The sequence below is a fragment of the Youhaiella tibetensis genome (assembly GCF_008000755.1).
Lineage (GTDB): Bacteria > Pseudomonadota > Alphaproteobacteria > Rhizobiales > Devosiaceae > Paradevosia > Paradevosia tibetensis.
In genome coordinates, this window is the sequence record NZ_CP041690.1 from 2,919,305 (window position 1) to 2,974,659 (window position 55,355).

Annotated in this window: 57 protein-coding genes and 1 tRNA gene (2 of these 58 running past the window's edge); 20 read left to right on the plus strand and 38 right to left on the minus strand. The window is 65.4% G+C overall.

The features are described from left to right. The 8 genes from FNA67_RS14280 to FNA67_RS14315 form a co-directional block, all read right to left on the minus strand. Positions 1-187, minus strand: the 5' portion of a protein-coding gene (locus tag FNA67_RS14280; protein WP_147656463.1) for a 2Fe-2S iron-sulfur cluster-binding protein. The gene continues 131 nt to the left of window position 1, outside the view; the window shows 187 of its 318 coding nt (coding positions 1-187); the start codon lies at positions 185-187; the stop codon falls past the left edge of the window. Beyond that, entirely contained in the window at positions 187-1,215 is a 1,029-nt protein-coding gene (locus FNA67_RS14285) for an NAD(P)/FAD-dependent oxidoreductase (RefSeq protein WP_147656465.1), read from the minus strand. Before FNA67_RS14285 ends, FNA67_RS14280 begins: the two co-directional genes overlap by 1 nt. Positions 1,216-1,248: 33 nt before the next feature. Then, positions 1,249-2,517: a phosphoadenylyl-sulfate reductase gene (locus tag FNA67_RS14290; RefSeq protein ID WP_082202164.1), complete on the minus strand. Its 1,269-nt coding sequence runs from the start codon at positions 2,515-2,517 to the stop codon at positions 1,249-1,251. Next, positions 2,504-4,162 carry a nitrite/sulfite reductase gene (locus FNA67_RS14295; protein ID WP_049705799.1) on the minus strand — a complete coding sequence of 553 codons (1,659 nt, stop codon included), beginning with the start codon at positions 4,160-4,162 and terminating at the stop codon, positions 2,504-2,506. The genes FNA67_RS14290 and FNA67_RS14295 overlap by 14 nt, the downstream gene beginning before the upstream one ends. Further along, positions 4,149-4,454, minus strand: coding sequence for a DUF2849 domain-containing protein (locus FNA67_RS14300; RefSeq protein WP_049705800.1), 306 nt, complete (start codon positions 4,452-4,454; stop codon positions 4,149-4,151). Before FNA67_RS14300 ends, FNA67_RS14295 begins: the two co-directional genes overlap by 14 nt. A 2-nt stretch (positions 4,455-4,456) precedes the next feature. Next, positions 4,457-5,845 carry a siroheme synthase CysG gene (gene cysG, locus FNA67_RS14305; protein WP_147656467.1) on the minus strand — a complete coding sequence of 463 codons (1,389 nt, stop codon included), beginning with the start codon at positions 5,843-5,845 and terminating at the stop codon, positions 4,457-4,459. 355 nt (positions 5,846-6,200) lie between these two features. Beyond that, positions 6,201-7,013: a carbohydrate ABC transporter permease gene (locus FNA67_RS14310; protein ID WP_053167923.1), complete on the minus strand. Its 813-nt coding sequence runs from the start codon at positions 7,011-7,013 to the stop codon at positions 6,201-6,203. Between the two features lie 107 nt (positions 7,014-7,120). Beyond that, positions 7,121-7,441: a 2Fe-2S iron-sulfur cluster-binding protein gene (locus tag FNA67_RS14315; RefSeq protein WP_049705802.1), complete on the minus strand. Its 321-nt coding sequence runs from the start codon at positions 7,439-7,441 to the stop codon at positions 7,121-7,123. A gap of 190 nt (positions 7,442-7,631) precedes the next feature. On the opposite strand from FNA67_RS14315, the gene FNA67_RS14320 reads away from it, so the two are divergent. After that, a complete protein-coding gene (locus tag FNA67_RS14320) occupies positions 7,632-8,798 on the plus strand; it encodes a GGDEF domain-containing protein (RefSeq protein WP_147656469.1) in 1,167 nt (388 codons plus the stop codon). 4 nt (positions 8,799-8,802) lie between these two features. Here the strand turns inward: FNA67_RS14320 and FNA67_RS14325 are convergent, their stop codons facing one another. Beyond that, positions 8,803-9,189 carry an Hpt domain-containing protein gene (locus tag FNA67_RS14325; RefSeq protein ID WP_049705804.1) on the minus strand — a complete coding sequence of 129 codons (387 nt, stop codon included), beginning with the start codon at positions 9,187-9,189 and terminating at the stop codon, positions 8,803-8,805. 353 nt (positions 9,190-9,542) lie between these two features. Here FNA67_RS14325 and FNA67_RS14330 point away from each other — a divergent pair, with 353 nt between their 5' ends. The 3 genes from FNA67_RS14330 to FNA67_RS14340 all read left to right on the plus strand — a co-directional run bounded on the left by FNA67_RS14330 (position 9,543) and on the right by FNA67_RS14340 (position 16,352). Then, positions 9,543-14,798 (plus strand): apolipoprotein A-IV repeat region-like domain-containing protein, encoded by a 5,256-nt coding sequence (locus FNA67_RS14330; RefSeq protein WP_147656471.1) that lies wholly within the window; start codon positions 9,543-9,545, stop codon positions 14,796-14,798. A gap of 115 nt (positions 14,799-14,913) precedes the next feature. Further along, the gene (locus tag FNA67_RS14335; RefSeq protein WP_147656473.1) at positions 14,914-15,411 is read left to right on the plus strand and encodes an HIT family protein; all 498 of its coding nucleotides are present in this window, start codon (positions 14,914-14,916) and stop codon (positions 15,409-15,411) included. After that, positions 15,408-16,352: a phosphotransferase family protein gene (locus FNA67_RS14340; protein WP_170267318.1), complete on the plus strand. Its 945-nt coding sequence runs from the start codon at positions 15,408-15,410 to the stop codon at positions 16,350-16,352. The genes FNA67_RS14335 and FNA67_RS14340 overlap by 4 nt, the downstream gene beginning before the upstream one ends. On the opposite strand, the gene FNA67_RS14345 is transcribed toward FNA67_RS14340, so the two are convergent. Both FNA67_RS14345 and FNA67_RS14350 read right to left on the minus strand, forming a co-directional pair. Further along, positions 16,349-17,533, minus strand: coding sequence for an MFS transporter (locus tag FNA67_RS14345; protein ID WP_147656478.1), 1,185 nt, complete (start codon positions 17,531-17,533; stop codon positions 16,349-16,351). The genes FNA67_RS14340 and FNA67_RS14345 overlap by 4 nt on opposite strands. Before the next feature lie 68 nt (positions 17,534-17,601). Then, positions 17,602-18,801, minus strand: a complete 1,200-nt coding sequence (locus tag FNA67_RS14350; RefSeq protein WP_170267319.1) for an MFS transporter — start codon at positions 18,799-18,801, stop codon at positions 17,602-17,604. Positions 18,802-18,958: 157 nt separating this feature from the next. On the opposite strand from FNA67_RS14350, the gene FNA67_RS14355 reads away from it, so the two are divergent. Both FNA67_RS14355 and FNA67_RS14360 read left to right on the plus strand, forming a co-directional pair. After that, on the plus strand, positions 18,959-19,375 hold the full coding sequence (locus FNA67_RS14355) for a VOC family protein (RefSeq protein WP_049705810.1): 417 nt from the start codon (positions 18,959-18,961) through the stop codon (positions 19,373-19,375). Between the two features lie 98 nt (positions 19,376-19,473). Continuing rightward, positions 19,474-21,144 (plus strand): alpha/beta hydrolase, encoded by a 1,671-nt coding sequence (locus FNA67_RS14360; RefSeq protein WP_049705811.1) that lies wholly within the window; start codon positions 19,474-19,476, stop codon positions 21,142-21,144. 11 nt (positions 21,145-21,155) lie between these two features. Here FNA67_RS14360 and FNA67_RS14365 read toward each other — a convergent pair whose 3' ends face one another. The 7 genes from FNA67_RS14365 to acs all read right to left on the minus strand — a co-directional run bounded on the left by FNA67_RS14365 (position 21,156) and on the right by acs (position 28,838). Beyond that, entirely contained in the window at positions 21,156-22,181 is a 1,026-nt protein-coding gene (locus FNA67_RS14365) for a glycosyltransferase family 4 protein (RefSeq protein ID WP_147656482.1), read from the minus strand. Next, positions 22,178-22,972: a UDP-2,3-diacylglucosamine diphosphatase gene (locus FNA67_RS14370; protein WP_049705813.1), complete on the minus strand. Its 795-nt coding sequence runs from the start codon at positions 22,970-22,972 to the stop codon at positions 22,178-22,180. Before FNA67_RS14370 ends, FNA67_RS14365 begins: the two co-directional genes overlap by 4 nt. A 78-nt stretch (positions 22,973-23,050) precedes the next feature. Continuing rightward, a complete protein-coding gene (locus FNA67_RS14375) occupies positions 23,051-23,644 on the minus strand; it encodes a LysE family translocator (protein WP_147656484.1) in 594 nt (197 codons plus the stop codon). 75 nt (positions 23,645-23,719) lie between these two features. Then, complete coding sequence (locus FNA67_RS14380; RefSeq protein ID WP_147656486.1) at positions 23,720-24,820, minus strand: glycoside hydrolase family 3 protein; 1,101 nt, start codon at positions 24,818-24,820, stop codon at positions 23,720-23,722. Positions 24,821-24,881: 61 nt separating this feature from the next. Beyond that, positions 24,882-25,985 carry a helix-turn-helix transcriptional regulator gene (locus FNA67_RS14385; RefSeq protein WP_049705815.1) on the minus strand — a complete coding sequence of 368 codons (1,104 nt, stop codon included), beginning with the start codon at positions 25,983-25,985 and terminating at the stop codon, positions 24,882-24,884. 275 nt (positions 25,986-26,260) lie between these two features. After that, entirely contained in the window at positions 26,261-26,665 is a 405-nt protein-coding gene (locus FNA67_RS14390; protein WP_147656488.1) for a DoxX family protein, read from the minus strand. Between the two features lie 226 nt (positions 26,666-26,891). After that, positions 26,892-28,838 (minus strand): acetate--CoA ligase, encoded by a 1,947-nt coding sequence (gene acs / locus FNA67_RS14395; protein WP_147656490.1) that lies wholly within the window; start codon positions 28,836-28,838, stop codon positions 26,892-26,894. A 220-nt stretch (positions 28,839-29,058) separates the two neighbouring features. On the opposite strand from acs, the gene FNA67_RS14400 reads away from it, so the two are divergent. Next, positions 29,059-29,688, plus strand: a complete 630-nt coding sequence (locus FNA67_RS14400) for a GNAT family N-acetyltransferase (protein WP_147656492.1) — start codon at positions 29,059-29,061, stop codon at positions 29,686-29,688. Here the strand turns inward: FNA67_RS14400 and FNA67_RS14405 are convergent. The 4 genes from FNA67_RS14405 to denD all read right to left on the minus strand — a co-directional run bounded on the left by FNA67_RS14405 (position 29,654) and on the right by denD (position 33,997). Further along, positions 29,654-30,976 (minus strand): lipopolysaccharide biosynthesis protein, encoded by a 1,323-nt coding sequence (locus FNA67_RS14405; RefSeq protein ID WP_147656494.1) that lies wholly within the window; start codon positions 30,974-30,976, stop codon positions 29,654-29,656. The genes FNA67_RS14400 and FNA67_RS14405 overlap by 35 nt on opposite strands. Continuing rightward, positions 30,973-32,133: a lipid II:glycine glycyltransferase FemX gene (locus tag FNA67_RS14410; protein ID WP_147656497.1), complete on the minus strand. Its 1,161-nt coding sequence runs from the start codon at positions 32,131-32,133 to the stop codon at positions 30,973-30,975. Before FNA67_RS14410 ends, FNA67_RS14405 begins: the two co-directional genes overlap by 4 nt. Before the next feature lie 115 nt (positions 32,134-32,248). Further along, a complete protein-coding gene (locus FNA67_RS14415) occupies positions 32,249-32,920 on the minus strand; it encodes a YjbE family putative metal transport protein (RefSeq protein WP_049705821.1) in 672 nt (223 codons plus the stop codon). A gap of 96 nt (positions 32,921-33,016) precedes the next feature. Beyond that, a complete protein-coding gene (gene denD / locus FNA67_RS14420; RefSeq protein WP_147656499.1) occupies positions 33,017-33,997 on the minus strand; it encodes a D-erythronate dehydrogenase in 981 nt (326 codons plus the stop codon). A 168-nt stretch (positions 33,998-34,165) separates the two neighbouring features. On the opposite strand from denD, the gene FNA67_RS14425 reads away from it, so the two are divergent. From FNA67_RS14425 to FNA67_RS14440, 4 genes are all read left to right on the plus strand, one after another. After that, positions 34,166-35,269, plus strand: a complete 1,104-nt coding sequence (locus tag FNA67_RS14425) for a microcin C ABC transporter permease YejB (RefSeq protein WP_049705822.1) — start codon at positions 34,166-34,168, stop codon at positions 35,267-35,269. Between the two features lies 1 nt (position 35,270). Next, on the plus strand, positions 35,271-36,455 hold the full coding sequence (locus tag FNA67_RS14430) for an ABC transporter permease (RefSeq protein ID WP_049705823.1): 1,185 nt from the start codon (positions 35,271-35,273) through the stop codon (positions 36,453-36,455). Next, on the plus strand, positions 36,452-38,056 hold the full coding sequence (locus FNA67_RS14435) for an ABC transporter ATP-binding protein (protein WP_147656501.1): 1,605 nt from the start codon (positions 36,452-36,454) through the stop codon (positions 38,054-38,056). The genes FNA67_RS14430 and FNA67_RS14435 overlap by 4 nt, the downstream gene beginning before the upstream one ends. Before the next feature lie 73 nt (positions 38,057-38,129). After that, positions 38,130-39,983 (plus strand): extracellular solute-binding protein, encoded by a 1,854-nt coding sequence (locus FNA67_RS14440; protein ID WP_147656503.1) that lies wholly within the window; start codon positions 38,130-38,132, stop codon positions 39,981-39,983. Positions 39,984-40,125: 142 nt separating this feature from the next. On the opposite strand, the gene FNA67_RS14445 is transcribed toward FNA67_RS14440, so the two are convergent. Beyond that, a tRNA-Lys gene (locus tag FNA67_RS14445) sits at positions 40,126-40,201 on the minus strand. A 186-nt stretch (positions 40,202-40,387) separates the two neighbouring features. Here FNA67_RS14445 and FNA67_RS14450 point away from each other — a divergent pair. Next, a complete protein-coding gene (locus FNA67_RS14450; RefSeq protein ID WP_170267321.1) occupies positions 40,388-41,182 on the plus strand; it encodes a mechanosensitive ion channel family protein in 795 nt (264 codons plus the stop codon). A gap of 3 nt (positions 41,183-41,185) precedes the next feature. Here FNA67_RS14450 and msrA read toward each other — a convergent pair whose 3' ends face one another. Next, positions 41,186-41,803, minus strand: coding sequence for a peptide-methionine (S)-S-oxide reductase MsrA (msrA, locus tag FNA67_RS14455; RefSeq protein ID WP_049705827.1), 618 nt, complete (start codon positions 41,801-41,803; stop codon positions 41,186-41,188). Between the two features lie 127 nt (positions 41,804-41,930). On the opposite strand from msrA, the gene FNA67_RS14460 reads away from it, so the two are divergent. Then, positions 41,931-43,034 carry a pyridoxal phosphate-dependent aminotransferase gene (locus FNA67_RS14460; RefSeq protein ID WP_147656507.1) on the plus strand — a complete coding sequence of 368 codons (1,104 nt, stop codon included), beginning with the start codon at positions 41,931-41,933 and terminating at the stop codon, positions 43,032-43,034. A gap of 147 nt (positions 43,035-43,181) precedes the next feature. On the opposite strand, the gene FNA67_RS14465 is transcribed toward FNA67_RS14460, so the two are convergent. The 9 genes from FNA67_RS14465 to FNA67_RS14495 all read right to left on the minus strand — a co-directional run bounded on the left by FNA67_RS14465 (position 43,182) and on the right by FNA67_RS14495 (position 49,561). Further along, positions 43,182-44,750 (minus strand): 2-isopropylmalate synthase, encoded by a 1,569-nt coding sequence (locus FNA67_RS14465; RefSeq protein ID WP_147656509.1) that lies wholly within the window; start codon positions 44,748-44,750, stop codon positions 43,182-43,184. A gap of 119 nt (positions 44,751-44,869) precedes the next feature. Continuing rightward, a complete protein-coding gene (locus FNA67_RS21965) occupies positions 44,870-45,013 on the minus strand; it encodes a hypothetical protein (protein WP_170267322.1) in 144 nt (47 codons plus the stop codon). A 61-nt stretch (positions 45,014-45,074) separates the two neighbouring features. After that, positions 45,075-45,503 (minus strand): hypothetical protein, encoded by a 429-nt coding sequence (locus FNA67_RS14470; RefSeq protein ID WP_147656511.1) that lies wholly within the window; start codon positions 45,501-45,503, stop codon positions 45,075-45,077. Between the two features lie 107 nt (positions 45,504-45,610). After that, positions 45,611-46,507, minus strand: a complete 897-nt coding sequence (locus FNA67_RS14475; RefSeq protein ID WP_147656513.1) for a PhzF family phenazine biosynthesis protein — start codon at positions 46,505-46,507, stop codon at positions 45,611-45,613. Positions 46,508-46,509: 2 nt separating this feature from the next. Next, complete coding sequence (locus FNA67_RS14480; protein WP_147656515.1) at positions 46,510-47,010, minus strand: heme-degrading domain-containing protein; 501 nt, start codon at positions 47,008-47,010, stop codon at positions 46,510-46,512. Then, on the minus strand, positions 47,010-47,483 hold the full coding sequence (locus FNA67_RS14485) for a GFA family protein (protein WP_147656517.1): 474 nt from the start codon (positions 47,481-47,483) through the stop codon (positions 47,010-47,012). Before FNA67_RS14485 ends, FNA67_RS14480 begins: the two co-directional genes overlap by 1 nt. Before the next feature lie 21 nt (positions 47,484-47,504). After that, positions 47,505-47,636 (minus strand): hypothetical protein, encoded by a 132-nt coding sequence (locus FNA67_RS22400; protein ID WP_280176962.1) that lies wholly within the window; start codon positions 47,634-47,636, stop codon positions 47,505-47,507. Positions 47,637-47,890: 254 nt separating this feature from the next. Further along, complete coding sequence (gene ilvC / locus FNA67_RS14490; protein WP_049705835.1) at positions 47,891-48,910, minus strand: ketol-acid reductoisomerase; 1,020 nt, start codon at positions 48,908-48,910, stop codon at positions 47,891-47,893. A gap of 24 nt (positions 48,911-48,934) precedes the next feature. Continuing rightward, positions 48,935-49,561, minus strand: a complete 627-nt coding sequence (locus FNA67_RS14495; RefSeq protein ID WP_049705836.1) for a TetR/AcrR family transcriptional regulator — start codon at positions 49,559-49,561, stop codon at positions 48,935-48,937. A 215-nt stretch (positions 49,562-49,776) separates the two neighbouring features. On the opposite strand from FNA67_RS14495, the gene FNA67_RS14500 reads away from it, so the two are divergent. Both FNA67_RS14500 and rpsU read left to right on the plus strand, forming a co-directional pair. Beyond that, positions 49,777-49,974 carry a hypothetical protein gene (locus tag FNA67_RS14500; protein WP_147656519.1) on the plus strand — a complete coding sequence of 66 codons (198 nt, stop codon included), beginning with the start codon at positions 49,777-49,779 and terminating at the stop codon, positions 49,972-49,974. Between the two features lie 153 nt (positions 49,975-50,127). Next, positions 50,128-50,394 (plus strand): 30S ribosomal protein S21, encoded by a 267-nt coding sequence (gene rpsU, locus FNA67_RS14505; RefSeq protein ID WP_049705838.1) that lies wholly within the window; start codon positions 50,128-50,130, stop codon positions 50,392-50,394. 8 nt (positions 50,395-50,402) lie between these two features. Here the strand turns inward: rpsU and FNA67_RS14510 are convergent, their stop codons facing one another. From FNA67_RS14510 to FNA67_RS14525, 4 genes are all read right to left on the minus strand, one after another. Beyond that, complete coding sequence (locus FNA67_RS14510) at positions 50,403-50,651, minus strand: hypothetical protein (RefSeq protein ID WP_049705839.1); 249 nt, start codon at positions 50,649-50,651, stop codon at positions 50,403-50,405. A gap of 238 nt (positions 50,652-50,889) precedes the next feature. After that, entirely contained in the window at positions 50,890-51,144 is a 255-nt protein-coding gene (locus tag FNA67_RS14515) for a hypothetical protein (RefSeq protein WP_147656521.1), read from the minus strand. Positions 51,145-51,198: 54 nt separating this feature from the next. Further along, complete coding sequence (locus FNA67_RS14520) at positions 51,199-51,405, minus strand: cold-shock protein (protein ID WP_049708047.1); 207 nt, start codon at positions 51,403-51,405, stop codon at positions 51,199-51,201. Between the two features lie 246 nt (positions 51,406-51,651). Further along, the gene (locus FNA67_RS14525) at positions 51,652-52,242 is read right to left on the minus strand and encodes an NAD(P)H-dependent oxidoreductase (RefSeq protein ID WP_147656523.1); all 591 of its coding nucleotides are present in this window, start codon (positions 52,240-52,242) and stop codon (positions 51,652-51,654) included. 135 nt (positions 52,243-52,377) lie between these two features. Between FNA67_RS14525 and FNA67_RS14530 the strand changes: the two genes are divergently transcribed. The 5 genes from FNA67_RS14530 to FNA67_RS14550 all read left to right on the plus strand — a co-directional run bounded on the left by FNA67_RS14530 (position 52,378) and on the right by FNA67_RS14550 (position 54,635). Beyond that, complete coding sequence (locus tag FNA67_RS14530) at positions 52,378-52,734, plus strand: ArsR/SmtB family transcription factor (protein WP_145976757.1); 357 nt, start codon at positions 52,378-52,380, stop codon at positions 52,732-52,734. A gap of 2 nt (positions 52,735-52,736) precedes the next feature. Continuing rightward, positions 52,737-53,222 carry an SRPBCC family protein gene (locus FNA67_RS14535; protein WP_147656525.1) on the plus strand — a complete coding sequence of 162 codons (486 nt, stop codon included), beginning with the start codon at positions 52,737-52,739 and terminating at the stop codon, positions 53,220-53,222. A gap of 105 nt (positions 53,223-53,327) precedes the next feature. Next, positions 53,328-53,750 (plus strand): hypothetical protein, encoded by a 423-nt coding sequence (locus FNA67_RS14540; RefSeq protein ID WP_147656527.1) that lies wholly within the window; start codon positions 53,328-53,330, stop codon positions 53,748-53,750. Between the two features lie 33 nt (positions 53,751-53,783). Next, positions 53,784-54,257 carry a VOC family protein gene (locus tag FNA67_RS14545; RefSeq protein WP_049705845.1) on the plus strand — a complete coding sequence of 158 codons (474 nt, stop codon included), beginning with the start codon at positions 53,784-53,786 and terminating at the stop codon, positions 54,255-54,257. A 99-nt stretch (positions 54,258-54,356) separates the two neighbouring features. Further along, a complete protein-coding gene (locus FNA67_RS14550; RefSeq protein ID WP_049705846.1) occupies positions 54,357-54,635 on the plus strand; it encodes a DUF2277 domain-containing protein in 279 nt (92 codons plus the stop codon). 8 nt (positions 54,636-54,643) lie between these two features. On the opposite strand, the gene FNA67_RS14555 is transcribed toward FNA67_RS14550, so the two are convergent. Further along, positions 54,644-55,355: the 3' portion of a PQQ-dependent sugar dehydrogenase gene (locus FNA67_RS14555; protein WP_147656529.1), read on the minus strand. The gene runs 653 nt beyond the window's last position; the window shows 712 of its 1,365 coding nt (coding positions 654-1,365); its start codon lies off the right edge, out of view; the stop codon is at positions 54,644-54,646.

Below are 55,355 nucleotides of genomic sequence, written 5' to 3' on the forward strand. Positions count from 1 at the left end.
TGCGCGCGCCGACCTTGTCGAACCATTCGGGCGCCACGTAGACGTGGCAGGTCGCGCACGAACAGGCTCCGCCGCACTCGGCCTTGATGTTGAGGCCCCAGTCCCGGATGACTTCCATCACGCGCCATCCCTCGAGCCCTTCGAGCTCGTGTTCGACGCCGGCCTGGTCGGTAACGTGGATCTTCATCAGGCCACGCCCAGCTTCTTCTGCAGCTTGGTCGACGAGGTCGTGTACTGGAAGATGACGCGCTCGTCGGGCGAGACGATCTTCTTGGCCGCCTGGGCCATCAGCGCCGCCTCGTGGAAGCCCGAGAGGATGAGCTTGAGCTTGCCCGGATAGTGGTTGATGTCGCCGATGGCGAAGATGCCCGGCACCGAAGTCTCGAACTTTTCGGTATCGACCACGATGAGGTTGTCGTTGAGGTCGAGCCCCCAGTCGGCCACCGGACCGAGCTTCATGGTAAGGCCGAAGAAGGGCAGCAGGCGCGTCGCCGGAATGGAGAGGTCGCCCGCGTCCATGGTCAGGTGCACATGGTTGATCTGGCCGTTCTCGCCATCAAGCTTGGAGACCTGGCCGAGGAGGAAGTTGATCTTGCCCTCCATCACCAGCTCCTTCATGCGGTTGACCGAGGCAGGCGCCGCCTTGAAGGCGTCGCGGCGATGCACCAGCGTCAGCGAACGGGCGATGGGCTGGAGGTTGAGCGTCCAGTCGAGCGCCGAATCCCCGCCGCCGACGATCACCACGTCCTGGTCGCGGAAATCGTCCATCTTGCGAACGGCGTAGTACACCGACTTGCCCTCGAACGCTTCGATGCCTTCCACCGGCGGGCGCTTGGGCTGGAACGAGCCGCCGCCGGCGGCGATCACCACCACCTTGGCGATGAACGTCTCATCGGCATCGGTCACCAGCCTGAACGTGCCGTCGGCCTGCTTCTCGACCGAGTTGACCATGCGGTTGTAGTGGAACTCGGCATTGAACGGGGCAATCTGCTTGAGCAGGTTATCCGTCAGCTCCTGGCCGGTCACCACCGGGAAGCCCGGAATGTCGTAGATCGGCTTCTCGGGATAAAGCTCGGCGCACTGGCCGCCGGGGCGGTCCAGGATGTCGATGACGTGGCATTTGAGATCGAGCAACCCGAGTTCGAACACCGAGAAAAGCCCCACCGGGCCACCACCAATCACGACAACATCGGTGACGATTTCGTTTCCGCTCATTCTGCTCTCTAAATTCAGGGAGGTGCCGCGCGTCTAGCGCGCGCGGCGAAGGTAGGGGCGCGTGCCGACGGGCACCTCGGTCTTGCCGACCGGTTGATAGAAAATGGCGACTTCGGCTAACGCCCCGTCGACCAGGGCCTGGCGCGTCGGTTGGTGGGTTACGACAAATGCGTTGATGCCGCAACGGCGCATCAAGGGAATCTGATCGGTCAAAACGTCACCGACCGCCCGGATTTCGCCCTGGAAGCCGTAGCGCTCGACCAACAGGCGCGTGGTCGAATAGCCCCGGCCATCGGTAAAGGCCGGGAAGCTCACCGCCACCGAGGCGAAGCGCCCCAGGTCCTCGGCAACGTCCTCGACCTTGTCGCCCGGCACCACCAGGAGCCCGAGCGGATGCGGGTTGGCGAGGAACGCCTCCCGATGCTCGAGGAACGTCTTGACCGGCACATGCGTATAGCGCACCGAGGCCGCGTCGTCCCCCTCCGCCCAGGGACGGAACGGGTCGGCGATGAAGGCGCCGTCCTTGAAGAGATTGTGTTCCGCACCCAGCATCGGCCGCGCGATTTCCCCGTTGAAGTCGAAGTGGATGCCGCACTCCTTCTTGTTCAGGCCCCGCCAGCGGCCCGCGCGCGGGTCCTCGCCCTCGGCGACCACCGAGGTGCACGGCGCGCAGCCGATGGACTTGTAACCCTTTGCAAAGAGGGGATGTTCAGGCAGTCCGTGCTCGCGCTTGTACTGGTTGACGTCGGCATCCGTAAAGTAGGCGAGCGGGTTGACCTTGATGCGGTCATCGCTTGTCAGCTCGAAATGCGGCAGCACGCCGCGCTCCCTGGTCTGGAACCGCTTGCGGCCGGTGACCCAGCCACCATACTGCGCCACCGCCGGATCGAGCGGCTCGGTCTTGCGGATGTGGCAGCACGAATCCGGATCGGTCTCCCAGAGCGTGCCGTTGGGATCGAACCGGGCGATATCCTTGGCATCGGGATGGAGCGCGATGACGTTGCGCAGCCCCAGGTGCTTCTTGAGCGTCTCGACATATTCGAGCGTCTCGGGGAAATGCTTGCCCGTTTCCAGGAAATAGACCGGCAGGCTCGGATCGACCTGCGCCACGATATGGAGCAGCACCGCCGAATCCGCGCCGAACGAGGAGACGATGGCGAGATCGCCGGGCAGGATTTCGCTCGCCGCCTGACGCAGCACGCCCACCGCGTCCATCTCGTCGAACATGCCGTTGAGCGCAACGACGCCCAGCGCGCGCAGCTTGTCGGGCTTGCGTTCGGAAAATGCTTCAGCCAGCGCCATAAAGAGCCTCCTTGAACGGGGCATCGCCCAGGCGCCGGAACGCCGCGATGAAGGTTTCCGCCGGGCTTTCGCGCCGCGAAACATAGGTATCGACCAGCCGCTCGATGGCATCGGGCACGGCATCTGCCTCAAAACCGGGCCCCAGGATCTTGCCGACCGAGGCATTCTCGGTGGCATCGCCACCCAGCGTGATCTGGTAGAGCTCGCCACCCTTCTTCTCGACGCCGAGAATGCCGATATGGCCCACATGGTGGTGGCCGCAGGCGTTGATGCACCCGGAAATCTTGATCTTGAGATCGCCGATCTCCTTCTGGCGCTCCTCGGATGCGAATTTCTGCGAGATCGCCTGCGCGATGGGGATGGAACGGGCATTGGCCAGCGCGCAATAGTCGAGGCCCGGGCACGCGATCATATCGGTGATGAGCCCCGAATTGCCGTCCGCCAGCTGCGCCGCCACCAGCGCGTCGTAGACGGCGCGCAGGTCCGAGATGCGGACATGCGGGAGCACCAGGTTCTGCTCGTGGGTGACGCGCAACTCGTCGAACGAATAGCGCTCGGCAAGATCGGCCACCGCTTCCATCTGCTCGGCGGTGGCATCGCCCGGCGCGCCGCCGATGGGCTTGAGCGAAACGGTGACGCTCACATAGCCCGGCTGACGGTGCGAGTGGAGGTTGTGCTCGAGCCAGCGGCCATAGGCCGGATCGAGGATCAGCTCGCGCGCCACATCGATCTTCTGGGCGGCCAGCGCCTCGAAGGCAGGCGGGGCGAAATAGGCGTTGATGCGGTCGAGTTCAGCCTGCGGCAGGGTGAGAACGCCACCGCGCACCTCGGCGAACTCGGCCTCGACCTGGCCCTTGATGGTCTCCAGCCCCTCTTCGTGCACCAGGATCTTGATGCGCGCCTTGTACTTGTTGTCCCGGCGTCCGTAGCGGTTGTAGACGCGCAGGATGCTTTCCAGATAGGCCAGCAGGTGCTCGTGCGGCACGAAGCTGTTGATGAGCTTGCCGATCATCGGGGTACGACCCAGGCCGCCGCCCACCCAGACTTCCCAGCCGATCTCGCCCGAAGCGTTGGCCACGGCCTGCAGGCCGATATCGTGGAAGCGGATGGCGGCGCGATCGTTGGGCGCGCCCGTCATCGCGATCTTGAATTTGCGCGGCAGGAACGTGAACTCGGGGTGCAGGCTCGACCACTGGCGCAGGATTTCGGCCACCGGGCGCGGATCGATGATCTCGTCGGCCGCAGCGCCCGCGAACTGGTCGGTAGTGATGTTGCGAATACAGTTGCCCGAGGTCTGGATGGCATGCATCTCGACCGAAGCCAGTTCATCCAGGATCGCCGGGATGTCCTTGAGCCGGGGCCAGTTGAACTGGATGTTCTGGCGCGTGGTGAAGTGCCCGTAGCCGCGATCGTAGACACGCGCGATATGGGCAAGCTTGCGCAACTGCCGCGACGACATGGTGCCGTAGGGCACGGCGATGCGCAGCATGTAGGCGTGGAGCTGCAGGTAGAGCCCGTTCATCAGCCGGAGCGGGCGGAACTGGTCTTCGTTGAGCTCGCCCGAGAGGCGCCGGCGCACCTGGTCGGAGAACTGCGCTACGCGGCCGCCCACGAACGCGGCGTCGAATTCATCATATCGATACATGACCGTCCTCACTCAGATGCTGGCGGTCAAAGACCGGGGCCGTCGGGCCCGTGGCGCGGATGCGTTCGCGCAGGCGCTCGGGGGTGACCACGCCATCCACGAGCGAGACCTTTTCGGTTTCGAGGCTGATGATGCGCAGCGTCTTCTTGGTGGCGGCAATCGCCGCATCGCGGGCCTCGGCCTCGTTCGCGCCGAAAACGCGAGCGTTCTGAAGATCTTCGACCCACTGGCCCTGGGCATTGAGATAAACCGTCGCGCCGGACGTCAGCTCGTTCCCGGTTAGGATTTCCATAGTCAGGCTACCTTGTATTCCTCGATCGCGACGGATGCGGCATCGGCCCAATCGCCATGCGCCACCGCCTCGCCCACGAAAATGATTGCCGGTCCGTCGGCGAAATCGGCGGCTCCCGCCGCCAGTTCCCCCAGCGTTCCGCGATAGAGCGACCGCTCCGCCCGGCCGGCATTGGCCACAATTCCGACCGGCAGATGAACGGACGCCGCATGCTTTATGAACGAGCGCGCCACCTCGGCGGCATTGCTCTTGCCCATGTAGAGCGCCACGGTCATCCCGGAGGCGGCGAGCGCCGCCCAGTGATGCAGATCGCCATCGTCAGCGCCGTGCGCCGTCGCCATCACGAACCCGCTCGAAACCTTGCGCAACGTCACCGGCGTCGCCGTGTCGGCGGCAGCGGCAAGCGCGGCGGTGACGCCGGGCACGATGACGTAGTCGAGGCCAGCCTTGCGCAGCGCCGCGACTTCCTCGCCGGCCCGGCCGAAGATCATCGGATCGCCCGACTTGAGGCGCGCCACCTTCTTGCCCTGCCCGGCCAGGCGGACGATGAGCGTATTGATCTGCGCCTGGCTGAACGTGTGATTGCCCTTGGCCTTGCCCACCGGGATGCGCTCGGCATCGCGACGGCCCATGTCGACCACCACCTGCGGCACAAGCTGGTCGTGAACGATGACGTCGGCCTCCTGCAGCAGACGCTGGGCGCGCAGGGTGAGAAGATCCTCCGAGCCCGGCCCGGCTCCGATCAGCCACACGACGCCCTTGCCCGCCGTCTGCGCGTGAGCATCGAGAAGCGCGGCGGCGGCCGAAGAGCCCTGCCCGGCCTCGACGGCGCGTTCGATGGTCGGCGAGGTGACGAGCTCTTCGTAAAACCGCCGGGCCTCGGCCTTGCCGAGCGTCGCGGCAACGCGCTCGCGCAGCGAACCGGCAAGCCGGGCGATGGCGCCCAGGCGCGGCGACAGCATGGCCTCGATGCGGGCGCGGATGAGACGCGCCAGCACGGGCGCATCGCCTTCCGAGGAGATGGCGATGGTGAGCGGCGCGCGCTCCACGATCGAGGGCGTGTAGAAATCGCACTCGGCCGGAACGTCGACGACGTTGAGTGGAATGTTGCGGGTCCGGGCGGCAGCGATGGCAGCCTCGGCATCGGCGCCGTGATCGGCCACGAACACCAGCGCGGCGCCATCGAGATCGGAGGGGCGGAAGGCCCGTTCGACCAGCGTCACGTCGTGACCGGAGAAGTCGGCCTCGACCTGCGTTGCGATAATCACGACCTGAGCGGTAGTCTTAACTGCCAACCGGGCTTTGTTGAGGGCTTCTTCTCCACCGCCGACGATGACGATGCGCTGACCCTGAACTTTGTAGCTCAACGGAAATGTGTTGAGTGCACCCATTGGAGACCCTTGAATGAGGCCCCGAAAGTACTGGTTTTGCTGGAGTTCTCACAAGGCGCCGGGGTTCAATAGCTTTAATATTCCCCTCCGCTCGACCCCGGTAGAATGGCGTTGGCGGCGAGGGCCGCCCCGGCGAAAACCAATCTTGGATTGGCATGTGCGAGGAAACGCGAAAGCGGCGATTGGGCGTCGGCGCAGGGAAAGGGATTTCTGCGACGGGCCGCGATGAGCAAATGCGGTTTCGTCGTAGGGGGTGATGGTAGGGAGCGGTTCGGGAAGCAGCTTAAACTTATCTCCCCTGGTGGGGAGGGATACCTGCTGGCGAGCGGCCGGCCACTTGCCAGAGCCCGGGAGCCTAGCCCTTGACGCTGCCCTGCGTGGTGATGGCCGCGATGATGCGTTTCTGGAAGACGAGGAACACCACGATGGCCGGCAGGGCGGCCATGACGACGGTGGAGTTGCCGGCGCCCGGCACCTGGTCGATGGCGACGGCGACGTTCATCTTTTCGTCCCTGGTCACCGCCAGGAACGGCCAGAGGAAGGCATTCCAGGCGCCGATGAAGGTGATGATGCCCAGGCCGGCGGTGATGCCGCCCGAAAGCGGCAGGTAGAGCCTGGTCAGCATGCGGAATTCGGAGGCGCTGTCCATGATGCCCGCCTCGCGCAATTCCTTGGGAAGGCTGTCGAAATGTTGCTTGTAGACGATGACCGCCAGGGGCGCGATCAGCTGGGGCAGGATCACGCCCATCCAGCTGTTGATGAACCCCATGCGGAACATCAGGAAGAAATGCGAGATGATGAGCGCCTGCACCGGCACCGCAAAGCTCGCCAGCACGATCCACCAGAGCACTTTACGGCCGGGAAAGCTCAGCTGCGACAGCGCATAGCCGCAGGTGGCGCCGGTCACGAGCACGCCCAGCGTAACGCCCGCCGAGGTGACGACCGAATTGAGATACCAGACCGGCAACTGCGTGGTGGTGATGACGCGATAGTAGTCGGCGAGAAAGTTGCCGCTCGAGAGCGAGCGGTAGAACGTGGCCCACACCGGGTAGAACCACATCGCCGCAAAGACGATGGTCGCAAGAGTGAGAAACGTGCCCGGCCCCAGGCGCGGCGGACGCAGCGCCGGAAAGGCCCACGCCTCCGATTTCAACGACTGGTCGGTCATGCTGTCGGTCGATTCCCCCCAAATGGCGGGCTATCGGACAGGCATCGCGCCTCGCGCGCAAGGAAAAACCGGGAGTTGCCGCCCGGCTCTTTCCGGGGAGCGCGGACTCAGCCCTGGCGGGTGGGCACGTTCACGACCAGCCCGTCCAGCTCGTCGCGCACCTTGATCTGGCAGGACAGGCGGCTGTTCTCGCGCACGTCGAAGGCGAAATCGAGCATGTCCTCTTCCATGACCGAGGGGCCGCCGACCGTTTCGGTCCAGGCATCATCGACATAGACGTGGCAGGTGGCGCAGGTGCAGGCGCCGCCGCATTCGGCGACGATCCCCGGCACGCCGTTCATGATGGCGTTTTCCATGACGGTCGAGCCATTTTCGGCCTCGACCTCGATGCGCGATCCGTCGGGCTCGACATAGGTGATCTTAGTCATTAACGATTGTGCACTCTCGATGTGTTGCAAGGGATATAGCGGCGGCGGCCCCTTGCGACAAGGCGCGCGCCTGCATGGCAGGCCAGCGCGCCGAGCCGGCGCGATCCGGGCAATTTGACCGATCGCGCTAGTGGCATGTTCATGCCCGCCCGATATTTGGCGAAGTCGAGAGGATTCAAAGGCCTATCCCATGTATATCGCCTTCATCCAGCCGATCCTTCTGTTCATTTTCGCGGCCGCCATCGGGGGCCTGTGGGCCTGGCGCAAGCAGAACGGGCAGATCGCCTGCATGGCCGCCGGCTTCGCGCTTTTCGGGCTCGGGCTCGCCATACAGATCAGCCAGATCCCCGCCGCCTCGGTGGATAATGCCGTCGCTTCGGCCATCGCCTACAGCGCCGGCGCCGTGGCCTTTTCGCTCGGCGTGCTCGAGCGCGTGCACCGGCGCCGCGCCGGCGCGGTGCTGGTCGGCATGGGCATCGCGATCGTGGTGGGTATCTGGTATTTCGCCGCGATCGACTACCACCTGGTCGCCCGCGTCTACATCCTCAATTTCGGGTTGGGCGCCATCATGCTCGTGGCGACCTGGTTCGCCCGCTCGCTGGCGCGCGGCAGCCGCACCGACAAACTGCTGTTCTGGCTGGTGCTGGTGCTGGCGCTGCACTTCTTCCCGCGCACGGTGCTGACCGCGGGCAGCATCGGCAGTTCCGATCCCGCCGACTTCAGCCAGACTGCATTCTGGAACGCCACCACCTTCGCCTTCGCGGTCCTCGGGCTCATCACCGGCATCGGCGTCATCGTCACCACCATGGGCGACGCCCTGTCGGAAGCCCAAAAGGAGCGCGATACCGATCCTCTCACCGGCCTTGCCAACCGCCGTGGCCTCGAAAGCGAGATGCAGGCGCTGATGGCCGATCACGCCTCGCGCCCGATCTCGCTGATCGTTTGCGACCTGGACAATTTCAAGTCGGTCAACGACCGCTATGGGCATGCCGCGGGCGATGAGGTGCTGAGCGCTTTCGCCCACACGCTGCGCGCCAACACACGCCAGGGCGACCTGGTGGCCCGCCAGGGTGGGGAGGAATTCGTGGCCATCCTGCCCCGGCTCGATGCCGAAAAGGCGCTGGCCTTTGCCGAGCGGCTACGCCTTGCTGTGGCGGCGACCGGCTTTGACGAGATCGCAACCGGGCTGTCGGTGACCGCCAGCCTTGGGGTCGTGCAATTGCGCGATCGAGAAGACCTGGACGGCGCGCTCAAGCGTGCCGATGAACTGCTCTATGCCGCCAAGCACAATGGTCGCAACCGCACCTACGCGGAGGGCATCGGCCCGGTCGGCCGGAACCGCAAGCGCAAGGCCTAGCCCCTCAGATCGGCTCGTCCTCGAGCAGTTCGGCGATGAAGACCCGCGTCTCTTCGACAGTCATGGCGATATCGTCGATCCGCTCGGGATTGATATCGCCCTGGCGCACTTCGTGTTCGGCAAGCTTGCACATGTCCACGATCCCCCAGGCGCCTACGCCCGAGGCGGCGCCCTTGAGGGCATGCAGGTTGACCAGGAGCTCCTGGCTGTTCGTCGAAGCCTCAAGCCGCCCGAAATAGGTGCGGGCCACTTCATCGAACATGCGCATCACTTCGCATTCGAGCGCCCAGTCGCCCAGCGTCTGCTTGGCGAGATGCACCAGATCGATCGGCCTGCGTCGCGCCGCGGCTTCGTATGCCGCGGGGAACAGGGCTTCCAGGGAGCGTGCCATAGGCCACCATCCTTGTGGTTCACCGGCCGCTTCTGCGCCCGGTGATTCGAACCTATGGCTCCGCTCTGAATCGCTGCTTAAGCCGGATGGTAAACGGAAGAACTCCCGGCTGCCTGCGGCTTTGCGCAGTTCCCCACTGTGAAAATTAACCTTTCATTAAGAAAGGGTTCGGTTTGCATAAAATTTGACGTATAAAAGTATGTTACCAACGCGCGGCGGCGTAGGTGCCGGGGCAATCGAACGTATTTGTGTCGCATTGTACCGATTTGAGGGTCGTCCTGGAAACGGGTCGCGCTTCATACTGACTCGCGCGCCGCCCTGTCGGAACTGCCGACGCAAGAGTTGTAAAGAGTATGGCGAAACAATCGAACTCACCCGCAAACGATCCCGCCGCGTTGGCCTTTTCGGCAGTCGAGGATGCTCTCAAGGCATCGGTGTTCGATACGGACACCGCGCCCCCCTCCTCGCGCTCGGCCACGCAACCGCGCTCGGAGCGCCTGCGCACCGCTGACAAGATTGCCGCCCAGGCAGGCTCGGTCGCCAACGACGACAGGCTGCAGGGCTCCAAGATTCTCTACGGGCTCCAGACCCGGGCCTCCTCCACCCCCACCTGGGTCGCCCTGGGCGCCTCGGCCGTCTGGGTGCTGGGCACGGTCATTGCGGGGGCGCTGCGCTTCAGCGGCGACTTCGCCAAGCCGGGCTTCATCGGCTCGCTCGAATTCATGACCTGGCTGGGCATCGTCATCATCCCGGTCATCGGCTTCTTTGCCATCGCCACGCTCGTGCGCCGCGCGCAGGACCTGCGCCTGGCCGCCACCTCCATCACCCAGGCTGCCGTGCGCCTGGCCGAGCCCGAAACCACCGCTTCCGAAAAGGTCGCCTCGGTGGGCCAGGCCGTCCGCCGCGAAGTCAACGCCCTCGGCGATGGCCTCGAGCGCGCCCTGTCGCGCGCCGGCGAGCTCGAGGTGATGATCCACAACGAGGTCACCGCGCTCGAAAAGACCTATTCGGAGAACGAGCAGCGCATGCGCGCGCTCATCGCCGAACTCGCCAACCAGCGCGAAGCGGTCATCACCAATACCGACAAGGTCCGCGAAGCGATCACCGAGTCCCATACGGGCCTGGTCTTCGACCTCGACATGATCAGCCAGCGCATCTCGGGGACCCTGGTCGAGAACGGCGGCAACCTCACCAAGGCGCTCGAAACCGCGGGCGCCACGCTCAACAACGCCTTCGCCGAGCGCACGGATTCGTTCGTCTCGCTGATGGACAACCGCACCTCGGACCTCATCTCCCAGCTCGATGAGAGCGCCACGCGCCTCAACATGACGCTCGAGGACCGCACCTCCAGCGTCACCGGCGCGTTCGATGGCCGCACCGAGGAACTGGCCGCCCTGATCGATGCCCGCGTGAGCTCGCTCACCGACGCGCTCGACCAGCGCTCCAACTCGTTCTCCACCGAGATCGACACCCGCACCGCCGCCCTCGCCTCCCTCCTCTCGGAAGGCGGCATGGCGCTGCTCGACCAGCTCCGCGATCGCGGCCACGAAGTGTCCGGCGCCCTCGAGAGCATCGGCTCGCGCATCTCGACCGACATCTCGGCCCGCACCAACGAGGCCGAACTCGTGCTCGGCACCCTGTCGCGCCAGCTCGACGAAAGCGTCTCGATCCATATCAATTCGATGGAAAGCCGCCTGCAGTCGGCCCTGATCGAACTGGGTGGGGCTCTCGACGAATCCTCCGAGCGCGCCCGCCTGACGCTGGCCAGCGCCGGCCAGGAATCGCTTTCGGCCTTCGACAATCGCCTCGACGAAATCTCCAGCGGCATCGACACGCGCCTGCACTCGCTCGACAACGTGCTCGGCACCAAGGGCGAGCACATCATCGAAGCGCTCGACCGCCACGCCTCGACCTTCACCGCCCGCGCCAACGTCCTCGAGATGGCGCTCGACGAGAAGTCCGGCCATTTCAACGACGTCGTGGCCCGCCACACCCAGGAGATGGCAGAGACCATCGACACCCGGGCCAAGTACATCACCGAAGCCGTCAGCGACCGCACCCGCGAACTCTCGGGCAGCCTGGAAGAACACACGCGCATCCTCGCCGATGCCCTGGACGACCGCAGCCGCCTGCTGTCCGACACCATCGCCGGCCACACCAGCGAGCTGACCACCGCGCTCGAAGGCCATACCGGCAAGTTCTCGGACGAGCTCTCGACCCGCACCGCCGAGCTTTCCGAAGCTCTGGCCGGCCGCACTGGCGAACTCTCGGCGACCCTTTCGAGCCGCACCGGCGAACTCACCGAAGCGCTTTCGAGCCGCACGGGCGAGCTTTCGGACGCGCTCTCGAGCCGCACGATCGAACTCTCGGGCGCCCTGGCCACGCACACCACCGAGCTGTCCAACACGCTCGACAACCGCACCACCCAGCTCTCCGACACGCTCCAGGCCCGCACCTCGCAGCTGGCCGACAGCCTGGAATCGCGCACCAGCCACCTCGCCGACACCCTCGAGAGCCGCACTTCGCACCTCACGAGCACGCTCGACGAGCGCACCTCGGCCCTTTCGGGCGCGCTGGACAGCCGCACCGCAGCGCTCAACGACGCGCTCGAAACGCAGACCTCGGCGCTCTCGTCCACGCTCGAGACCCGCACGGCCATCCTCGCGGACTCGCTGGACAGCCACACCACCCAGCTCGCCGACACCCTGGGCAACCGCATCGGGGCGCTGGAAAGCGAGCTCGAAGCGCGCACCATCCAGCTCTCGACCACACTCGACAACCGCTCCGAGAAGCTGGCCAACGCCATGGAGCAGCACTCGGCCAATGTCGCCACCACCATGGATGGCCACACCGACCGCATCACCGGCGCCCTGGTCAACGGCACCAGCGCCCTCACCGACGCCCTGTCGAGCCACACCAACCTGCTCAGCGACGCCCTCCAGGGCCGCACCGAGGAGCTGGCCGCGGCAATCACCGAGCGCACCGAGCACATGGCCGCCACGCTCGAGGAACGCTCCAGCGAAGTCACCAACGCGCTCGACGGGCGTACCCGCCAGCTCGCCGGCACCATCGGCGAACGCTCCCAGCAGCTCTCGGACGCCCTGGGCATGCGTACCCAGCAGCTTTCCGAAGTCCTGGGCAGCCACACCGCCTCGATCTCCGATGCCCTGGCCACCCGCACCGCAGAGCTGGCCCGCGCCATCGACGAGCAGGGTTCGGCCGCGCATGACAAGATCGACCAGAGCCTGCGCAACGTTTCCGACACCCTGGGCACCCGCGCCAGCGAGGTCTCCGACCTCATCGCCAGCAAGGTCGCCGAGGTCAATTCCAACCTCGGCCAGGGCATCGACGACGCCATCTCGCGCATCGTCCATGCCGAAAGCGGCGTGACCGCCCGTATCGACCAGGCCGCGGCCACCGTGGGCGAATCCAGCCGCCGCGCCGCCGACATCATCGAGACCGGCGTGGAATCGGCCCGCAAGACCCTGACCGAGCTGGTGGACGATCGCCTGGGCACCCTGCCCGAGGCCATCACCGCCCGTGCCGACATCACTGCCGACCGCCTCGCCGCGCTCAACGCCGCGATCAACACGTCCCTCGTCCAGTCGATGGCCGATCTCGAATCGGGCGCCGATCGCATCGAGGAAACCATCGCCACGCGTATCAGCGTCGCCACCGCCGGCATTTCGGACGAAGTCTCGGCCCATGCCAACCGCATGGACTCGGCGGTGCGCTCGGCCCTGGTCCAGATCCAGCACGCTGCCTCGACCATCGAGGACCTGGTCACCAACAAGGCCTCGGTCGCTGCGCACGATATCGGCGCCAGCATGAGCGCGCTCAACCAGTCGCTCTCCCAGCACACCAACATGTTCGCCTCGATCGTCAACGAGAAGTCGAACCTGCTTCAGGGCGTGCTGGCCAACCACGGCAACGTGCTGCGTGACGCCCTCGCCGAGAATGCCCGCGAAGCCGAAGCCGTCATGCAGGTCTCGACCTCGCGCATCCTCACCGATGTCACCGCCGCGCTCGGCAAGCTCAACGACAGCAATATCCTGCTCCAGCGCGTGCTCGACGCTTCGACCAGCAACCTGGCGAACCTGGAAACCGCCGTCGCCCAGCAGACGCAGACCTACTCGAACACCGTTCGCGACGCGATCGGCTCCACCGAGCAGGCCGGCAAGCTGGTCACCGAGCACGTCTCGGCGCTCCAGCAGACCATCCGCGGCATGCTCAGCGAGTTCAGCACCCTCCTGGGCGGTCTCCATGCCGAGACCGACAGCATGGGCAAGGCGGCCGAGAACCTGCAGGCCACCGGCCAGTTCTCGCTGCAGACCCTCGAGGATCGCCGCGGCGCCATGGATGCCCTGGCCGCCAGCTTCGCCGCTCGCGCCGACGACATCGATACCCGCATGCGCGGTTTCGCCCAGTCGATCGCCGATACCGTCAACGATACCGAACGCCGCCTGATCGTCGCCCGCAAGGCGATGGAAGACGCCCTCAAGGAATCGTCGGCCTCGGTGGAATCGGTTCTCGACACCACCACCAGCTCGGTCTCGGGCGCCCTGTCGGAAACCGCCAATCGCGTGTCCGCCGCGCTCTCGCTCACCAGCGGCAACGTCAACAACGCGCTCTCCACGGCCACCGGCTCGGTGCAGGACGCGCTCAACACCACCACGACCGAAGTCGCCGCCCGCCTTGCCGAGCTGCGCAACACGGCCGGTGCCGAGGGCCAGCGCGCCGACGAAACCCTGCGCCAGACCCAGCAGCGCATGGTGGCCGAAATGCAGAAGGCCATCGAAGAGGCGACCCGTCGTTTCAACGACACCGCCTCGGCCATGCGCGCCACCGCCAAGGAAGTGGGTTCCGAACTCGAAGCCACCCGCGCCGAACTGCAGCGCGGCGTGGTGGAGTTGCCCGAAGAAACCCGTGCCAGCGCCGCCGCCATGCGCCGCGTGGTGGCCGAGCAGATCGAAGCCCTCTCCGAGCTCAACGCCATCGTCCGCTCGCAGTCGGCCACCCACGATGCCGAGGAACGTCGTCCTGCCGCGCGCCCTGCCCCGCAGCCGCGCCAGGAAGCCCCGGCCTATCGCCAGCCTGAATACCGCCAGCCGGAGCCGCCCCGCGCCGCCCCTGCCCCGCAGCCGGCCGTGCAGCAGCCCGCACCGCGCCGCGAGCCCGAAGCCGATGTCGCCACCGCCTCGCGCGATGACAATGGCGGCTGGCTGCGCGACGTGCTGCGCAACGCCACGGCCAAGCAGCAGGCATCGGGCCAGGCGAGCCTTTCCAGCCTCACCGACGAGATCGCCCGCTCGATGGACGAACCCGCGTTCGGCGATGCATGGGCCCGCTACCAGGCCGGCGAATCCAACGTCTTCTCGCGCCGGATCTATACGCTCTCCGGCCAGGGCACCTATGACGACGTCCGCAAGAAGCTTCAGCGCGACGCCGACTTCGCCCGCACGGCGCAGTCCTACATGATCGAGTTCGAACAGCTCCTCAAGCGTGCCGCCTCCGGCCCGCGCGCCGCTGCCGAAACCCGCGAATACCTGCTGTCGGATCGGGGCAAGGTCTACACCATGCTGGCCCACGCCTCGGGCCGACTGAGCTGAGGAACCTCCAAAGCGTCACACTTCAAGAACCCCGCCTCGTGCGGGGTTTTTTCTTGGGACCGCTTGCCTGCGCCCCGGCGCTGCCTAGTATCGTGATCCGTTCGTGGGGGAGCCGATGACCGAGCGCATGGATTTCGACCTTGACGCCTATACGCGGCGCACGCGCGAGGGCGCCTGTTTCATCTGCCAGTTCCTGGCCGGTCATCCCGATTACTTCCACCACACCATCGCGCGCGACGACGAGGCGGTTATCTTCCTCAGCAAATATCCGACCCTGCCCGGCTACGCCCTCGTCTCGCCGGTCGCGCACCAGGAGGACCTGGCGGGCGAGCTGACGCGCGCCCAGTACCTCGCGCTCCAGGACCGCGTCCATCGTCTCTCCCAGGCCCTCAAGCAGGTTTTCGACGCCGAGCGCATCTACGTGCTCTCGCTCGGCAGCCAGCAGGGCAACCGGCACCTTCACTGGCACGTCGTGCCGCTGCCCCGGGGCGTTCCCTATGAGCACCAGCAATACCACGCCCTGATGGCCGAGAACGGCGTGCTCGATATCCCGGCGGACGAGATGGCGCAGATGGCCGCCCGTATCGCCCAGGCCTACCGGGCCATCTCGTGAGCGGCCCTACGGCGGTCGAAGCGGCCGCAGCCGCGCGCAGCGCCACGGGCTGGACCGAGGCCCGGGTCTGGCGCTTCTCGACCGGGTCGGGCCACTATGTCTTTGAGGCATCGGGCGAGGACGGTCCACCCATCGTGATACGCATGGGGCTGCCCACCCAACGCGCCGAGATGGCGCACGGCATCCAGCTCGACGAGCGCCTCGCGCGCCTCGGCGTTCCCCTGCCCACCCTCATCGCCTCCGGACTCGAAGGCGCATTCCCCTGGGTGGCCATGGAGCGCTTCGCCGGCACCGACCTGGGGGACGTGATGCATGGCCTCGCCGACCAGCAGCTCGCCGATATCGCCAGGGCCGTCGCCAGCGCGCAGACGGCGACACTCGCCTTTGGCTCGGAGGGCCGCTACGGCTATTCGGCCACTGCCGCCACCGCTCCCCACGCGCGCTGGGACCAGGTGGTCGACGCCAGCGTGGCGCGGTCGCGCCAGCGCATCCTCACCGCCGGCCTGTTCGATCCCGCCCTCGCCGATGCGGCGGCCGCGGCCGTCGAGGCATGGCGGGCACCCTTGCAGGCCCAACCCGCACGCCCCTTCCTCCACGACACCACCACGCGCAACGTCATCGTCACGGCAGACGGCCGCTTCTCGGGCATCGTGGATGTCGATGACCTCTGTTTCGGCGACCCGCGTTGGGCTCCGGGGCTCACCATGGCGGCGCTGATCGCCCATCGCGGGCCGGTGGCCTATGTCGACCATTGGCTGCGCGCCGCCGGCCATGCCGATGACGGCCTGTTCCGGCTTTATGTGGCCGTGTTCCTGCTCGACCTGATGGCCGAGCACGGGCTCTATTTCAACGGCAACGAGACGCCATCGCAACCAGAGGACCGCCAACGCCTGCGCGCGGCCTTCGAGGCCGCGCTTGGCGATCCGAGACTCATCCGCTAGCGCGGCTTGGGCGCCTTCATGCGCAGCGAAACCCAAACGCACCCGCCACCGGCCAGCGCAAAGAGCGCGGCCACGAGATAGGCATGCGGCCCCATCAGGCCGACCAGCCAGCCGAAGCCAATGAGCGAGATCACCGACATCGACTGCTGGAGCACGACGAAATAGCTCTGCGCCTCGGCCGCGATGTCCTCGCTCGTCCAGTTGGTGATGAAGTGGATCGAGGCGAGGAACCCCAGCGAAAAGGTGACGCTGTGCGTCAGTTGCAGGGGCACCAGCACCCAGACCGGTGGCGAAAAGGCCATCGCCACCCAGCGCGCCGCCGCCACCACCGCCGAGAGGATGATGAGGTGTCGCGCCGAGAAGCGCGTCGAGAAATGCCGCCAGGCAAACATCATCGCCGCTTCCGCGAACGCCCCGATGGCGATCAGCGGCCCGATGACGGATTCCGAAATCCCCTGCTCCTTCCAGAGCAGGGCCGCAAAGGCGTTGAGGATGAAGTGGGTGCCGAAGACCATGGCGAACCCGAAGATCGGCAGCACGAACCACGGCTTGAGCAGCTCGCGCGCCCTTCCGGCCACCGGCACGGCGTCTGCCACGGTGGGCTGGGGCGCCGGCGAGCGGAAGCGCGGCAGGCCCAGCGCCGTGCCGGCACGCAGGAGGCACAGGCCTACGAAGAGCGGCACGAAGGCCGCCGTGCCATAGCTGGCGATGAGGAAGCCGGTCGCCGCGTTGAGCACCATGTAGCCCACCGTGCCCCAGGCGCGGATGGTGCCGTAATCGGTGCCGCGACGGCGGGTCATGCGCATGGTGGCGGCATCGACCACCGGATTGACGGCCGAGTTGGGCAGCGCCGCCAGCGTCCAGACCAGCAGAATGCCCCAGAACTCGTTGACGAAGAAAAGGCCGATCGGGATGACGCCCGCCAGGAGCGAACCGATGATGATGACCGAGCGCCAGTCCTTGGCCCGGTCGGCCACCTTGCCGATCACCAGGTTCACCAGCAGCATCATCAGCATCGGCACGGCATTGATCACGCCGATCTCGCCGGCCGAGATGCCCATCGAATCCAGCCAGAGCGGCAGAGCCATCACCGCTGCGCCGTTGGCCATGAACAGGGTGAAGTAAAAGCCGGTCGTACGCAGCTCGGGCGTCAGGCGTCCGGCCTCTGGTGTCGAAGACATTGGAAGGTGCTCCGGGCGAGAGGATCCGCCCGGATTCGAGCTATGCCGGTTTCCCGCGCAAAACTCAATCAGTGCGCGGCGGCCATTTCGCTTTTCGTCGGCTTGAGCATGAGCGAGGTCACCACGCAGCAGAGCGCCACCACCCCGAACCCGGCGGCGAAAAAGAACGCATGCGCCCCCATGCTCGAGACCGCCCAGCCGAAGCCGAGCAGTGTCACCACCACCAGCGCCTGCTGCACGACGAACGCGAAGCCCTGCGCCTGGGCAGCGATATCCTCGCTCGTCCAGTTGGCGATGAAGTGCACCAGCCCGAAATAGCCCAGGGCATAGGTGAAGGCGTGCATGCTCTGCAGGAAGAACAGCGCCCAGACCGGCGGATTGAGCGCCATCAGCGACCAGCGCACGATGCACGCGATCGTGGCGATGAGGATCATGTGGCGAGCCGAAACCCGGCCGCCGAAACGCCGCCAGACGAACATCATCGCCGCTTCCGCCGCCGGAGCGGTGGCGATGAGCGGGCCGATAAAGGCTTCCGAGATGCCGTTGTCCTTCCAGATCAGCGCCGCGAACGAACCCAGGATCGAGTGCGTGGCCTGGAGGCAAGCGAAGGCCACGATCGGCAGCACGAACCACGGCTTGAGCACCTCGCGCAGCCGGCTGGCGCGCGGCTTGACCTGCGACACCACCGGCTCGCGCTTCTCGCCGCGGAACCGCGGCAGTTGCAGCGCCACACCGGCCCGCGCCAGGCAGACGACGACGAAGATGGGCATGAACGCGGCGCTGCCGAAGCGCGCGATGAGCAGGCCGGCGAGCGCCGCCCAGAAGGTATAGCCCACCGTGCCCCAGGCACGCACGAAACCGAAATCGGTGCCGTTGCGCTGCGTCATGCGCAGCGTGGCCGCATCGAGCACCGATGGGATGAGCCCGGCGGGAATGGTCAGCATCGTCCAGATCAGCAGGATGCCCCAGAAGCTGTCCACGAACAGCATGCCGATGGGGATGGTACCCGCCAGCAGCGCCATGATCACCAGCGCCTGCCGCCAGTCGCTGGCGCGGTCCGCGATCCGGCCGATGAACTGGTTGATGATGAGCATCACCAGCACCGGCATCGCGTTGATGATGCCAATCTGGTCGTTGGTCATGCCTTTTTCGTGCAGCCAGATGCCGAAATAGACCGAGGCTACTGCTCCACCCGCATAGGAGAAGAAGTGAAAGAACGAAGCGCGCAGCTCGGGGGTGAGGCCCGGCAGGCGGAGAAACGCCGACATGAGGTGTGCTCCGGGCGGGGGAATCCGCCCGGATCGTGAGGTACGCGCAAAGCCGAGCACCATGCAAGAAGAATGGTAGCTGCCCTCGCCTGGCGCTGCTGACAAAATCTGGAGGCCCGTTGCCCTAGCCTCTCCCCACCAGATCGAGGAGACAGACATGACCAACCCGCTGCGCGGCCTTTCCACCATCCGCTACCAGGCTCTCGACCACGAAGGCGCCAAGGCCTGGTATGCCGAACTGCTCGGGCTCGAACCCTATTTCGACCGTCCCGGCTATTGCGAATTCCGCATCGGGGACCACCAGCACGAACTGGGCATTCTCGACGCCCGCTACCTCGGCACGCTCGGCGCGGCTGCGGCACCGCAGGGCCCAGGCGGCGTTGTGGCCTACTGGCACGTCGATGACCTCGAAGGCACGCTCGCCCGCATGGTCGCGATGGGCGCCACCATCCACGAGCCGGTGCGCGAATTCGGCGAAGGCTTCGTCGGCGCCGCGGTGCTCGATCCCTTCGGCAACATCGTGGGCCTGATGTATAACGTCCACTATCTCGAGATGCTGGGCGCCCGTGTCTGACCGGCTGCCGGCCTGCTCGCAAGTGCCCGCTTGACGAGCAGGCCGCTAAAGGCTTCCATCCCCTTGGAATTCCCGTCCTTGAGAGATGGAGTAACCCGGTGGCCAGCCTCATCAAACGCTTTCGCGCCACGCTGTCCACGCCGGGCCTGCTGATCGGCACCCTGCTCTTCGCCCTTTCCCTCACCCCGTCGCTGCTGCCGCGCGATTTCGTGCTGCAGGGCATCCTCTCGGGCGCCTCCTTCGCCATCGGCTACGGCATCGGCGCGCTGGGCGGATGGCTTTGGGAATACATGGAGCTCAAGCTGCCGCCGGGCCGCGTCTCGCTCATCATCAAGCTCTCGGCCGCGGTGCTGTGCATCGTGGTGGCGCTGATCTCGCTCTATCTCAATACCGGCTGGCAGAACTCGGTCCGCAAGGTCATGGACATGCCTCCGGTCGAGAGCGCCCACCCCATCAACGTGGCCCTGGTGGCCATCGTCCCCGCCGTCCTGCTGATCGCCATCGGCTCGATCATCGCCTATGGCGTCTCGCTGGTGTCGCGCTGGCTGCGCCGCTACGTGCCGCAACGCGTGGCTTTCGTCATCAGCATCGTCATCGTGGGCGTGCTCACCGCCTATCTCTTCAACGGCCTCCTGCTCCGCAACGCCCTGCGCGCCGCCGACACGTTCTTCGAGCGGTTGGATGCCCTGCAATTCCAGATGAACCCCACCCCCGCCCCGACCGATCCGCTGGCCTCGGGCAGTTCGGCGTCCCTCGTCGCCTGGGATACGATCGGGCGCGACGGGCGCGTCTATGTGGAGACCGGCCCCAGCAAGGAAAAAATCCAGGAGGTCATCGGCCGGCCGGCCATGCAGCCGCTGCGCGTCTATGTCGGCCTGCGCTCGGCCCCCACGCTCGAGCAACGCGCGCAGATGGCGCTCGATGAACTAAAGCGCGTCGGCGGCTTCGAGCGCTCGGTGCTGGTGGTCATCATGCCGGTCGGCACCGGCTGGGTCGACCCGCCCGCCGTCGACACGCTCGAATATCTCCAGGCCGGCGACGTGGCGAGCGTGGCCCTGCAATACTCCTACCTCACCAGCCCCCTTTCCTTCGTGATCGAGCCGACCTACGGCACCGACGCGGCGCAGGCGCTGTTCAAGGCGGTCTACGACTACTGGACCACCCTGCCGCGCGACCACCGCCCAAAGCTCTATCTCCACGGCCTGAGCCTGGGCACGCTAGCCTCGCAAGGCTCGACCGAACTCTACGACGTGCTCGGCGACCCCTACCAGGGTGCGCTCTGGGCCGGCCCACCCTTCTCCAGCCCCACCTGGAGCTGGGCCACGGCCAATCGCGAACCCGGCTCGCCCGAATGGCTGCCGCGCTTCCGCAACGGCGCCAGCATCCGCTTCAACAACCAGACCAACGCCGTCGATATCCCCGGCGCCAAATGGGGGCCGATGCGGATCGTCTTCCTGCAATATGCCAGCGATCCGGTGGTGTTCTTCTCCTACGACGCCTTCTACCGGCGCCCGGCCTGGCTGGAGGGAGAGCGCGGGCCGGACGTCTCGCCAGACCTCGCCTGGTACCCGGTGGTGACCTTCCTGCAGCTGGCGCTCGACATGGCCCTGTCGCAGACCTCGCCCATGGGCCATGGCCACGTCTATGCGCCACGCGACTATATCGATTGCTGGGTCTCGATTCTCGATCCGCCAGGCTGGGACAAGGCCAGCATCGACGCGCTCAAGAAGACGCTTGAGCCGCTTTACACCTCGCCCGGACAGGCCTGAGCGCAGGCGCCTCAGGCCGCCTCGTCGCGCCAGCTCGAAGCCGGCACCAGCGCCGAGCGGAACTGCTCCGCCGCCGCCGCCCAGGTGAAGCGCGCCGCGTGCTGACGTGCCGCCTCGCGCGAGAGCGTGAGGGCGCGGGTCACCGCCGCCTCCAGGTCCTCATCGAGCGCCCCCGCTGCCGTGTCTGTCAGGATGTCGACAGGCCCTGCCACGGGATAGGCCGCCACCGGCACGCCCGACGCCAGCGCCTCGATGACGACGTTCCCGAAGGTATCGGTCCTGCTGGGAAAGACGAAGACATCGGCGCTGCGATAGAGCGCCGCCAGTTCCTCGCCATGCTTCTTGCCCAGGAACACCGCCTCGGGGAATGCCTGGCGCAGTTCGGGCAGTTGTGGCCCATCGCCGACCACGATCTTGGTACCCGGCATGCGCAGGCGCAGGAACGCCTCGACGTTCTTTTCCACCGCCACCCGTCCGACATAGAGCAGGTGCGGCCCCGGCAGGCCGGCGAACTCCGTCTTCGCGCCTGGGTGGAATCGCGACGTATCCACGCCCCGCGACCAGACGCGCAGGTTCTCGAACTGATGCTCGGCAAGTTCGGCGACGATGCTGGGCGTAGGCACCAGCGTGGCGGCGGCGCCGGAGTGGAACCAGCGCAGATAGGCGTAGCTCCATTCGGTCGGCACCGGCACGCGGGCCGAAACATATTGGGGGAAGCGCGTGTGGTAGCTCGTCGTATAGGCCAGTCCGCGCTCGACGCAGAAGAACTTGGCCTGCAGCCCCAGCGGCCCTTCGGTGGCGATGTGGATATGGTCGGGCATCATTCGCCCGATGATCTCGGCCACGGCCCCGATCGGCGCCAGCGACAGGCGAATCTCGGGATAGGTCGGCATCGGCACCGTCCAGAAGCGCTCGGGCGTCAGGTATTGCACCTTGTAGCCCTCGGACTTGAGCGTGTTGCCCACCGCCTCCAGACTATGCACCACACCATTTGTTTGCGGGTACCATGCGTCTGTGACGATGAGCAGGCTGGTCATGTCGCTTCTTTGCGCCTCCGGAAACGCCGGCCTTCCTGCTGGATGCCCGTCCACTTGATCAGCTCGAACGCGCCATCCGCGTTCTCAACGATCGCCGTGCAACTCTCGACCCAGTCGCCGGTGTTGATGTAGTGGATACCTAACCTGTCATGCATGTCGGCATAATGAATGTGCCCGCAGATGACCCCGTCCACTCCCGACTGGCGCGCTTCCAGCGATAGCGCTTCCTCGAAGCGCCCGATCACCGAGACGGCATTCTTGACCTTGTGCTTGGCCCAGGCCGAGAGCGACCAATAGGTCAGCCCCAGGCGCCGGCGCACCCAGTTGATGACGATATTGACGCGCAGGGCGAAGCGGTAGGCCCAGTCGCCCACATAGGCGAGCCACTTGGCGTGCCGCACCACCACGTCGAACTGGTCGCCATGGATGACGAGATAGGTCTTGCCCTGCGCGGTCGTGTGCACGGTGCGGTCGACGAACTCGACCTCGCCGAAATAGGTGCCCAGATACTCGCGCAGGAACTCGTCGTGATTGCCCGGAAGGTAGATCACCTTGGCGCCCGCGGCGGCCTTGTCGAGCAGGATCTGGGTGAGCACGTTGTATTCGTTGGGCCAGTGCCACGACTTGGCCAGGCGCCAACCGTCCAGGATGTCGCCGACCAGGTAAATGGTCTCCGCGTCGTGGTAGCGCAAAAACTCGATGAGCTGACCCACGCGGGTCGGGCGCATGCCGAGGTGCACGTCGGATATGAACAGCGCTCGGACGCGCCTCACCTCTCGGGTCTCAGCCATATACGAATCTGCCCCTTATTCCGGCCCAAAACTTGCCGCGGCACGGCGACGGCAATGTGACAGTCTATAGCGTCGGGATCACAGAAGGAACAGTACCACGGCCACGATCATCAGCGCGGCCAGAATTGCGCCCAGGAAGCGCTCCAGGCCCGCCCGCTTGAGCACGCGATCGAGCTGCCGGCCGAAAACCATCCAGAGGAACGAGGAGAACGGGCTGAGCGCCAGGCAACCCAGCGTGACGAAAACCAGCGTCAACACACGGCTTTCGCCCGGATCGACCACCAGCGCCACCAGCGAAACCGCCATGGCCCACGCCTTGGGATTGACCCATTGGAACAGCATCGCCTGGAAGAACCCCAGTGGCCTGTCGGCCCCTTGCGATTCCCCGATCTTGAGGCCCAGGAGCTGCCAGGCCATCCACAGGAAATTGGCGGCCGCCACGTATTTGAGCACGCTCTTGAGCCAGGGATACTGGACGAAGACCTCCGACAGGCCCAACCCGATCACCAGCACCATCAGCGGAAAGCCCAGGCAAATGCCCGCCGCCATGGGAATCGTGCGCGCCAGCCCGAACCGGGCGGTCGAGGCCATGAGCATCAGGTTGTTCGGCCCCGGCGTGAAGAAGGACGGGATGGCTGCCGCAAGGAAAGCGGCCAGGAGCGCGGGCGACATGGATGGAACCAATATTAGGTCAGCAATACTGACTTAATATCGGAACGGCTCGCGACCTGCAAGCCTCGTCCGCTGTCAGCCTCCGATCCTGTGCTTGAGTGCCACGATCCGCTCGTAGCTCTGCTGGATGCGGGCAGCGAACTTGGGGTCCTTTTCAGCCTCGCTGACCAGGATGGCGAGGATTTCATCGCCAAGCGCCGGATCGTAGGCGGCCGTATTGGAGAACAGCAGCACGTCCATGCCGGCATTGACCGCCTGCACCACCGTTTCCTTGAGCGTGAAGCGCTTGCGGATGGCCCCCATCTCAAGGTCGTCGCTGATCACCACGCCGTTGTAGCCGAGCTGGCCTCGCAGCACCCCGGTGATCCAGTCCGGCGAAAGCGACGCCGGCAGGCGCTTGCCGCCGCCGTCATAATCCTTGTGGTAGAGGTGCCCCACCATCACGAAGTCGTCGTACCCCTGGGCGAGAAGATCCCGATAGGGCTCGAGTTCGGTGGGCGACCAGGTCCTGGAAATATCCACGAAGCCTTCATGGCTATCGGCCGTGCTCGACCCATGCCCGGGAAAATGCTTAAGCGAAGTCAGCACCCCCTCGGCATGGTGGGCATTGATGAAGGCCAGCGCGTAGGCCTCGACGGTCTTGGGATCCTTGCCGTAGGCGCGGCCGAACTTGGTGATCACCTGGTTCTTGGGATTGATGTCGAGGTCGACGACCGGCCCGAAATTGACCGTGAAGCCCAGCCCCGCCACATCCCTCGCCATGGCCTCATAGAGCGCCTGCGCCCCGGCGGGATCGTTGCGCGCCGCCACAGTCTTGGCGTTGGGGATTTCCGAAAAGCCAACGTCCTTGGTCAGCCTCTCGACCGCCCCGCCTTCCTGGTCGAGGGTGAGAAACGGCGGCAGGTCGGGCGAAGCTTCCTTGAAGGCTTCGTTCATCGCCTTGACGGCTGAAAGGCTCGCCACGTTGTACTTGAGGTACATCAATCCGCCCAGGCGCCCATCGGCAACGGCCTTGCGGACCGCAATGACGGACTTGTCCTTGACGCTGTCGCCCTTGAACCCGACGATGATCATCTGCCCGGCCATCTGCTCGAGCGAGGCGGCGACACTGATCGCGGGAACCATGAGGGCGAGGGCGAGCCCGGCGATCAGGGGGCGAAGGAATTTAGCGGGCAATGAGCGTCTCCGGGGTGATTCGCGCCACCGTGCCCCAGCATTGCGGCAGAATCGTTAACGCTCACTCCCCCGCTTCCTGCCAGCTCTCGATCAGGAGGCGCACCAGTTCGGCCTGCCGGCGGGCGCCAGTCTTTTCGAAGATATGGGTCAGGTGCGTGCGCCCCGTACCCAGCGTGATGCCGCGCCGCGCGGCGGCAGCCTCGCGCCCGTCGCCCTTGATCACTTCGACGGCGTAGGCGGCCTCGGCGGGCGTCAGCCCGAAGCGCTCCTCGATCACCCGCAGCCGCCGCGCCAGCTTGCGCTCGGGGTCCTTGACGATGAGCAGCGCCGCGGGCGGCCGTGACATCGGCCAGAACACCTGCGCGCTGAACGGCACGACCTCGACCTTGACCGGCGAGCGGCCACCCGCGCGCCCCACCGACACGTTGCCGCCGGCATCCCCGATTTCGCGCCGCGCGCAGCCGTGGATCAGCCGGTGGAGACGTCGCGTGCTGTCGAGCCCTGTCGTTTCGAGCGCGCCTTCGCGCAGCGTCAGGCAATCGTTGCGCGCCAGCAGCGCCTCGCCGAGCGGATTGGCGAAGAACACCTTGCCTTCCTCGCCGACCAGAAACGCGGCATGCCCGATGGCCCCGAGCACCACCGCCAACCCCGAGCGCTCGATATGGCTGATGGCGAGCCGCTGGTTGAGGTGGAAGGCATTGGCCATATGCGGCACGAGCGTGCGGAACGTGCGCACCGCGTCGTCTTCGAAGGGGTCGGAGCTGTTTACCACCAGGTTCACCGCGAACACGCCTTCGAGCATCAGCGTGGTCGACATGGCCGAACGGAACCCCTGGGGCAAGCACCAGTCGTTGAAGAACTCACTGTCGTAGAAATCTTCCCCGACCGCCTCATAGTCCATGAGCACTCCACCGGGCGGCGTTCTGTTGACCGCTTTGGCGAAAGGATTGCGCACATGATAGTAAGAGCCGTAGGACGCCAGGTATTCAGGGTCGGTTCGGGGCGCTACCACCCATGGCAGGACTTGCGGATTGGCCCCGCCGAGAACGGCTTCATTTCCATCGATGGCATCGGTGATGGCTTTGAGAGTATCGGGCCATAATTGCGGGTCCGCGCCAGCGGCGTAAATGGCACCGACAAGTCTGAGCAGGCCGTCCTGGTCCAAAACCGAGCCCCCATGATCGACCAGTGTTGGGCTTGTCTGGGGATTGTGCAACGGAAATATTGCTGGCGCGCTGGCGCGGGCCATCACTTTTGCCGTCTACGCCGAACGTCAGATGCCTGGGGCGGGCGTCTACGGGACACTGCATCCGTTGACCTCCCATTTGAGCGGCGTCGCGTCTACAGGCGGCACCAATGCTCACCGAGGCATGCAGAGCCCCCAAGTGAGCATGCACGGAGGTTGCGGCGCCCCAAAACGCCGCAACCTCCGGTTTTGCATCAGGCCGTCGCGGGACGCATGCCGTCGCGCGCGTCGAGCGCCCAGGCTCCCGGACCGGCAAAGATCAGGTAGAGGAACACGAAGCAGAACAGTACGGCGGCATCCCCGCCATTGTTGCTTGGAAAGAAGCTGTTGGGCGAGTGGACCATGAAATAGGCCACGGCCATCTGGCCCGAGGCCAGGAACGCGGCGATGCGGGTCTGGAAACCCACCGCGATCAGGATGCCGGTGACCACTTCGATCACGGCGGCCAGGCCGAACAGCGAGAACAGCGGCGGGCTCATCTGCGCTTCGGGGAACCCGAAAAGCTTCTGGGTGCCATGGGCGATGAACAGCAGGGCAGTCATGATGCGCAGCACGGCAAGGGCCTGCGGCGCATAAGCGTTGAGACGATCGGAAATCATGAGGCAGGCTCTCCGGTTAATGGAACCTGCAATCGCTAAACTGCCTTCGCCCCCGCAAGCCAATGAAAGTTTTGTCATTTCCGTAGGGTTTCCGGATTTTTCAGCAAAACCGGCCACCTACACATCGTTCGCTTCGAGCGAACGGTCCTGGAGTTTTCCACAGCCGCCAAGAAAAAACGCCCCGGCTTTCGGGCCGGGGCGTCATGTCTCGGAAGAGCAGGACCGCTCAGCCGCGGTTCTGGCGATGCTCGATCAGGTCTTCGACCACGGCCGGATCGGCCAGCGTCGAGGTATCGCCCAGCGAGCCGAAATCGTTCTCGGCCACCTTGCGCAGAATGCGGCGCATGATCTTGCCCGACCGCGTCTTGGGCAGGCCCGGGGCGAACTGGATGAGGTCGGGCGAAGCGATCGGCCCGATTTCCTTGCGCACCCAGTTGCGCAGCTCGGTCTTGAGGGCTTCGTCGCCTTCCACGCCCGTCATCAGCGTGACGTAGCAGTAGATGCCCTGCCCCTTGATGTCGTGCGGATAGCCGACCACGGCGGCCTCGGCCACCTTGGGGTGAGCGACCAGCGCGCTCTCGACCTCGGCGGTGCCGATGCGGTGGCCCGAGACGTTGAGCACGTCGTCCACGCGTCCGGTGATCCAGTAATAGCCGTCCTCGTCGCGCCGGCAGCCGTCGCCCGAGAAATAGTAGCCCTGGTACTGCTGGAAATAGGTCGACATGAAGCGCTCATGGTCGCCATAGACCGTCCGCATCTGGCCCGGCCAGCTATCCTTGATGCAGAGAACGCCCTCGGCCTTGGTCTGCTCCTGGAGCCGGCCCTCGGGAGACAGCACCACCGGCTGCACGCCGAAGAACGGTTTGGTGGCCGAACCCGGCTTGGTCGGAATGGCGCCCGGGAGCGGCGTGATCATGAAGCCGCCGGTCTCGGTCTGCCACCAGGTGTCGATTACCCCGCAGCGCTCCTTGCCCACGTGCTTGTAGTACCACATCCAGGCTTCCGGATTGATGGGCTCGCCCACCGAACCGAGCAGGCGCAGCGAGGGCATCTCGTGCTTGTCCGCCCATTGCGGCCCCGCGCCCATGAGCGCGCGGATGGCGGTGGGGGCGGTGTAGAAGATGTTGACCTTGTGCTTTTCGACCACCTGCCAGAAGCGCGACGCATCCGGATAGCTCGGCACGCCCTCGAACATGAGCGAGGTCGCACCGTTGGCCAGCGGCCCGTAGACGATGTAGCTGTGCCCGGTGACCCAGCCCACGTCGGCCGTGCACCAGTAGATATCGCCTTCCCGGTAGTCGAAGGCGAGCTGGTGGGTCAGCGAGGTCCAGACGATATAGCCGCCGGTCGTATGCAGCACGCCCTTCGGCTTGCCGGTGGAGCCCGAGGTATAAAGGATGAACAGCGGATCTTCCGCGTTCATCGGCTCGGGCGGGCATTCGGCCGGTACCTTGGCCGCCTCGGCCTCGTACCAGACATCGCGCCCGTCCTGCATGGCCACGGCATTGCCGGTGTTCTTGACCACCACAACGCGCGTCACGCCCGGGGTCTTGGCGAGGGCGTCGTCGACGTTCTTCTTGAGCGCGATGGCCTTGCCGCCGCGGCGGCCCTCGTCGGCGGTGATCACGACCGCACTCTCGCAGTCGTTGATGCGGCCGGCGATCGAATCCGGGGAGAAGCCGGCAAAGATCACCGAATGCACCGCCCCGATGCGGGCACAGGCCAGCATCGCGTAGGCGGCGGCCGGGATCATCGGCAGGTAGATGGTGACGCGGTCGCCCTTCTTGACGCCCTGTGCCTTGAGCACGTTGGCGAAGCGGTTCACCTCGTCATAGAGGCGCTGGTATGTGATGTGGTCCTGGGTGCCGGGCGTATCGCCTTCCCAGATCAGCGCCACCTGGTCGGCGCGCTGCGGCAGGTGCCGGTCGATGCAGTTGGCCGAGATGTTGAGCACGCCGTCTTCGAACCACTTGATCGAGACGTTCGGAAACTCGAACGAGGTATTCTTGATCTTGGTGGGCGCCTTGATCCAGTCGATGCGCTTGGCCTGCTCGGCCCAGAATCCCTCCGGATCGCTGACCGACTGCGCGTACATCGCCTCGTACTGCTCAGCGGTGACCCAGGTGCGGGCCTTCGCCTCGGCGCTCGGTTCAAACACGAGTTGCTCGCTCATGCCTTTCCTCCCAGACAATCTTGTTGGTTTGGGCCGTTACTAACCATCACTGGCGCGAGGCCGCAAGCATACCACTTGCCAATTGGACGATTTGCCGATCGGTACTAACCGTTATGGCTCCACGTCCTCGCGGTTAACCGAGCTGGCAATCGGTACTTCGGCAACCGCGCCCCAAACCCTAGAATGCGCCGTGATCTGGCCAAATGGGGGACGCTGCGCCATGACCGACGCGATGACCGACGCCGCCGTGGCCGCGCCTGAGGCGACGGCCGCCCGGTCGAGCGTGGCCCTGCTCGCTCACCGGCCGGCGCGTCATGGCGAGATCAAGCTCATCGTGTCCCAGCTCCACGCCGTCATCGATGAGTCGCCCTTCTACAACGAGCGCTTCAAGGCCTTCGAAAAGCGCCGCCTCTCGGCGGGCTACCTCGAGGCGCTGATGGAGGCCGACCCCTGGCACGTGCTGACCGTTACCCACCGCCAGGAGGTGGCCGGCGCCATCATTTCCGGGCCCGAGTTCGGTTCGCTCTTCCGCTATTGGTCCTGGGTGGCCCCGCAGTTTCGCGACACGCGGGTGAGCATGTACGGCATGCGCGCGTTCGAAGAGACCTTCGACAACGGGCGCTTCCACAAGGTCTTCACCTATGTGCGCCCGGAAAACGAGACTTCGCTCGCCCTTCTGCGCCGCTACGGCTACCGGCAGGTCTGCCTGCTCGAAAAGCACCTCTTCGGGCTCGATTTCGTGCTCATGGAAAAGCCCTACACCAAGCAGGTGGAGGGCTATGACAGCGGCATTCGCCTTGGGCGGCTCGCCGCCGCTAGGCGCTGGTTGAAGCGGCTTGCAGCGCCCTGAGGCGCGGGAAGATCGACACGTCGATGCGGGCCGCCGCGTAAGCCGTGCGCCAGAGCGCCAGCGACCACACCGTTATGGCGATGAGCGCGGCCACGGAAGCCCCAATCAGCCCCCATACCGGCACCAGCAGCAGGTTGGCCGTGAACAACGTTACCATCCCCAGCCCGATTGACGGCAGGCTGGCATAGGGCCGGTCGTGGATGGAAAGCACGAGCGAGGCCGGCCCGAACACCGAACGCACCACCGAGGCCAGGCACAGCAGCGCCAGCGGAATTGCGCCCGCGGTGAACTTGGGCCCGAAGAGCATCAGCGCGAACGGCCCGCCCACGGCCATGATCACGAACAGCACGAACGAAAGGCCCGTCGCCACCAGGTTGGCGTCGCCGACCTTGCGGTTGAAGCCCTCCCTGTCGCTCTTGGCCTCGGCCTCGAACATGTCGGGCACCGTGACCGCATAAACGGCCGCCACGCCGAACGAGACCAGGCTGAAAAGGCGCGTGCAGACGCCGAATATGGCCAGGTCCTCGCGGCTCAGATGCCCGGAGAGCAACAGCAGGTCGATATCGAAGAAGAAGTCCGTGGCGATGCCGATCAGCACCCATGGCGCCGCGAAACGCCACCAGCGCCGCACCTGCGCGGGCGCGGGCTCGACATCGGTCGGCAGCTTGCGCGCCGTGGCCACCACGAAGCCGAACTGCACCAACGCAATGACGAAGCAGAGCCCGGCGAACACCGCCATCATCTGGGAGAAACCCTGGCTCGGCTCCACCAGCGCCAGGCAGATGAGAAACGCCGAGATCGCCGCGATCGGCCGGAAGAGCGATTCCGAGAAATAACCGGCGAGCGGCCGCTTGAGGCCGACCAGCACCGCGCAGCTCACGTAGACGGTCGAGGCGCTGAGCGCCAGCACCACCGTGGGCACCCAATGGCTCTTGAGCACTTCGCCCGGCTCGCCGATGAAGCCGACGAAGGGCCAGGCCAGTATGCCGACGGCCAGTGCCACCAGCACGATGTGCCCATAGGCGCGCAGCAGGAAAGCGCGCAGCGAGCGCCCGTCCCCCTTGGCGCGATATTCCGACGCGAAATAGGCCCCGATGGTCTGGAAGCCCAGCGGCATGACCATCGCGATCAGGTTCGTGGAGGCCACGATGATGAGATACTCGCCCAGAGTTCCCGCACCCCAGGCGCGCGCGATCCCCGCCTGGGCGAGGAACGTGATGCCGGCGCCAGAAAGGCGCGCTCCGAAGATGACTGCGGATTGGGAAACCAGCCGCCGAAAAAGGCTCATGCGCTATCCTCGTTGCGCGCCTGATCAGGCTTTGCGCGATCCGACCGTATCCGGTCCGCCAGTCGACGGAGATGCTGCACTGCGTCACGTGCGGCAAACGCGCCCAGTCCCAGCATCAGTGGTACGGGCGCCGAAGCGAAGTTGGCGACCTGCGGCACGGGGGCAATCACCCCCGCGTCACCGACCATCCCCTTCTTAAACTGATGGAGACCCTGAAATCCGTCGGTCCCTCCTAAATCATACCAGCGGGCGCGCGTGTTATCGCGCAGCCAGCGGATGATGTGCCAGTGCATGAAGTACCCGGCGCGCAGCGGCAGCGCCCTGTCGTTGGTGGCTCCGTAAAGGTAGACGGCACGGTCGCCGGCCTTGAAGATGATGGCCCCGCCAACCGTCTCCTCCCCCTGCCGGACGAAGAACAGTTCGGGCCGCAGCGCCTCGTCCTCGATCGCCATGAGCCCGGCGACGGTTTCGTAGGCCGAATGGTCGGGGAATTTCTTGCGGTCGGTCATCGCCAGGTAGAGCGCATCGAACTCGGGCAGGCGCGAGGCGGGCGCATGCTCGAAGACGAGTTCCTGCTTCTCGGACTTGTTGAGGTGATAGCGCCACTTCTGGTGGAAGCTCTTGCGCTGCTCGGCATCCGTGAGGCGCAGGTTGACGATGTACCGGTTGGGAAACAGTAGCGCCGAACCCTTGCGGAAGCCGCGCTGCCAGAGAAACTCGGATTCGGAGTTGACCGGCGTCAGCGACGCGCGCGGCAGTACCGAGAGCATCAGCTTGCGCTTGTCGGCATATTCGCCGACCAGCGCCTCGATCATGCCCTGATAGATGGCATCCGCGTCCCCGCGCACTTCGTCCCTGAGGAGCGGGCCCCACTTGGAAACGGCGATGGCGCCCAGTCGCAGCGGCAGGGGCTGGATCATGACCAGCACGCCGCCAACCACCTCGCCATGCAGGCGGAACAGCAGCGCCTCGTGCTCGACCGAGGGCCAGCGGGTCCTGGCAAAGACGTAGAGCTGCTCCTGGCACACGCCGTCGAAATGGGTGGCGATCCGGTCCCAGGCTTCTCCGCTCACGCGCTCGACCGACAGGTCGGCCCGGCGCGGCGCCGCCTGGCGCGGCGCGTCGGATTGGGTCGCATGTTCGGCTGCCAGTGTCACGGTTGCCCTCCGGCCAGTTGCATCTGGTCGGCACGCTACCCGCGGGCGGTGAGCAAATCCTATAGCGAGCCGGTAAAACCCGCCCTTTCTATCGCCTTGGTTACGAAACCGTTGGCTAGAAGAACGGGATCACCGGCAGGGTGTGGCCGAGCAGCTGGTCGATGCCGTGATAGACCATACGCACTGCCACATAGAGGATGATGACGAGGCCGATCCACGAGATCCAGCGGTACTTGTGGAGGAGCCCGGCGATCAGAGAAGCGGCGACACCCATCAGGATGACCGAGAGCGCCAGACCGAAGATCAGGGCCTCCAGATGGTGCTGAGCCGCGCCGGCGACGGCCAGCACGTTGTCGAGCGACATCGAGACGTCGGCGATTATGATCTGCCAGACTGCCTGGCGCAGGGTCTTGCGCGGCGCCTTGCCGGCAATCTTGCCGTCGGCATTCTGGTCTTCGTTCGCCAGGGCCTCCTGGGCCTCGTGCTCTTCCTCGTGGCTGACCGTGAGTTCGCGGTACATCTTCCAGCACACCCAGAGCAGCAGCAGGCCACCGGCGACCAGCAGGCCGCCGCCGAGAGAGAGCAACTGGGTGGTGATGAGGGCGAACCCGATACGCAGCACCGTCGCCGCGATGATGCCTATGAGGATCGCCTTCTGGCGGATCTCTTTGTCGAGCCCGGCTGCCGCCAGGCCGATCACGACGGCATTGTCGCCGGCGAGTACGAGATCGATGAGGATGACTTGGATGAACGCGGACACCATCGAATAGTCTAGACCGAAAGGCATCCGGCAAATCTCCCCACAAAAAACAGGCGGCAAAAGCCGCTGGCGGCTATGTGGTGAACCCTCGCGCAAATGTGAAGGGGGCCATCGGGAAAAATTTCACGATACGAACCCTTGCTCGCGCGCGTACTGCTCGACGAACGTCCGGGCGTCCCTGTCGGGAGTAATCCCCAGCCCGGCCGCACGGGCGCTCGAGACCTCCGCCGGCCAGCTGCGCACCATCGGCAGGACTTTCGGATCGTCCCGGAACGTCACGCGTCGCCGCGCCTCGGGCCCGGCGATCTCCTCGAGGGCATCGAGCATTTCACGCACCGTCACCTGCACCGCCGGCAGCACCAGCGCCCGAGGCCAGCCGAAGGTCTCGGTCGGCAGGTCATGGACCTGCAGGATCGTCTCGATGAGCCTGCCCGGCGACATCAGCGCGATGGGCACGTCGTCCGGCACCGGGCAGACGGTCTCGCGCCCGGCCAGCGGCTCGCGGATGACCGCCGATATGAACGAGGAGTTGGCCAGGTTCGCCTTGCCGGGCCGCACCGCGATCGTCGGGAAGCGCAGCGCCCGCCCGTCGATGAGGCGCCGGCGGTCATAATCTCCGATGAGGTATTCGCAGCAAAGCTTCTGCACGCCATAGGACGACATCGGCGTGGGAATGGTCGCATCGCTCACATGCGTCGCCTGCGGCCCGCCATAGACCGCGAGCGAGGAGGCGAAAAGCAGCTTGGGCCGGCGTCCGCTCTCCGCCGCCAGGTCGAGGAGCGTCCGCGTGCCGTCGAGGTTGACGCGCAGTCCCAGTTGCAGGTCGGCCTCCGCCCCGCCGCTCACCACCGACGCCAGGTGGAAGATCGTGTCGGGGGTCCCATCGAGCGCATCGGCGAGCACCGCCCGCTCCGTGACGTCGCCTGTCACGATGCGCACGCGCGCGTCGGCCAGCGGGCGCTCGGGCGCCACCTGGTCGAGGATGGTCACCCGGTCGACGGCCCGCCGGACCCCGTTCTGGTCCACCATATCGTTGCGCGCCAGAACCGCCTCGGCCAGCCGGTAGCCTATGAAACCGGCGCCGCCCGTGATCACCACATGCATATGAACCTCCCTGCTTCCTACAATCTTCCATACCAGTTACGAAAAAAGGCAAGGCAAAAACCGCCGCGGCCCCTCACCGCCTGTTGATTTGGTGCAAAGCCCACGGCACCTTACGGATGGGTTCGGCGAAGCGGGAAGTGCGAGCGGGACTATAGGGTTGGAGAGCGCATGAGCGCTTACATACTGCGACGTCTCCTGCTGATGATTCCGACTGTGTTCGGCATCATGGCCGTCACTTTCATCGTCGTTCAGTTCGCCCCCGGCGGTCCTGTCGAACAGGCCATCGCCCGCATGAGCGGCACCGCCGTATCGGCGACCTCGAGCGTCTCGGGCAGCCAACAGGGCGATTTTGCCGGCCAGGGCCAGACCAGCGAGAGCGACAAGGCCTCCCTCTATCGCGGCTCGCGCGGCCTGAGCCCGCAGCTCGTGGCCCAGCTCGAAAAGCAGTTCGGCTTCGACAAGCCCCCGCTCGAACGCTTCGGCCAGATGCTCTGGAACTACCTGCGCTTCGATTTCGGCAAGAGCTATTACCGCGACATCTCGGTGATCGACCTCATCAAGGAAAAGATGCCGGTGTCGATTTCGCTGGGCCTGTGGATGACGCTGCTCGGCTACGGCATCTCCATTCCCCTCGGCATCGCCAAGGCCGTCCGCGACGGCTCACGCTTCGACGTCTGGACATCGGGCGTCATCATCGTGGGCTACGCGCTGCCGAGTTTCCTCGTGGGCATTCTGCTCATCGTGCTGTTCTCGGGCGGCAGCTTCCTGAGCTGGTTCCCGCTGCGCGGGCTCACGTCGGACAATTTCGCCCAGCTCTCCTGGCCCATGAAGATCGCCGACTACTTCTGGCACCTCGCGCTGCCCATCACCGCCATGGCCGTCGGCAGCTTCGCCACGCTGACCCTGCTCACCAAGAACTCGTTCCTCGAGGAAGTGCGCAAGCAATACGTCACCACCGCGCGCGCCAAGGGCCTGTCGGACAACCAGATTCTCTACCGGCACGTCTTCCGCAACGCCATGCTGCTGATCATCGCCAGCTTCCCGGCAGCGTTCGTGGGCGCCTTCTTCTCCGGGTCGCTGCTGATCGAGACCATGTTCTCGCTCGATGGCCTGGGCCTGCTCGGCTTCGAATCCGTTCTCAACCGCGACTATCCGGTCGTCTTCGCCACCCTCTACATCTTCTCCGTGCTGGGCCTGATCATCACCCTCATCTCCGATCTCACCTATATGTGGATCGACCCCCGCATCGATTTCGAAAAGCGCGGGGCCTGACATGCGCTTCGTCACCGCCGGCCTCGCTCCGCTCCACTTCCAGGCCTACGCACCGCCCGACGCCGTCGTCGCCGCCCCGGCCCCGCCGCGCTCGCGGCTTTCCCCCATCAACCAGCGGCGCCTCGCCAATTTCCGCCGCAACCGGCGCGGCGTCTGGTCGCTGTGGATCTTTCTCGTCCTCTTCGTGGTCACGCTCTTCGCCGAGGTCATCGCCAACGATCGGCCGATCATCGCCTTCTACAAGGGCGAACTGCTCGTCCCCGCTTTCGTGGATTACCCCGAAGCCAAGTTCGGAGGCTTCCTCGCCGTCACCAATTTCCGCGACCAGGTGAACCAGGACGAGATCAACGCCAACGGCTGGATGCTCTGGCCGCCGATCCGCTTCTCCTATTCCACCGTCGACGACTCCCTCTCGATACCGGTCCCCTCCCCGCCATCGTGGATGCTCACGCCCGAGGTCAACTGCGCCCGCTTCCCGCAAGGGGTCGATGACCCCAACTGCAACTGGGGCAACTGGCACTGGCTGGGAACCGACGACCAGGGACGCGACGTGCTGGCGCGCCTCATCTACGGCTTCCGCATCTCGGTGCTGTTCGGTCTGACGCTCACGATATTCTCGTCGGTCATCGGCATCTTCGCCGGCGCCATCCAGGGCTATTTCGGTGGCTGGGTGGACCTGATCGGCCAGCGCTTCATCGACATCTGGACCTCCGTTCCCCAGCTCTACCTGCTGCTGATCCTCTCGAGCGTGATCGCGCCCAGCTTCTGGGTGCTCCTGGGCATCCTGCTGCTGTTCTCATGGGTGGCGCTGGTGGGCGTGGTGCGCGCCGAGTTCCTGCGTGGCCGCAATTTCGAGTACGTCAACGCCGCGCGCGCCCTGGGTGTCTCGAACGCCACCATCATGTTCCGGCACCTCCTGCCCAACGCCATGGTCTCGACCCTCACCTTCATGCCTTTCCTCCTGTCGGGCTCGGTCACCACCCTCACCTCGCTAGATTTCCTCGGCTTCGGCCTGCCCGTCGGCTCGCCCTCGCTGGGCGAACTGCTCTCGCAGGGCAAGGAGAACCTGCAGGCGCCCTGGCTCGGCATCACCGGGTTCATCACCATTTCGCTCATGCTCAGCCTGCTCGTCTTCATCGGCGAGGCGGTGCGCGACGCCTTCGATCCGCGAAAGACCTTCGGATGACCGGCCCGCTGCTCTCCGTCCAGGATCTCTCGGTTCGCTTCACCAATGGCGAGCAGGTGCTCGACGCCGTCAAGCACGTCTCCTTCGACATCGAGAAGGGCAAGACGCTCGCCATCGTCGGGGAATCCGGCTCGGGCAAGTCCGTCACCGCCCTCTCGATCCTCAAGCTCCTGCCCTATCCCGCCGCGTCGCACCCGACCGGGCGCATCCTCTTTAACGGGGAAGACCTGCTGGCTATCGACGAGCGCCGGCTGCGCGGCGTGCGCGGCAACACCATCTCGATGATCTTCCAGGAGCCGATGACCTCGCTCAATCCGCTCCACACGGTCGAGCACCAGATCGGGGAAGTCCTCAGCCTCCATCGCGGCATGGGCCGGACGGCGGCACGCGCCCGCACCATCGAGCTGCTTGGCCTGGTCGGCATCGACAACCCCGAGCAGCGCCTTGCCGCTTTCCCCCATCAGCTTTCCGGCGGCCAGCGCCAGCGCGTCATGATCGCCATGGCCCTGGCCAACGAGCCCGACCTGCTCATCGCCGACGAGCCGACAACAGCGCTCGACGTGACCGTCCAGGCCCAGATCCTGGCGCTCCTCAAGGACCTCCAGGCGCGCCTGGGCATGGCCCTGCTCTTCATCACCCATGACCTGGGCATCGTCCGCCGCCTCGCCGACGAAACCTGCGTGATGACGCAGGGCGAGATCGTGGAGCGCGGCCCCACGGCCGAAATCTTCGCCCACCCCAGCCACGAATACACGCGGCACCTCCTCGCCGCCGAGCCCACTGGCAGGGCGCCCGCCACCGATGAGAGCGCCGAGACCGTCGTCGAAGCCGACAACCTGCGCGTCTGGTTCCCCATCCGGCGCGGCCTGCTGCGGCGCACCGTCGGCCATTTCAAGGCGGTCGATGACGTCTCGCTACGCGTCCGCAAGGGCCAGACCCTGGGCATCGTCGGAGAATCGGGTTCCGGCAAGACCAGCCTGGGCCTCGCCCTCCTCCGCCTCATTTCCTCGAACGGGCGCATCGTCTTCCTGGGCAAGGACATCCAGAACCTTGGCTGGAAGGAACTGCGCCCCCTGCGCCGCAACATGCAGGTGGTGTTCCAGGACCCCTACGGCTCGCTCAGCCCGCGCATGTCGGTGGGAGACATCATCGAGGAGGGGCTCAAGGTCCACGAGCGTACCCTCTCGCCGGCCGAACGCGAGGCGCGTGTCGCCCAGGCGCTGGTCGAGGTCGATCTCGATCCGCAGGCGCGCCACCGCTACCCGCACGAGTTTTCCGGCGGCCAGCGCCAGCGCATCGCCATCGCCCGCGCCCTCGTGCTGGCGCCCAGCCTCATCGTCCTCGACGAGCCGACCTCGGCCCTCGACATGAGCGTGCAGGCCCGCGTCGTCGACCTCTTGCGTGACGTGCAGCGCCGGCGCGGCCTCACCTATGTCTTCATCTCGCACGACCTGCGCGTCATCCGCGCCCTCGCCAACGACGTGATCGTCATGCAGGGCGGCAAGGTGGTCGAGAGCGGCAGCGCCGAACAGATCTTCGCCGCCCCGCAGAGCGAATATACCAGGGCGCTGATGTCGGCGGCCTTCGATGCGGCGGTGTGACCGGCCGGCCCCTGTTGTGCCGCGCCTGTTCCGTCCTAAAATCAGGGCGAATAGCCCAAGGGAGTGAAATGACATGAAGGCCCTCGTCTCGATTGCCGGGTTCGCCATGGCGGCTCTGCTCAGCGTGCCCGCGCTGGCGCAGGCACAACATGGCCCCTGGATGAGCGCCGTCTCGATGATGGGCGAGCCCAAATACAAGGATGGCTTCGCCCATTTCGACTACGTCAACCCGGACGCTCCCAAGGGCGGCCTGGTGCGCCTGTCGTCCGAGGGGGGCTTCGACACCTTCAACCCCATCCTGCCCCTGGGCGAACCGGCGGTGGGCATGGGCCTTGTCTACGAAACCCTGATGACGCCCTCGAGCGACGAGGTCTTCACCAAATACGGGCTTCTCGCCGAGTCCATCGCCTTCCCGCCCGACTATTCGTCGGTCTCCTTCAAGCTCAACCCCAATGCCAAATGGCAGGATGGCGAGCCGGTCACCGCCGAGGACGTGGTGTGGTCCTTCAACAAGCTCGTCGAGCTCAACCCCACCCGCCAGCAATACTATGCCGACGTCAAAAGCGCCGAGATCACCGGCGACGGCGAGGTGACTTTCACCTTCGACAAGACCGGCAACCGCGAACTGCCCCTGATCATGAGCGAAATCCCCGTGATGCCCAAGCACTGGTGGGAGGGCAAGGACGCCAGCGGCAAGCAGCGCGACATCGGCGCTTCGACGCTCGAAATCCCTGTCGGCTCAGGCCCCTACAAGATCAAATCCTTCACTGCCGGCCGCACTCTCACCTTCGAGCGCGACCCCAACTACTGGGGGGCCAACCTGCCGGTGAACATCGGCCAGGATAACTTCGACCAGATCCGCTACGAGTATTTCCGCGACACCGACGTCGAATTCGAAGCCTTCAAGGGCGACCAGTTCGACTGGTGGGACGAGAACCGCGCCAAGCGCTGGGCCACCAGCTACGACTTCCCCGCCGTCAAGGACGGGCGCGTCATCCAGGAGATGTTCGAGAACAACTATCGCGACAGCGGCGTGATGGTGGGGTTCATCTACAATCTGCGCCAGGAAAAGTTCAAGGACGAGCGGGTGCGCGAAGCGCTCAACTACGCCTTCGACTTCGAGGAACTGAACCGCACCCTCTTCTACGGCCAGTACAGCCGCATCAGCTCCTTCTTCTACGGCACCGAACTGGCCGCACCCGCAGGCCTGCCCACCGGCAAGGAACTCGAAATCCTCGAGAGCGTGAAGGACAAGATTCCCGCCAGCGTCTTCACCACGCCCTTCGCCAACCCCGTCGCAGGCGATTCAACCAAGCTGCGCGCCAATCTCAGGCACGCCCTGCAACTGCTCGGCGAAGCCGGCTACAAGCTCAATGGCAACCAGCTCCAGGATGCCAACGGCAACCAGCTGTCGTTCGAGATCCTGCTCAACGGCCCTACCATCGAGCCGGTGGCCAGCGCCTTCGCCAACAACCTTAGGAGCATCGGCGTCAACGCCAACGTGCGCTCGGTCGATTCGCCCCAGTTCATCAACCGCCTGCGCACCTACGATTTCGATGTGGTCTATAGCGGCTGGGGCCAGACGCTGTCGCCCGGCAACGAGCAGCGCTTCTTCTGGGGTTCGGAGGCTGCCAAGCAGCAGGGTTCGCAGAACTATTCGGGCATTTCCGATCCGGGCGTCGACGCGCTCATCGACAAGATCGTCTTCGCCACCGACCGGGAAACCCTCGTGGCCGCCACCCACGCGCTCGACCGCGTGCTCCTGGCCCACAATATCGTGGTTCCCAGCTACACCCTGCGCGCCTCGCGCATCGCACGCTGGAACCGCTTCAGCCACCCGGAAAACCTGCCCGAGTTCTCCATCGGGTTCCCCACCGTCTGGTGGTTCGACAAGGACAAGGCCGCCCAGACCGGCGGCGCACAGTAGACGGACCTCTCCGGTGGGAGCCCCAGGCTTCCACCGGCATCATTTCAGATTGTGTTCGCGCGCGTCATCGCGCCTTCGCATGCATCTGCAACACTTTGGGGAGAGACGCCCGGTCCGCCAATGGGATCAAGGACTTAGACGTTGGTGGGTGCGCACGGACTCGAACCGTGGACCCGCTGATTAAGAGTCAGCTGCTCTACCATCTGAGCTACGCACCCGGCTGAACCGCCGGTTCCAACGTGGCGCCTCTCTAGCAAACGTCTTTGTGTCTGTCCAGCGCTCCACACCACTTTTCCGCCAACGGCGTTTTGCTAGGATAAGTTACGCACAGGAACCGGATTTCCATTATGGATCAAAGTGTTAAAGAGGCTTCGAGCCTCATTATGATTCCAGTGGACTGGCTTTTGGCCAATTCCATCTCCATCATTTCTGCACTCCTGGTGCTGGTTTTGGGCTGGTATCTGGCCCGCACCGCCTCCCGCCTGATCGAAAAGACCATGCCGCGCGCCTATGGTGTGGACAAGAATTTCGTTCCCCTGCTCTCCCAGGTCGCACGTTACGGCATCCTGGTGTTTGCCATCATCACCGCCCTGAGCATGATCGGCGTCGCCAGCACCTCGATCTATGCAGCCCTCGCCGCGGCGGGCCTGGCCATTGCACTGGCTCTCCAGAACACGCTTTCCAACATCGCGGCGGGAATCATGCTGATTCTGCTGCGCCCCATCGCCATCGGCGAATTCATCACCGGCAATGGCGTGGCGGGGGTGGTCGTCGAGATCGGCCTTTTCGGCACGCGCCTGCGCTCCTCGAACGGGCTTTACGTCTTCACGCCCAACCAGCAGCTCTGGACCTCGGCCATCACCAACCACAGCCGCGAGCCGCGCCGGCGCATCGACGTCAACGTCTCGATTCCCGATTCGCTCGATATCGCCAAGGCGCGCAAGATTCTCCTGCGCGTCGCCACGGCCGACAAACGCGTCCTCGTCGATCCGCTTCCCAACGTGCATGTGGATAGCTTTTCGGGCAGCACGGTCGCCATGCAATTGCGGGCCTGGGTGGCCACGCCCGACTACCTCGCCACCCTTTACAGCCTCACCGAGGAATCCAAGATCGCCCTCACGCGCGAACTCAACGCCGAGGCCAATCACCAGATCGCCGTCGCTCCGGACCCGAACGTGCCGAGCCCGGAGACGAACTGACCCCTATTCGTGCCCGTTGAGGCCCTCGAATGCCGTCTTGCCCCAGAGGGCCTCGACCTTGGCATTCTTGCCGCACCCGGCGCGATAGGCCTTGTAGTGGGCGGAGTTGGTCTTCCAGAAATTCTGGTGGTAGTCCTCGGCCGGATAGAACTGGCTGGCCATGGCGATGGTCGTGGCGATCGGCTTGCCCAGTTCCTTGGCAACCTGGCCCTTGCTGGCTTCGGCGGCGTCATACTGCGCCTTGTCGAGCGGGAAGAGGCCGGGCCGGTAGCTGTCGCCATAGTCGCAGAACTGGCCCTGCCCGTCGGTGGGGTCGGTCATGTGCCAATAGGCGGCGAGCAGTTTCTCGTAGCTCGTGACCGCCGGATCGTAGGTCACCCGCACCGCCTCGCGGTGGCCGGTGGTTTCGGTCGAGACCTGTTCATAGGTCGGGTTGGCCACGTGCCCGCCGATATAGCCCGAGGTCGTGTCCAGCACGCCCGGGGCATGGTCGAAATCGCTCTCGATGCTCCAGAAGCAGCCGCCCGCGAAGATCGCGACGGCAGTCTCCTTGGCTTGTACGCCGAAGGTGAGCGCGGCGGCCGCCACGGTAACGGCGATGCCAAGCTTGCTTTTTCTCATCTACCCTTCTCCCCGGGGAAATCGCGTCGCACTGTTCGCCCCGTAACGCTTCAATGCAAAGCAAAGATACGTTAGCCAGTGCAGTGAAGTTTCTCCATCGGCCGCGCGCGCAGCTCAAGGTTTCGTTATGTCCCGACCCACCCTCACCCCGCTGGCGCAGAGCCTGCCCGAATCGGTGCCGTTCGTCGGCCCCGAAGCGCTCGAACGGCGTTCGGGCCACCTTTTCCGCGCGCGCCTGGGCGCCAACGAGAGCAGCTTCGGTCCGTCCCCGCGCGTCATCGAGGCCATCGCCGCTGCTGTCTCCAGCGTCTGGAAATACGGCGATCCGGAAAACCACGACCTGCGCCACGCCCTCGCCGCTCATGTCGCCGTTCCCGTCGCCAACGTCATGGTGGGCGAAGGCATCGATGGCCTGCTGGGCCTGGTGGCCCGGCTCTACCTCAACCCCGGCGATGTCGTGGTCACTTCGCTGGGCGCCTACCCCACCTTCAATTTCCACGTCGCCGGGTTCGGCGGGCGGCTCGTCACCGTGCCCTACGAGAACGACCGCGAGAGCCTCGCCGCTCTCGCCGAGGCCGCCCAACGCGAAAATGCCCGGCTCGTCTACCTCTCCAATCCCGACAACCCCATGGGCACCTGGTGGTCGGCCGCCGAGGTCGAGGCATTCGCCGCGAGCCTCCCTCCGACCACGCTCCTCCTGCTCGATGAGGCCTATGGCGAAACCGCCCCTGCCGGCACCATGCCGCCCCTGGCCATCGACCGCCCCAACGTCATGCGCTTCCGCACCTTCTCGAAGGCCTATGGCCTTGCGGGCCTGCGTTGCGGCTACGCCATCGCCGATGCCCCGGCCATCGCCGCCTTCGACAAGGTGCGCAACCATTTCGGCGTCAACCGCCTCGCGCAGGTTGCGGCCCTCGCCGCGCTCGCCGACCAGGACTACCTGCAAGCCACCATCGGCAGGATCGCGGCTGGGCGCGAGGCCATCGCGGCAATCGCCAGCGACAACGGCCTGGTCCCGATCCCGTCGGCCACCAACTTCGTCACCATCGATTGCGGCCGCGACGGCGCCTACGCCCTGTCGGTGCTCCAGACCCTCGCCGCGCGCGGCGTCTTCGTGCGCAAACCCATGGTCCCGACCCTCGACCGCTGCATCCGCATCAGCGTCGGCCGCCCCGAAGAGATCGCGATTCTCGCTGAAGAATTACCCGGCGCACTCAAGGCCGCGGGATAGCGCGAGACTAACCCCGCGCTTTCCCACCGCCGATCTTCCCCGGGCAAGATCGGCGGTGGAGCAAGCCCGTGGGTGGGAAACGACTGAAAAGGTGTCGCGAGCTCGATGGGGCAGCGCCGCTTCACGGCACCTGCCCCACCAAAATCCCTAACCCGCCATCGCGCCTTGTGCGGCCTGGCCGCGGTCGATCAGCAGGCGGTTATAGGCGTTGAGATAGGCGCGGGCAGAAGCCACCAGAGTATCGGGTTCGGCGGCGTTGCCCGAGGCGATGCGGCCGCCCATTTCGAGGCGCACATGCGCGCTGGCCTGGGCGTCGGTACCGCCCGTCACGCCGTCCACCGCGTAGAGCACGAGATGGGGCTCCTTGCCGACGGCCTGCTTGATGGCGTTGAAGATCGCATCCACCGAGCCGGTACCGTCGAAGCTTGCCGTCACCGTCTCCCCGTCGATCGAGAGCGTCATGTCGCAGCGATGCGTGCCGCCGGTCTTGCTCACCACTTCCATGTCGACCAGCTTGATGCGGTCGTCGGCAGAACCGGATTCGTCGTCCACCAGCGCAACGATATCGGCGTCGTAGACATGCTTCTTGCGGTCGGCCAGGTCCTTGAAGCGCACGAAGGCTTCCTGGAAGGCGTTGTCGCCCAGTTCGTACCCGAGTTCGCGCAGCTTGTCCTTGAAGGCGGCGCGTCCCGAGTGCTTGCCCATCACCAGCGTCGTCTCTTTGATGCCGACGCTTTCCGGGGTCATGATCTCATAGGTCTGCGCATTCTTGAGCATGCCGTCCTGGTGGATGCCGCTCTCGTGCGCGAAGGCATTCTTGCCCACGATCGCCTTGTTGTACTGCACCGGGAAGTTCGAGGCCGCCGAGACGATCTTGGAGGCGCGCGCCAGGTGCGTGCTCTCGATTTCGGTATGGTAGGGCATGGCGTCGGCACGCGTGCGCAGCGCCATCACCACTTCCTCGAGCGCCGCGTTGCCCGCGCGCTCGCCCAGCCCGTTGATCGTGCACTCGATCTGCCGCGCCCCGCCGATGACGCCGGCCAGCGAATTGGCGACGGCAAGGCCCAGGTCGTTGTGGCAGTGGGTGGAGAAGATCGCCTTGTCGGCATTGGGCACGGTGTTGATGATGTGCCGGAACATCGCCGCATATTCCTCGGGCACCGCATAGCCCACAGTGTCGGGCAGGTTGATGGTGGTGGCGCCGGCCTTGATCGCCGTATCGACGCATCGCGCCAGAAAATCGAGCGGCGTACGCGTGGCGTCCATGCCCGACCATTCCACATCGTCGATGAGGTTGCGCGCCTGGCTGACGGTCTTGGTGATGATCTCGATCACCTCGTCCTGCGTCTTGCGCATCTGGTGGGCGAGATGGATCGGCGAAGTCGACACGAACGTGTGAATGCGCCCGCGCGGCGCAAAGCGCACCGCCTCGCCGGCGCGGTCGATATCGGCCGGAATGGCGCGGGCGAGACCGGCGATGACCGAGCGCTTGGCGCGCTTGGCCACGGCCACCACCGCCTCGAAGTCGCCATTGGAGGCGATCGGGAAACCGGCTTCGATGATGTCCACGCCCATATCGTCCAGGATCTCGGCAACCTGGAGTTTTTCCTCCAGCGTCATCGTGGCGCCGGGGCTCTGCTCACCGTCGCGCAGCGTGGTGTCGAAGATAAAGACCCGATCCTTGTTGCTCTGCGTGTCGGGGGTCTGCGTAGTCATCTTTGTCAATCCTGATCAAACGGCCGGGCCTGAAAGCCATGCGGCCGGACAAATCTCTTGTTCGGCTCGTTGCGCGCATCCCCTGACCACCCGCCCAGATCGTTCTGGGCCGCCGGCTATCAGGGGCTGATAAGGAGAAGAAGAAGCGCGGGAAGCAGGAGCAAACCAAGCATGATCATCAGGCGGTTGTCCGCCTGGCGCTTGGCTGCAATGGCAATGGCGCGACTGCGCTGCATCGACTGGTCCTGGGTGCCCGTATGCACTTTAGACTCGTAAAATGCGCGAATTCCGCCGCGTGCGCAACCCACTGCGTGCACCAAATGGTTAGTTGAATGCAAAAACCGCCGAGAGCAGCACGCCCAGGAACGCCACCGCCGTGATCTTGCCCGCGGTGGACGCCGTCTCGAGCGCCCCGGCATCCCCGTTCTGCGCCCGCTTGAAGCTGATCCCGCCCACGACGATGGAGACCAGCATCACAACGATAAGCCCCATCTTGAGCCAGAACCAGACACTGGCGCCCGATACGCCCCCGTAGCGCATGACGAGAAGAACCGGCCCCGTGATCAGCAGCACGATCATGGCGGCGCGCCCGATACGGGCGAGAATGCCCGCCATGGCGAACAGCACCGCCCGCGTCTCGGGAATGGCCGTATGAAGCCGGCTTTCGATCAGTGGCATCGCCACCGTATTGGCCCCGCCCGCCACGAACGCGACGATGTGCAGCCACAAGAGGATGTCGTAGAACAGGTCCATGTCCGCCCCCGGCACTCAGCCCTCAACCGATAGCATTGGCGTCGGCCCGGGCAAGGGGCGAATTTCAACTATGCAGAGGTGATTGCACCGGGCCGGCGCGACGCCGGTCAGCGGACCGGTTCGTCCCAGTGCAGCACCCCCTCGGCGATCAGCACCGCCTCTCCGCCGACCCGGCCCTGCACCAGCCTGCCACCCGCCTTGCGCAAGTAGACCTCGATCAGGCTCGGCCGCCCCATCTCGTGCCCCTGCCGGATGCGCACCCGCGCCTCCCCGTCATCAAATCCGATGCGCTCCGCCAGGGCGCCGGTCAGCGAAGCCGCCGCGCTGCCCGTTGCCGGGTCCTCCCCGATCAGCGCCGAGAGCATGCGCGCCGCGTAGTCGTTCTCCGGCTCCTCCGGTGTCGCCGTGAAGGCGAAGACAAAGTGACGGCCGATCGGGAACGTCTCCGCCCAACCATTGGCGTCGAGTCGAATCCGCGCCAGCGCCTGCGCGTCGCGCACGGGCACCAGGTAGTGCTCCACCCCAGCTGACCACACCGCTGGCGCAAACCCCTCGCATCCGATGTCCTCGGGCAAGAGGCCGAGGGCCGCGGCGGTGCGCTCGATCCCCGCCGCCTCCCCCGCCACCGCCGGCAGCCGCGGCAGGTCGAATTCGGCGTGCCCCAGTGTCTGGCTGGCCAGCGCCACATCGGCGACGATGAGCCCGACCTTTTCCTCGATGGTCACGCGCTCCGCCTGATGCCGCAGCCCCAGCGCCACCGATCCTCCAACCGTGGGATGCCCGGCAAAGGGCAGTTCCCCGCCCACGGTGAAAATCCGCGCCGATGCCATATGGGCGCCATCCGCGGGCGCGCTGAGGAAAATGGTCTCGGAAAGGTTGAACTCCCGGGCGATGGCTTGCATCTGCTCGCCCGAAAGCCCATCGGCATCCATGACCACGGCCAGCGGATTGCCCGCGAAGGCGCGGTCCGTAAAGACGTCCAGTATCTGGTAGTTGAGCCGCATGATCAGGCCTCCGGCAGCGCCAGCGCCGCTGCATCCTTGCCCAGGTATTGGGCGATGGCCTTGACCACCACCGCGTGGTCCCGCCGTTCGGGCAGCCCCGAAACGACGATGGCCCCGATCACCCCGGCTCCGGCGACACGGATCGGAAACCCGCCCCCGGCCAGCACGTAATCCTCGGGCGGCAGGGCCCGATGCTCAGCCAGCAACCGGTCCTCGCGCGGCAACTGCTCGAGCACCATGCGATAGCTGCTTTTGTGGAAGCGCCGAACGACATTGGCCTTGCGCCGCACCCAATCGGAATTGTCTGCCGTGGTGCCGGGCCGGGTCATGTAGAACAGTGGCCGGTCCCAAAGCACGATCGAACAGACGATGCCGAGCTTTTCGGCAATCGCCATGTCCCGGATCGCCGAACCGATGGCAAATGCGGCGTCATCGTCGAAGCTCTCGAACACCAGGGCCCGTTCCTGCTCGATGACCCCGGCAATATCGTCGGCGCCGGCCATTATTTCTCTCCCGCGTGCAGCGCGGCCCAGGCCTCGTAAAGCGGTTCGCGGCTGGGGGGCTGGGCCTCGAAATTGACCATGTCCGGATCGATCTCAACCCAGGGCATGCGGCTGGATGTCCACACATTGCCCACCGGCACCGCCCAGGACGGGTCGTCCAGCGTTCCCGGCCGCACGACTTTCATGTCGGGAGCGGCGACCGGATCGTTCCACACGCGCGTTCCGCATTTGGCGCAGGCCACCAGCCGCACGTGGCGCCCGCTGTCGGCGACCTTCTCGTAGAACGTCAGCTCACCCGCAAGATGCCGGAACGCCGAGGTCTTGACCGGCATGGAAATGCCGAAGGCCGCCCCGGTCATCTTCTGGCAGTCGGTGCAATGGCAGTTGTAGACGCCCAGGGGCGGCTCGGTGAGTTCGTAGCGGACGGCGCCGCACTGGCAGCCGCCCTGCTGCGGAAAGCTGGGAAGGGGCAATTGGTGTGTTCCTCGTTGTGGCTATTCGGCCGGGTTTGACGCCGTCTCGCCATGCCGGGCCCGCTCCAGCCGCGCTTCCTGCTTGAGATAAGCCTGGGCATCGCTGGATTGGAACATTTCGAACTCTTCCTCGTGGTCCGAGATCGGCGTCATGGCAGTGCTCCTATAGGACTGCCATTCGTCGCCGTTTTCAACCATCTGCCGGATCCGGACGTAGAAGGCAGGGGACAAGGCCCTCGCCCCCTCCCCACAAAGAGGGGAAGCCATGGGGCCCACCCCTGCCATCGATCTTCCCCCGAACTTGATCGGAGGGCCACGATACCTCCACGCAAGCAGAACGTTGAAACACGCCTCAAAAACAAAGAGGGGCCTCGCGGTCCCCCTTCAATCTCGTCTTGCGCAGAACCTTAGTTCTTCGCCTTGTCCACGAGTGCGCCGGCCTTGATCCAGGGCATCATGGCGCGCAGCTTCTCGCCGACTTCCTCGATCTGGTGCTCGTCATTGAGGCGACGGGTGGCCTTGAAGCGCGAGGCGCCGCCCTTGTATTCCTGCATCCACTGCGAGGTGAACTTGCCGGTCTGGATGTCCTTGAGGATGTTCTTCATCTCGGCCTTGGTTTCCGAGGTGATGACGCGCGGACCCGAGACGTACTCGCCCCACTCGGCGGTGTTCGAGATCGAGTAGTTCATGTTGGCGATGCCGCCCTGGTAGATCAGGTCGACGATCAGCTTCACTTCGTGCAGGCACTCGAAATAGGCCATTTCCGGAGCGTAGCCGGCTTCCACCAGCGTCTCGAAACCGGCGCGGATGAGCTCGACCAGGCCACCGCAGAGCACGGCCTGCTCGCCGAAGAGGTCGGTCTCGCACTCTTCGCGGAAGTTGGTCTCGATGACGCCCGAACGGCCGCCGCCGACGCCCGAGGCATAGGCCAGGGCGATGTCATGGGCATTGCCCGAGGCATCCTGGTGAACGGCGATCAGGCACGGCACGCCGCCGCCCTTCTGGTATTCGCCGCGCACGGTGTGGCCCGGGCCCTTCGGCGCGATCATGATCACGTCGACGGTCTTCTTGGGCTCGATGAGGTTGAAGTGGACGTTCAGGCCATGCGCGAAAGCCAGGGCGGCGCCGTCGCGGATGTTGTCGGCGATGTGGTCCTTGTAGATGTCGGCCTGGAGTTCGTCCGGGGTCAGCATCATGACGAGGTCGGCCCAGGCGGCAGCCTCGGCGACGCTCATGACCTTGAGGCCTTCGCCCTCGGCCTTCTTGGCCGAAGCCGAACCCGGACGCAGGGCGATCACGACGTCCTTGACGCCGGAGTCGCGCAGGTTGAGCGCATGGGCGTGGCCCTGCGAGCCGTAACCGACGATCGCGACCTTCTTGGACTTGATGATATTCAGATCGGCATCCCGATCGTAATAAACGCGCATGGGTCTCTCCTCTTTGCGTCCTTGTTAAGCCCCGTAGAGGGCAAAAAACTGTTCCGTGGCGGCCTTGGCCTCGGTCTCGATCCGCGTCGCCTTGAGCGTCTCGTCGCCCAGCAACATGCGGATCTGGGTGTCGCGCACCACCAGCCCGTAGAAAGTCCGGTAGGCTTCCTCGCTGCTCTCGAACCGCAGCAGCCGGGCATCGCGCCCCGCCTCGAGGATCGGCTTGAGCCGCCGCCGGATCGCCAGCGGCCCGTTCTCGAGCACGATCCCGCCCAGCCCGCGCTTTTCAGCGTTCGCATGGGTAATGGCCAGCCGGTTGAGCGTCACCGACACCTCCCCCACCAGCGTCGCCAGGAGGTCGCGCGCGAACTGCTCGATACTGGTGCGCAGCGACGCAGCATCGATCCGGTGCCGGTCGACCTGGGGCATGCGCACCTTGGCCGCCTGCCACTGCACCGTCGCCGTCAGCAACCCGTCGCGATCGCCGAACCACTTGTAGAGCGTTTCCTTCGAGCACGAGGCGCGCCGTGCCACCGCCGTCATGGTGAGCGCGTCTCCACCCTCGACCAACAGATCGAGCGCCGCCGTCAGCACCTGCTGCTGACGCGGGGTAAAAGCCTCATCCTTGAGCGCAGCCGTCGCCACCGCCAACCATCCTCCATCACTCGCGAAGAAAGGCGTACCGTACCGTACGGTTCGGTGCAAGTGGGAAATGTGGATGCTGAGGGAAGACGAAGAAGAACGGAACTTATCTTCGCACGCCATCGCAGAAACGGGCAGCAGTTTCGGCAGTCAGCTCTCCCTTGACCCTCGTCAATAACGCCCCTCCTCTGGCCGCTACGGTGACCTCTTTCGGGAGGTGCCATATGCCAGGCCGCAAGCGTAACCGTCTCCTGCCATGGTTCATCGGACTGGCGATCGTGCTGGTCGTGATCGGCTATGCAGGCTACCAGATGGTGGCCACCAGTTGCCCCGTCACGCCGCCGATCGTGCTGATGGTTCTCGGCGTCGTGCCCTTCGTCTACCTGGCCCTGATGTACCTGGCTTTCACCAGCCAGGAGTAGCCGGCCGGGGCCGGCACTTGCGCCCTTTCCCCACGGAATCCCGCCCCGAGGTGGCCGCGGGGATCAAATTCTGTTAAGAGGCCCCCTCAAGCGGCCACCCCGGTCGCTTCCGCCTGCCATACCGGTGAGGCGAGCATAAGGTTAGGAAAGTTTTTGCAGGTTCAGGTACGCGACAACAATGTCGATCAAGCTCTAAGAGTTCTAAAGAAGCGCCTTCAGCGAGAAGGCGTGTTCCGCGAGATGAAGCAGCGGAAGTATTACGAGAAGCCCTCGGAAACCCGTACGCGCAAGAAGGCCGAGGCCGTGCGCCGCGCCCGTAAGAACGCGCGCAAGCAGGCGATCCGCGAGGGGTTGATTGCCGGGCCCAAGCGCCCCGCTCGCCCCAACAATGCACGCCCGGCGGCCCGCCCCGCGACTTAAGTTAGGCGCTAGACTGATGGTCCGTTCAATGAGCCGGCCATCAGTCCCTGATGCAGGCGCCTGATCTGGTTCGGCCCCAGCACACGATTTCCGATCTTGAGCGTGGCGCCTCGCAGGCTTACCGGCGCGGCGTGCTCGATTGCAAAACGGACGGCCTTGGCCACGGAGCGGAAACGCCGCGGCCCCTGTGCGAAAGCGCTCGCGCTGTCGCTGCCCAGGAAAAGCTCCCCGGGCGCCTTCAGGATATGGATATGCATTGAGTTCTTTCTGCCGGTTTCGTACCGGTCTGGTTCAGCGCGGCTGGCGCTGGAGCGGGTGTCCGGGCTTCACGCCCTCGCCCTCATTGTCTGTCGTCGCGCCAGGACCGGGACCGGCCGGCGCTCGCGCGCGGCCCGTCTCCGACGGCAAAGCGACGGATCGATGGAAGCCGCCCAAGGCGGCTTGCCGCGCACCGGAGTGGCGGCGTCGGATTGGACTAGCGGTCTGCCGCTTCGCTCATCGTTTGCCGATGGCGATGCTGAACACGCGCTCGTTTGCCGACTTGACGGATTTCGTGGCGGAGCTGGGAGACAGGTCGACTTCCTCGACCACGCGCTCGTTGCTTTCGCCCCAGGATTTCACCCGATAAAGGACCGGGCCTTTTTCGTGCGGCAGGCACGCCACGACTTCGCAAGGCCCCGTTGGGCGGTTGCTGTGCCGCGGTGCGGAACGCAAATCCAGCATCTGACCGACTGCGTAGCGGTGCGACATGGCGCGCTCCTGTAGGTGGCGGAGGCACCGATCGGCGCCTCCACGTTGCTGGCCTCAGGCGAGCTGGACGTTGACCGCGGACTCGCGTCCGTCACGGCCCTGCTCGAGGTCGTAAGTGACCTTCTGACCGTCGGCGAGGCCGGAAATGCCGGCGCGTTCGAGCGCGGAAACGTGCACGAAGGCATCCTTGCCGCCCGTATCCGGGCTGATGAAGCCGAAGCCTTTGGTGGAATTGTAGAACTTGACGGTGCCGTTGATCATGATGGCGCCTTTCAAAACAGCTCGAAGCAGCGCAAACGAGCAGGTTTCTCCCGCGCAACATGCATCGGGAGCCTAAAACGTTTGCAGTTCGCTAGGAAAGCCCATCAACCGGCATTGCCGGGAAGGTCAGGCCGCCAACAGGGGCACAAAACGTATGGCTCTGAGCATCTACCCCAATTGCGCCTAAGTCAAGGCTGCCAAGGATCTATCGCCAATTAAGCCTCGAACGGGCGCCTCGCGGCCCGCCTACCCCGCCACCTCGACCGCCAGCCGCCGCGCTTCGTCCAGCCACTCCGCCCGCTGCGCCTGCGAGCTCGTCGCAACCACCCCGAATAGTCGCCGGGTCAGTTGCTCCACCCCGCAGAAGCCGAGGATGCAGTCGCGCCAGATGCGTTCGAGCGGATCGCCGAACACGGCATGCTCGCGCGCCAGTTCCGTATTGCCAGTGTTGATCACCAGCGCCGCGCGCGTTCCCAGCAGGCCTTCGGGGGGCGAGCCCACATCCTCGCCCTTGGCGAAGGAATAGGCCGCGTTGGGCGCAAAGACGCGGTCGATCCAGCCCTTCATGATCGCCGGCGGCGCGCCCCAGCAATTGGGATGGACCACTGCCAACAGGTCGCTCGCCAGCAGTTCGGCGATATGGGCCCGCACGATCGGATCGGTCGTAGGCTCGCCACGCGACTCGGCCGGTGTCAGCAGCGGCGGAAAGGCCTCCGCCGTGAGGTCATGGAAGGCAACCTCGATGCCCGCATCGGCCCAGGTGTCGCGGATCGCCCGGCCGATGGCGCCGCCAAAACTCTCGGGGTCCGGATGCCCCACCACGACCATTGCCCGCATCGACGCTCCTCCCACCTCGCAAATCGCTTGAGTCTCATAATCTGGCGCCGCCCCGATGGCCATGACCCGAGAGCCTTGACTCCTGCCGTCGCTTAGTCCATAACCATTTCGTTATCGAACGAAACGGTTATCAACATGACCCCCTCAGAACGGCTCGACGCAACTTTCCTGGCCCTTGCCGATCCCACCCGCCGCGCCATTCTGGCGCGCCTGGCGTCGGGCGAAGCCTCCGTTGCCGAACTGGCCGAACCCTTCGACATCAGCCAGCCCGCCGTCTCCAAGCACCTCAAGATCCTCGAGCGCGCCGGCCTGGTCTCGACCGGCCAGTCCGCCACCCGCCGCCCGCGCAAGCTCGAGGCCGCCCCGATGGCCGAGGCTTCCGCCTGGCTCGACGAATACAAGAAGTTCTGGGAGGCAAGCTACACGCGCCTGGATGCCCTTCTCAAGGAATTGCAGACCCCGATCAACGCCAGCGACAAGAGGAAGTCCTGATCATGCCGGCTCCATTGACCGTATCGACGCCCAGCGAGCGCGAACTCGCCATCACCCGCCAGTTCGACGCGCCGCGCGATCTCGTCTTCCTGTGCTACTCCAGGCCCGAACTGATCCGCCGCTGGCTGGGTCCCCCGGATTGGACCATGCCCACCTGCGAGATGGATTTCCGCGTCGGCGGCAAGTGGCGGTTCGTCCTGCGCAGCCCGGATGGCTTCGAGATGGGCTCGGGCGGCGTCTATCGCGAAATCGTCAGCCCCGAGCGCATCGTCAACACCGAGACCTATGACATGGATTGGACGGGCGGCGAGGCCATTGCCACCGTGAGCCTTGTCGAGAACGCCGACGGCACCACCACGGCCACCACCACCGTCCTCTATTCTTCCAGGGAAGCCCGCGACGGAGCCGCCGCCTCCCCGATTGCCGAGGGCATGGAAGTCAGCTTCAAGCGGCTCGACGAGCTTCTGGAAACCCAACCGGCGGCCTGACGCCGCCGGCACTTCAAGACCACCACCGCTGAACGTCAAAGCCCGGAACGCACCCGTTCCGGCAACGGGATCGGCCGCCCATTCGCCGGCCACTAGGAGAAAAAAATGACCTTCGACCTGACCCGCACTACCCCCTCCGGCACCATCGTTTCAGCGCTGCGCAGCGTCGGAGCCGTCGCCGCCGGTTTCCTGGCCATCGCCGCACTTTCGACCGTGGCGGACATCGCCGCGCACAATGCCGGTCTCTTCCCTGCCGACGGCAGCCCCAGCTACGACAACGCCGCCTTCCTCGTCGCCTTCGGCTACCGCACCGCCTTCGGGGTCCTCGCCGGCTACATCGTCGCCCGGCTCGCGCCCCACCATCCGACGGGGCATGCACTGGCGCTCGGCGTCATCGGCCTCGTCCTCGGGGCGCTCGGCGCCGTCTCCATGTGGGGCATGGGCCCCGCCTGGTACGCCATCGCCGTCGCCCTCGTCGCCCCGCCCGCCACCTGGCTGGGCGCCCGCCTCCAGACCAGCCGCCATTGAGCGCATCACCCTTCAAAACGAGGAGAACTGCAAATGCCCAAGATCGTACCGTGTCTCTGGATGGACGACCGCATCGAGGAAGCCGTGAACTTCTACGTCTCCGTCTTCGGCGATGCCCGCATCATCAAGACCGAAGGCTATAGCGACGCCGGCCCGGGCCAGAAGGGCAAGGTCATGACCGTCGAATTCGAGATCGAAGGCCAGCGCTTCATGGCCCTGAACGGCGGCCCCATCTTCAAGTTCAACGAAGCGGTCTCGTTCGTCGTCAACTGCAAGACCCAGGCCGAAGTCGACTATTTCTGGGAAAAGCTCACCGCCGACGGTGGCCAGGAAAGCCAGTGCGCCTGGCTCAAGGACAAATACGGCCTTTCCTGGCAGATCGTCCCCGAGGCCCTGCAGCGCTACCTGGCCGATCCCGATCGCACCAAGGCCAATCGGGTAATGGAAGCGATGCTCAAGATGCAGAAAATCGACATTTCCGCCCTCGACCGCGCCTACGCCGGCTGACTTCCTGCCCCCACTCGATCACAACCTCCTGTCGGCCTTGACGAGGCCACAGGAGGTTGCTGTGCTCTGCCGAACCCGCCCCAGCCCAGGAGCGCCCCGATGTGCCGTAACATCAAGACCCTCTTCAATTTCGAGCCGCCCGCCACCCAGGACGAGGTTCGCGCCTCGGCGCTCCAGTTCGTGCGCAAGCTATCCGGCTTTACCCATCCGTCCCAGAAGAACGAGGCCGCCTTCTACTATGCGGTCAACGAGGTGACGGCGGCTGCCCAGCGCCTGCTGGACAGCCTTGAAACCAACGCCCCGCCGCGCGACCGCGACATCGAGGCCGAGAAGGCCCGCGAACGCGGCCGCAAGCGTTACGCTAGGGAAACCGCCTGACCGGCAGGTTACTTGCCGTAGCTCACCCGCCAGATGGTGCCGCTGCCGTCCTCACTCACAAAGAGTGAGCCGTCCTTGGCCACGGCCACGCCCACCGGGCGTCCCCAGACCTCGTCGTTCGAGATGACGAAGCCCGTCATGAAGTCCTGGTATTCCCCGGTCGGCTTGCCGTCGGCATCAAAGAGCAGCCGGACCACCTTGTAACCGCCGCGCGGCGCACGATTCCACGACCCGTGCATCGCCACGAACGCATTGCCCTTGTATTCGGCGGGGAACTGGTCGCCCTCGTAGAAGGCGATGTTGAGCGGCGCCGAGTGGGCTGCGAACAGCACGTCGGGCACCGTCACCTGGCCCTTGAGGTCCGGACGCTTGCCGGCAAGCCGCGGGTCCTCGTGGTCACCGATATAGTACCAGGGCCAGCCGTAGAACGCGCCTTCCTTGACGCTGGTGGCATAATCGAACGGCAGGTTGTCGCCGAGCGCGTCGCGTTCGTTGACCACGCACCAGAGCGCATTGGTCTGCGGTTGCAGGGTCATCCCCGAGCAGTTGCGCAGCCCCGTGGCAAAGACACGTTCGTTCTTGCCGTCAGGATCGAAGGCCAGCACGTCGGCCCGGCGCTCCTCGCTGCCCCAGGTGGCGCCGAGCGCGTGGTCCTTGGCCCAGGCCTCGACGCCGCCTTCGGGTTCGGGCGCCATGTCCTCGGCCACGTTCGAGCCCGAC

What these genes read in the sequence shown, in the direction of transcription:
- FNA67_RS14425 (WP_049705822.1), top strand. Translation starts at nt 34,166, where the DNA reads ATGAGCGCTTACATACTGCGACGTCTCCTGCTGATGATTCCGACTGTG.
- FNA67_RS14405 (WP_147656494.1), bottom strand. Translation starts at nt 30,976, where the DNA reads ATGAGCCTTTTTCGGCGGCTGGTTTCCCAATCCGCAGTCATCTTCGGA.
- msrA (WP_049705827.1), bottom strand. Translation starts at nt 41,803, where the DNA reads ATGAGAAAAAGCAAGCTTGGCATCGCCGTTACCGTGGCGGCCGCCGCG.
- FNA67_RS14415 (WP_049705821.1), bottom strand. Translation starts at nt 32,920, where the DNA reads ATGCCTTTCGGTCTAGACTATTCGATGGTGTCCGCGTTCATCCAAGTC.
- FNA67_RS14430 (WP_049705823.1), top strand. Translation starts at nt 35,271, where the DNA reads ATGCGCTTCGTCACCGCCGGCCTCGCTCCGCTCCACTTCCAGGCCTAC.
- FNA67_RS14330 (WP_147656471.1), top strand. Translation starts at nt 9,543, where the DNA reads ATGGCGAAACAATCGAACTCACCCGCAAACGATCCCGCCGCGTTGGCC.
- FNA67_RS14510 (WP_049705839.1), bottom strand. Translation starts at nt 50,651, where the DNA reads ATGCATATCCATATCCTGAAGGCGCCCGGGGAGCTTTTCCTGGGCAGC.
- FNA67_RS14520 (WP_049708047.1), bottom strand. Translation starts at nt 51,405, where the DNA reads ATGATCAACGGCACCGTCAAGTTCTACAATTCCACCAAAGGCTTCGGC.
- FNA67_RS14440 (WP_147656503.1), top strand. Translation starts at nt 38,130, where the DNA reads ATGAAGGCCCTCGTCTCGATTGCCGGGTTCGCCATGGCGGCTCTGCTC.
- FNA67_RS14460 (WP_147656507.1), top strand. Translation starts at nt 41,931, where the DNA reads ATGTCCCGACCCACCCTCACCCCGCTGGCGCAGAGCCTGCCCGAATCG.
- FNA67_RS14345 (WP_147656478.1), bottom strand. Translation starts at nt 17,533, where the DNA reads ATGTCTTCGACACCAGAGGCCGGACGCCTGACGCCCGAGCTGCGTACG.
- FNA67_RS22400 (WP_280176962.1), bottom strand. Translation starts at nt 47,636, where the DNA reads ATGACGCCGATCTCGGACCACGAGGAAGAGTTCGAAATGTTCCAATCC.
- FNA67_RS14350 (WP_170267319.1), bottom strand. Translation starts at nt 18,801, where the DNA reads ATGTCGGCGTTTCTCCGCCTGCCGGGCCTCACCCCCGAGCTGCGCGCT.
- FNA67_RS14465 (WP_147656509.1), bottom strand. Translation starts at nt 44,750, where the DNA reads ATGACTACGCAGACCCCCGACACGCAGAGCAACAAGGATCGGGTCTTT.
- FNA67_RS14390 (WP_147656488.1), bottom strand. Translation starts at nt 26,665, where the DNA reads ATGATTTCCGATCGTCTCAACGCTTATGCGCCGCAGGCCCTTGCCGTG.
- denD (WP_147656499.1), bottom strand. Translation starts at nt 33,997, where the DNA reads ATGCATGTGGTGATCACGGGCGGCGCCGGTTTCATAGGCTACCGGCTG.
- FNA67_RS14365 (WP_147656482.1), bottom strand. Translation starts at nt 22,181, where the DNA reads ATGACCAGCCTGCTCATCGTCACAGACGCATGGTACCCGCAAACAAAT.
- ilvC (WP_049705835.1), bottom strand. Translation starts at nt 48,910, where the DNA reads ATGCGCGTTTATTACGATCGGGATGCCGATCTGAATATCATCAAGTCC.
- FNA67_RS14535 (WP_147656525.1), top strand. Translation starts at nt 52,737, where the DNA reads ATGCCGGCTCCATTGACCGTATCGACGCCCAGCGAGCGCGAACTCGCC.
- FNA67_RS14475 (WP_147656513.1), bottom strand. Translation starts at nt 46,507, where the DNA reads ATGCGGCTCAACTACCAGATACTGGACGTCTTTACGGACCGCGCCTTC.
- FNA67_RS14325 (WP_049705804.1), bottom strand. Translation starts at nt 9,189, where the DNA reads ATGGCACGCTCCCTGGAAGCCCTGTTCCCCGCGGCATACGAAGCCGCG.
- FNA67_RS14370 (WP_049705813.1), bottom strand. Translation starts at nt 22,972, where the DNA reads ATGGCTGAGACCCGAGAGGTGAGGCGCGTCCGAGCGCTGTTCATATCC.
- FNA67_RS14540 (WP_147656527.1), top strand. Translation starts at nt 53,328, where the DNA reads ATGACCTTCGACCTGACCCGCACTACCCCCTCCGGCACCATCGTTTCA.
- FNA67_RS14435 (WP_147656501.1), top strand. Translation starts at nt 36,452, where the DNA reads ATGACCGGCCCGCTGCTCTCCGTCCAGGATCTCTCGGTTCGCTTCACC.
- FNA67_RS14470 (WP_147656511.1), bottom strand. Translation starts at nt 45,503, where the DNA reads ATGGACCTGTTCTACGACATCCTCTTGTGGCTGCACATCGTCGCGTTC.
- FNA67_RS14545 (WP_049705845.1), top strand. Translation starts at nt 53,784, where the DNA reads ATGCCCAAGATCGTACCGTGTCTCTGGATGGACGACCGCATCGAGGAA.
- FNA67_RS14335 (WP_147656473.1), top strand. Translation starts at nt 14,914, where the DNA reads ATGACCGAGCGCATGGATTTCGACCTTGACGCCTATACGCGGCGCACG.
- FNA67_RS14320 (WP_147656469.1), top strand. Translation starts at nt 7,632, where the DNA reads ATGTATATCGCCTTCATCCAGCCGATCCTTCTGTTCATTTTCGCGGCC.
- FNA67_RS14285 (WP_147656465.1), bottom strand. Translation starts at nt 1,215, where the DNA reads ATGAGCGGAAACGAAATCGTCACCGATGTTGTCGTGATTGGTGGTGGC.
- FNA67_RS14500 (WP_147656519.1), top strand. Translation starts at nt 49,777, where the DNA reads ATGCCAGGCCGCAAGCGTAACCGTCTCCTGCCATGGTTCATCGGACTG.
- FNA67_RS14295 (WP_049705799.1), bottom strand. Translation starts at nt 4,162, where the DNA reads ATGTATCGATATGATGAATTCGACGCCGCGTTCGTGGGCGGCCGCGTA.
- FNA67_RS14310 (WP_053167923.1), bottom strand. Translation starts at nt 7,013, where the DNA reads ATGACCGACCAGTCGTTGAAATCGGAGGCGTGGGCCTTTCCGGCGCTG.
- FNA67_RS14355 (WP_049705810.1), top strand. Translation starts at nt 18,959, where the DNA reads ATGACCAACCCGCTGCGCGGCCTTTCCACCATCCGCTACCAGGCTCTC.
- FNA67_RS14515 (WP_147656521.1), bottom strand. Translation starts at nt 51,144, where the DNA reads ATGTCGCACCGCTACGCAGTCGGTCAGATGCTGGATTTGCGTTCCGCA.
- FNA67_RS14525 (WP_147656523.1), bottom strand. Translation starts at nt 52,242, where the DNA reads ATGCGGGCAATGGTCGTGGTGGGGCATCCGGACCCCGAGAGTTTTGGC.
- FNA67_RS14375 (WP_147656484.1), bottom strand. Translation starts at nt 23,644, where the DNA reads ATGTCGCCCGCGCTCCTGGCCGCTTTCCTTGCGGCAGCCATCCCGTCC.
- FNA67_RS14550 (WP_049705846.1), top strand. Translation starts at nt 54,357, where the DNA reads ATGTGCCGTAACATCAAGACCCTCTTCAATTTCGAGCCGCCCGCCACC.
- cysG (WP_147656467.1), bottom strand. Translation starts at nt 5,845, where the DNA reads ATGGGTGCACTCAACACATTTCCGTTGAGCTACAAAGTTCAGGGTCAG.
- FNA67_RS14400 (WP_147656492.1), top strand. Translation starts at nt 29,059, where the DNA reads ATGACCGACGCGATGACCGACGCCGCCGTGGCCGCGCCTGAGGCGACG.
- FNA67_RS14530 (WP_145976757.1), top strand. Translation starts at nt 52,378, where the DNA reads ATGACCCCCTCAGAACGGCTCGACGCAACTTTCCTGGCCCTTGCCGAT.
- acs (WP_147656490.1), bottom strand. Translation starts at nt 28,838, where the DNA reads ATGAGCGAGCAACTCGTGTTTGAACCGAGCGCCGAGGCGAAGGCCCGC.
- FNA67_RS14300 (WP_049705800.1), bottom strand. Translation starts at nt 4,454, where the DNA reads ATGGAAATCCTAACCGGGAACGAGCTGACGTCCGGCGCGACGGTTTAT.
- FNA67_RS14290 (WP_082202164.1), bottom strand. Translation starts at nt 2,517, where the DNA reads ATGGCGCTGGCTGAAGCATTTTCCGAACGCAAGCCCGACAAGCTGCGC.
- FNA67_RS14315 (WP_049705802.1), bottom strand. Translation starts at nt 7,441, where the DNA reads ATGACTAAGATCACCTATGTCGAGCCCGACGGATCGCGCATCGAGGTC.
- FNA67_RS14480 (WP_147656515.1), bottom strand. Translation starts at nt 47,010, where the DNA reads ATGGCCGGCGCCGACGATATTGCCGGGGTCATCGAGCAGGAACGGGCC.